The sequence below is a fragment of the Acinetobacter sp. Z1 genome, assembly GCF_024296945.1.
Classification (GTDB): domain Bacteria; phylum Pseudomonadota; class Gammaproteobacteria; order Pseudomonadales; family Moraxellaceae; genus Acinetobacter; species Acinetobacter beijerinckii.
In genome coordinates this window covers 922,740-980,410 of the sequence record NZ_CP101115.1, presented here as the reverse complement: position 1 = coordinate 980,410, position 57,671 = coordinate 922,740, and the positions used below count along the sequence as shown (strand labels likewise).

The window sequence follows — 57,671 nt, the reverse complement described above, 5'->3', positions numbered from 1 at the left end:
ATTGTACGAGAGAAAAGTAATGAGATTATTCAGACAGTCTGGCGTAATCGTAACGAAAATAGTATTTTAGGTATTCTCTCACGAGAAGAAATAGACATAGAACAAACCTACACAATCAGGCTCGTTTTCTTTGTTCGCAAAGAATATTCCGACCTTGTTCCATTTGTTGAAACTCCCCTTTACAAGGTACTTGCTCCTTTTTTAATTGATCACAATCTTGATCGTATTAATTTAGGAGCTGTTCCTACCATGAATTCTGGTATAGCTCCACATTTTCAACAGCAAGAACATAATTATTATGATCTTAATCAGATTCACGTAGGTAATCGCTTAAATGCCCTTAAAGCCCAACTCCTTGTTCCTGACTATTGGTTCAGAATTCAGGATAACTCATGTAGCTTGAGCATTGAACGAGGTCAATCTCAGTATAATCGTTAACTACGTGACTCTCTTATGGCATACAACAGCATGAGTCATCTCATGCTGTTTTTTTATGGATGATCAACCCGATCTACCCAATACTATGAACCCGCCAAGTTTAGAAAAGTCAGTTTATTTTCTTTGATAAATTTAAACTATCATCCAAAGACATACTAAAAAAGCCAATTAGATTCGATCACAACCAAAATTTTATGTGGGGTATATTGAGGGGGTAAGAGCATAGATAAAAAATAAGCCCCTGTAAAAACAAGGGCTTATTTAGATATTTGGCGGAAGCGGTGAGATTCGAACTCACGGAGGACTCACACCCTCGTCGGTTTTCAAGACCGGTGCATTAAACCGCTCTGCCACGCTTCCAATGGCGGCTATCATATAAATAAAAAAACAAATTGGCAATTCTTTTATTCAAAATAATGCACCGAATGCTCAAAATAAACTCAACAATCTGAATTTTTATGAATTTTCGTGCTTTTCATAGCGAATAGAGTTGATATACCAAACTTTTTTACCTAATGGTGTTTGAACTTCTACCTCATCATCTATTTGCTTGGTCAATAAAGCACGAGCCATCGGAGATTCAATCGAAATATGTTGCGGATGGTGATCATAAATTTCATCGACACCCACAATACGTAATGTTTTATGTTCACCAGCTTCATTTTCTATCTCTACCCAAGCACCAAAATATACTTTTCCCTCTTGCTCAGGGACATAATCAACAATTTTAAGTTCTTCTAAACGCTTTCCTAAATAGCGAACACGACGATCAATCTTTCTAAGTATTTGTTTATTTTGATATTATAACCCTACCTTGAAACATACTATTTCTAACATTTTATATTGACAATTGATCAAATAATGATAGTTTTTAATTATAAAAACCCCATACTTCATACTAAATAGTATATGGCTTACGTTAAGAAAATTTATGTAAATTACAAAGATTGTTCTACTCAAACCACCTTGGTCTTGCCTTGCCTCTTGACTGAGAAAGGAGTCATCATTTCTCATTTGCGCTATTTGGCTTGGTTTAATTCAAAAAGTGAATCATGGAAAGAAAGATCTTGTTATGCACTTAAACTTTTATTGAAGTATATAAATTCAGTTCCACAAATTGAGAATGCTACTAAATTACTCAAAGCTTTCACTGAGGCACTAATTACAGGCACAATTGATCCAACTACCCGTACCGATGCTCTTAATCTTTATTGGCGACCACGTACAGTTAGGGATACCAATAATCTACTATTTCATATTACGCATTACACTGACTTTCTGATGTTACAGGATGAACATTCAACCATTCGTGTGAATCCATTTCGCAAAGCCACAAGCTATGAAGAGCGTCTAAATTGGTGTGCTTACTACCACAAACAAGCACACGTCTTTCTGAATCATTTAACTAAAAAAGATTTATCACAACAGCAAGTTCGTTTGGTAGGTTCGTTCAATGAAGATCTAATTGATTTTGAATATGCAGTTCGTTTTCCTGAAGATCAAATTGAAAGGTTAATTTACTTAGGGTTTGAAAAAAATGGAAAATATGACTATAAATCGCAAGCGATTACGATGTTGATGAATTACGGTGGGCTTAGGAAAAGTGAAATTTTTCATATTTATACTTCAGATATCACATTAAATCCAAACCGCCCTCGAGAAGCCCTTGTTCGTGTTTATCATCCTGAATTAGGTGCAGCTCCAGATCCTCACTTCAAAAATAGACGTGAATTTCTTTTATCCAAAACATCCTTGAAGCCTAGAAATAACTATCTATTTACCGAACGTTTATATGCAGGATGGAAGTCCCCATTACTTACATCTAAACAAGGTTACTTTGAGGTTGTATTTAACCCACCTGAAAAAGCTAAAGATTTCTTATTAATTTGGGCAAACTATCTCAAATATCAGCGTGTAGAGCCGCTGAAAAGTAATCCACATCCTTTTGCATTTACAAATAATTTAGGTGAGCCTGAAACTATAAAAAACTTTCAACGCCTGCATAAACGTGCAGTAGAGCGCATCGGGCTAATTTGCAAAAAATCTCTTGGTACGACTGAGCATGGTCATCGTCATGCATATGGATTTCGTGCGCGTCAGGCTGGTTTAAATCAAGTCGAAATTCAAAAAGCTATGCATCATAAAAGTCCAACATCATGCATTGTTTATATCAAACCAACAATTGAAGAAGTCCAAGAAAAGTTGAGAGCGATTAAATGATTAAACCTCAAGCAATCAGACAAATTGAAAGTAAACGATTTAATAAAGAGTTTTCGACTTTTCCTGATTTAGATTCTTTAAAACAATTTTGTAAAAATGAAGGTATTACAAACTCAGTACTCTATAAACAGAAATATAGAGAATATGGGCTACCTGCTCATCCCGAAAGAATTTATGACGAATGGATTAGCTATAAAGATTTTTTTGAAATAGCTGATTTTATTTCATATGCCGAACTAAAAAATTTGATTGAAAACAAAAATCTTAAAAATGCTAAAGAATACAAAGCTTTTATTTTAAAATTAAATGATCTAAGTCTTCCACTTGATCCACAAACTGCATATCCAAATGAATGGGAAAACTGGTATAAATTTTTAGGTAAAACAGAACCATTTAAGCCAGATTTTATTTCTTCTGACTATGTCACTTGGGCAATTAAGATCAAAGAATTTATGACTAAAGCCCGTGGCGGAGGCACTAAAGAAACTCAGCTCTGTCGTTTCGTTCGACTTTATATTGAACAATTTGATAAAAGCAAAACACCACACGCTTTTCTTATACAGGAAAAATTCGATGTAAAACCCTTTCGAGATATTCTTGAAAATATAGAATCTGAACCGATGAGAAGGAAACTCGTTGTTTATGTCAATGAATTCTTAGATTATATAATTGCTAATGATTTAACGATTGAAGATGAAGAAACAGGTGAAATAGTACGAGTCGATAATGCTCGAAATCCGTTCTCCCTTTTACTCAATCAACAAAACATGTCATCTAGCTCAATCCGCTCTGAAACAACAAAGCCATGCTTACAATACCATTTTGTTAAAAAAGCCCAAGAATGGATTATTCCAACCAATGCAAAAAACTTTCATGATTTAGGGCACCTTCATAAATTCGATGCCGATTGGGTAAAAGTAAGCTTTGATCAATTAGATTTACATGACTTAGATTGTGTTTACCGTATAATTGATAATCAAGCATATTTATGGTGCCCAACAGATTGGATTCATACTTATGCACTCACCAAAGTCCCCTTAAGAGGACGACAAATCGCCTATAATGATTCTGGTGAAGCCGATGAGTATATTGCAGATTTAGATCAGCAAAACAAAGTAATTTGGAAAAAAATAATTCCCCACTTTCTGGATTGACTAAAGAACAATCATTCATAAAAAGAATGCCTGATGATCAAACAGGTATCTTTACGACTACAAATAAAACAAATAACAACGGGCAAGGTTACACAATTCCGTGGATACCCGAAGATTTAGCATATTGGTTAATTAAGCTCAGAAAATGGCAACAAAAATATAATCCTATCGCATATCCTAGTGCTTGGATTGATTGCCAAAGAACAAATTTAAATGAGGTACAAAGAAAAGCCAAAGGATTGAATTGTTTTCTTTTTAGACGCTTTAATGATTTTGAACCTGCTAATGTTGGAAATGCTTTAACCCCAAGATTAGCGGCTGCTCTTTATAATATACAGCCCTCAAATCTTTGCTTAGCTACACTTGAAGGAAATAGAGCAATTTTAGGAGCATATAAGTCTAAATATACCCCCCATAGCATGCGTGTAAGCCTCATTACTGCCTATGTGCTTGAAATGGGTATGCCTATTGAAATTGTGATGAAAATCGTTGGGCATAGTTCTGTGATCATGTCGATCTATTATTGCAAAGTTTCTAATCATGACATTAGAACTCGATTAGAAGAAGGTGAAAAAATTGCCTTAAAATCTGAAGTTGAATCTATTCAAAGAACAATTGAACAAAATAAAATTGAAAGTGTTAAAAACCAATTGGTTGGCAATAATTTAGAGCTACTACAAGCTTTATCCAATGAAGTTCCTGCGGGTAATTTTATTTTTCGAGATTATGGTATTTGCCCTTTTGCAGCTTCAAGATGTGAGGATGGCGGTGAGTTAATAAAAAGTAGTTCATTCTATACCCCTACACCTCAAGGTTATTTAGGAACTCAGAATTGTATCCGTTGTAGACATTTTATAACTGGACCTGCCTTTATTGGTGGTTTATTGGCAATTACAAATGAAATATTACTCCAATCCAATGATCAATCTGAAATATGTTCAAAGCTACAAACAAAAATCAATCAGATCAATCAAGATATTGATAATATTGAAAAAGAAGAATATATAGCCAACTTAAAGAAAGAAAAATTTGAAGGTACTGCAAAAAGATCAACTCTTGAGACTGAACTTCGAAATTTCGAATCAGAGTATGAAACTACTGCTAAGAAATTGGATATGCTTTTGTGTGATATTCAAGCAGCATATAGTCATATTACGAAATGCCACAAGCTCATCAACAACAATCCCCTTATAGAGAGCGATGAAAAACTTTCCTTAATTACAGCCCCTAATGCTGAATTGATATTAGAAATGGAAGAAGTGAGCCATTATCAACAATTACAAGAAGTCTGTGAAAATGCAGCTATTTATAAATCTTGTAATGCAGATCAAGCTATTTATCCAAGAACTCAGCTCATTGATAAAATGGCGATGTTTAATGAAATTATGCCTGCTTTATTCATGTTATCTAAAGAACAGCAACTGATCGCGGGCAATCAAATTTTCTAATTATTGATGAGCCGCCTTAAATCTTGGGATAAAGTACAAAGTGTTATGGATGGCAAGCTTAAATTGATAGAACTTTCTGAAACTGAAAAAATTTCAAAATCAGAAATTGAACTCATTCTACATAATTCACCAACTTTGATTGAGGCTAGTCATGAATCCTGAAGAGTTATTAAATAAATTAAAACATGGCTCATCTCTAAAAATTCAGCAATCACTTGATGCAATCTATGCTGTATGTATTGAGCAACTGGAACGTGGAATTCAGGATTTTTCTGTCAGTACGATTGCTAATTTAGGATTTAATCGAGGTGTTCCTAAAGCGCAAAGCATCAGAAATAAGACAGGTGAAAAATATAGAGCATTAATTCAATGCTTTGCAGATGCTTCATCACAGAAGTCGAACTTGGTTAAACCATCACAAACAGACGATCCATGGATTGAAGAGATTCAAAATCCAAAACATCAGTTGCTTGTACGCATTATGGCATCTGAACTTAAAGAAGCTCAGCAAATGATCCGTGAAATCATTCCACCCAAACAAAGGATTGATATTTATGATCATAAGAATATGATACCCGAAGAATCTTTTAAGCTTTCTGATCAAGAAGTACGAGCATTACAATATTTATTGTCTGCAGATTTCCAAAAAAAATGGAATTTAAAGCCTACCCATTTTGGTGAACTAGTAGATGAATCAAACAACCCTGTTTTTAAAATTTCAACATTAGATGCCTTACGCAAGGCTTTGGAGTATTTGTCTTGAATCGTAAATTATTAACGGCTGAAGGTTATCAACGCTTACAAGACGAGTTAAATGATTTAGTTCGCAAAGAACGCCCTGAAATTACCAAAATAGTGTCATGGGCAGCCAGTCTCGGCGATCGCTCTGAGAATGCTGATTACATCTATAATAAAAGAAAGTTACGTGAAATTGACCGTAGAATTAGATACTTAACTAAGCTTTTTGAAGTCGCCCATAAAGTTGAATACAGCTCAGAACAAGATGGGAAAGCTTATTTCGGTGCATGGGTTGAATTAGAAAATGATGACGGCGAAACTATTAAATTTCGAATTGTAGGTGATGAGGAAATATATGGTCGAAAAGATTACATTTCTCTCCAATCACCAATAGCAAAGGCTTGCTTAGGTAAGTCTGTAGATGATGAAATTCAGGTACATACACCAACTGGTAAGAAAAGTTGGTATATTCTGAGCATAGAATATTGCTCAAATAGTTAGTTTTATATCCCCTTTAGATTCGATCTAGAAAAAAAGCATCTTGATTAATCTAGAAACTGTTTTAATTCGAACATCAGTATTTTTTGAGATCACGATGAGCCCATTTTTAGATAATTCAATTGTATGAACAAATTCATCAAAGTATGAAAATTTTATTTTTGACAAATCATAATAAATATCACCAAAAATACTTTCAAAATCTAAAATTGCATTTTGAGTTGAAGAAACATCTAATGAACCTTTAGAACTTTTAGACAAAGGCAACTCATTAAATCTAGCCTTAAAAACCTTAAACTGATTTAAATCTCTTGCCTTAACCATAAAGTTTTTCAGATTTATTTTTTTGTTTTTAAATGATATCTTTGTTTTTAAACAAGAGGATATAAAATCAATAAAATATTTCGTATATTTATTTGGTTCATTTACAATAAGAAATAATCTATCATCCATCTTATGAAAATAAAAATCTTGATAGAGATAATAATCAAAAGAAATTAGTGTCTCTTTTCCATCTTTATCTATTGTTTTCTCAACACGTTTCATTTCTTTGTAAAAAGTAGCAGTCAGGGTAGTAGAATCAAACTTAATATTTATAAAATTATTAATATTTTCATTGACTAAATCAGAAATTAACTCATCAAAAGTTATTTTAAAACCACATTCTAAAATATGAAATTTCATTACCCATCACTCCCAGTGCTTTCGAAATTAGAATTATCATCATTTTTTAAAATTTTAACTTTTAAGGGCTTAGCAATTATTGAGTTTATTAAACTTATACCATTATTAAATATTATTTTATTAAGCTCCAAATCTAAACTTTTTGGCAGTGAATTAGGCGTTTTAGTAAACTTACCCTCTTTATTTTTATAAAAACCTTTTGTTATAAATGAAAAATTACTTTTTCCATCTTCATCATAAGTAACTTTAATAGATAATCTATATTTATCTGAATTACTTACCGATGAATCAATACAATCCCAATTAAATCTATATAAGCGATATCCATCATCCAACTTAGCCATAAAATCTTCAGATAAATGAAGCTGGTTTCCTCTATAAGATGCACTTATAAGCTTGTAGGTTCCATCATCTTCATCATCACCACTACGAGTGGGATCCTTAAAAAGAATTTCAACCACATTTGTACGATGAAATTTATCCAATTTTGCTGTTAATTCATCAAAAAATTGCCAGTAAAGATCTGGACTTGTTAAACCAATTAAGTCAATTTTATCAATATTCAAATCACTATCATGTTCTTTCAATGTATTAATTACTGATTCACTCCAATTTATCATTTCTGGAGTAGAAGGATGCTCTAGATAAAATTGTTCTGAGTTTTCAACTTTTTTAAATGTTAATACTGACTTTTTGGCTTCCTTTTGTGCAAATAATTGCTTTTCAGGATGAAATTTCTCATACTCAAATTCAAGAGACAGAGTATCTCCATTAATTGTTTGAGACACATTTTTTAATTGTATATTGGCTAAGTCCTTTTGTAAGGATGATTTTATAGATGAAAAAACTGGAGTTAAATCTTCAACATCTAATTTTGTATTCAAATTGGTAGAGCTGATATATTCAGACCTTTCAACCTTACTATGTTGGGAAGATATAACTTCAAAATCATCAAAACTATGCATAAATGAGGAAAAATAATTAGCCTTATTTTCCCTAGTAGTTTTCCCTCCTAAGATTATACCTCTTTTTAAAAAAAGAGCGTTAACAACAGACTCAGATACCTTACCAGTACTTAATGCACTATATATATTATAGTCATTAGGTATATTATAAGTTTTACTCATTTATTAATCCTTAATAGGTGATCTATCAATTTTCTTATTACAAAAGACTTTTTGTATTATGGTAACTTCATCGAATTCTATTTTATTAAATATTGACCTCATACTGTCGCTGTAATCCCACATAACACAATATTTTTCAATTGCTGAAATAAAGTTTTGCTTGGCTGTAGTAGCCTTATCCCTTGTACAATGTCGTATACGAGTTATACAGTTTTCAGCAATTAACTCATACATCATTAAGGTTTCAATCAAATATATAAACTCATCAACGGTACTGCCCATTTCTTTGTAATATATGATATTTCCTCTACTTCTCGGTATACGAGTAGAAGAACCAGGTTCTAACGGATTTGGTACAAAATCAGTATAATTATCATAGGTCATAATGAAAAAAGGACCACTTATCAACTCTATCGTAGCTGGGCATTCCTGTGGCGTAAACCTACTTTTAAATCTCTGCCTAGTTGGATAAAAGAATGAGATAGGAGCATATGCGTCTGAGAGCGGAACTTTCTGTTCAGACCTCAATATGTTCAAATCATGTCTAATTGACAAAATATTGTCTATCAGCAAGGGATCCATTACATGAAGCTTTAAGTTGGCAGGTACATTTAAATCTTTTAAATGAAATCTTTGTGGTGCTCTTTTGCCAGTGTGTGGTGGATTAGGGTAGTCATAAATGAATGAAAAAAAAGGTTTATCAAATTTACCATCATGATTGTATATAAAAAGCATTCCCCTTATTTCATAACTGCCCTCAATACCATAACGCTGTCTCCATTCATCACTAGCTAGACTACAAACAGTACCTTTAGTTATGCTAGTTAGCCAGTCTTTAACAGATGCAGGACCAATTGAATCTGACCCATAACTTTTTAAATCCGTATTTAAATAAACTCTCTTATTTTCATATGGGTCATCATAATAAATAACTAAATCTGTAGGATGCGTTTTATCATCAGTTTCTTTAGCACCATCAAAATGTTTAGTTTTCATCAAACACGGAAAATTTAGATCATTTTCCGGATGAATATTCCACTTAAGAAAATCTCCAATTTCTTTTGTAATTAAATTTGCTAATTCAGCTATTCTGATTGTTTCTGCCATAATACATTCTATCCTTAAATTAAATTTTCACTTATTATCTGATTAATCTGCTCTTCTAAACTACGCCCAACTTCATCTTGCTTTTTAGCCATCAAGAATATTCGTTTGCCATTACTATCTTTAGCCCATTGCTTACCAATAGCATTCTTGATTCGAGCATCATCAGCAGTATCTAAATGTCCGCCTTTATACTCCAAAACAAAAATAGAACCATCAACCAATTCCGCTACAAAGTCAGGGTAAAAATAGTCTTTTTCAGTTGGTAGCCAAAAAGAATATTGAGGTTGCTTAGGAATATTTCTCACCCAATATTTTACTTTAGGGTGTAAGTCTAGTAACTGAGCACATTGGAACTCTTCAGAAACATTACCACCGTCTGTTTTTTCTCTTAAATCATCAATTTGAGCATAAAAATGCTTCTTAAACTTAAAACTTCCACGATACGGTTTCTTAACAGGGTACATGCCACGTTTAAATTCAAAACTATTTTCAAGTTTAGGTTCATTCGCGACTTGTAACTGGCTAAATAAATCACTCTGAAAAGCCTTTTTTCGAGCTAATTCGAATAAACGGTCTAATTCATTTGATACAGCAAGAGACAATTGGAACTGAGCGCGATGCAATTGAGTTAGAGTGAAATTTCGTACATTCAACAAATAACTGATTAGCTTTGTTAAATAAGCTCGTAATTGGATTTGTGTCAAACCTTGACGTCTTACTTTGCGATCGAGCCAGTTTAATAGATCATTTTCAGTGATTGGTGTTGGCATATCATCAAATTGGATCTGTTGGCTATTGAGTAATTCATAACTCAATTGCTCTTTTTCAAGATTTAGATCAATCGCAAAGCTATTCACAGTTTCACGTATGTTAAAACCTTCCAATTGAACTGGATAATCTAATAGATTCCATTCAACCGAATCTTCTATTGTTTCTTTGTCTGCAACTTGCCATTCACCATCAACGAATAAACCTAGCTGCGGAATAAGCGCAAATGTTGCATTCCAATTTTCAGGTGCTTGATGTGCTTGTCGCTCAGCACGAGCTTCTTTGAATACTTCTTGTATTTGAGTCTTTTGTTTTGGTGTTGCTTTTTCAATTACAGCTTGTTCAATTTGATCAAACTCTTCATCGGTCGTCCCTTTATTAATAATTAAGGATGTACCTTGGCTATTTTCTCTGGTCTGAATCGCTGATTGCAAATCAGTTGGAATTAGCTCTGGTGTAACAACAAATGGAATAGAGACCATGACTTCAGGAGTCTTTGGTTGAGTATTCGCTTGTGCTGTAGTGCCTAGATCTAACTCAGGTTGTGGATTTACAACTATCGAGGCATCTGCCTCCCATTTATCAAAGCCCATATTCTGCACCATGCGGTCTTTAAGAAGCATGGTGGCTTGAGCGATTGAACTTGAGACAACGTGTGCATATGCTTTATTAAGCTCGTCATTCTGTCGTAGTTTTGCATACGGCATACGTAATACACGTCCTAACAACTGCTCTACATCAGTTGCAGAGTTAATATTTTGCAAACTCGCAAGTACATAGGCAAATGAGCAATCCCAACCTTCTTTTAGTGCTTCGACTGTAATCACGATTTTGACTTTACTTTGAGGACTAAAAAGATTTTCATCTTCAAGCTCTTTCGTTTGCCCTGTAGAGATCGCAATCCAATCCTCTGTAATGTTTTCATATTCATCTAGCAAATGTTGCTTTACAGCATCTACATTCGCTTCACCATTTTTATCTTGGGCTTGGATCAATAAAATAGGGCGAATATATTCTCTTTCACTTTGTGCAAGTACTTCTAATTTTTGTCGTTGAATCAGCGCATCACGAATACAATCTTGCCAACTATTTGGATGTTCAGTTAGTACGACTGGCAGCTTAATCATTTCTGCCACTTTCAATTGAGCAGCAGAAACTGAGTAAAGAACATTATTGTCTTTGGGTGTTGCTGTCAGCTCAACTAGGCAACTTGGGTTGAGACGCTTCAACGTAGGGAAGAATGTTTTTCCACCACGGTTTTTATGCGCTTCATCCACAACAATAATTGGTCTATGCAAGTTAAAGAAATTGACTAATGAATGCTTCACTCGACCAATATCTTTTTCAGTTAGGAATGGCTGGTATTGCAAAGTATCAGCCGTTACTTTATCCATACTTTCGGCTTGCTGTGGAGTCAATTGAGTAAAGTGTTCACTCAAGGATTCGTCAAAAGCATAGGCATTGCGCTGATAGGTCTTTTCTTTATCAATATTGAAGATCTGAATAGTGGTCACAATGACAATACATGACTGACCAACATCATGCTTATTCAACGATTGCAGCCCTTCGATATTGCATATTTTGATGCGATCGCCATAATAGCTTTGTAAAGCTTGTCTATAGGGGTGATTCACATTAGCAAGTGCAGCAAGTGTTTGCTGTCGAATCATATCTGTTGGTACAAGCCACAATACGATAGGACTCTCAGTATTCACATAACTCTGCGCCACTTTAGGAATACTATGCGCTGCAAGCAGTGTTTTACCGCCACCTGTAGGTACACGTAGGCATATACTTGGTATTCCCTCCAATCGGTCGTTATAAGCAATATTTTCGCCTACACAGCGTTTAAATGCTTTCTCCGCCCCTAATGATGCTGCCAATGTAAAGAACTGTTCCAATGCTTTTAAAGAATCTATTTGATACTGTTTTAATTTAAGTGACATATGCAATCCTTACTGAGCTTGGTTGCCATAAAGCGAATATGGAATTTGTTTAAACTCAATGTCTAGAGCTTCAAGTCGGGCATCTCCAAGTCGTGATGCTTCGCCTATAATCACTCGTTTACCTTCATGCATATGACATTCATTTAAATAATTTAAAACAGATAGAGTTAAAACATTACCGCTATTCGGTCGTCGATCACCTAAAATTCCGTTATAGAGCAAGTAGTAGGCTGTACCTTCATGAATACCTAAGAATGGATTATCAAAGTTTTCTGTTTGGTTTAATGCAGATTTAGTTTCTAACCACCATACATAACTGGCAAGATCTTTAAATTTCACATCGGTATTTAAGAACCCATTATCATCAAAAACAGAGCTACCTAAAGTATAGAAACTAAAACCGCCACCACCTTGCCAATTCACAGCAGATGAAATACCACCTTGTTCGCCTTCAATCACTTTTTCAAGCCGTGGAATCACATGGGTATTTGCATGTTCACCCATTTCAATACCGATATAACGTCTTCCCATTTTATGAGCAACAGCGGCAGTTGTTCCTGAGCCTAAAAAAGAATCTAAGATTATATCCTTTGAATTAGTAGCAATTTTTAAAATTTGTTTAATAAGCCTTTCAGGCTTAGGAGTACTAAAAGCTTCACTTCCAAAAAAGACTTTTTGTTCCTTACGTGATTCATCATTATGACCAACTTCGTCAAAAGTCCACCATGATGTTGGAAGAATTCCATCTTGGACTTCGGATAAATAACGCTTTAATTGAGGTGCACCATCACCTTTTTTCCCCCAGTAGATTCTATTATCATTAATTAACTTGATCATATTATCTGAGCTAGTTAACCAACACCTTCCCGCGCTAGGTAAATACTCTTTACCTGTATTAGGGTTAGTTATAGGATATAAATAAGCTTGGGAAAGAGTTTTCACAGTTAAATTATCTGTACGCCATCTCCCTCTACCATCATTATCGTCATATTTATAAAGTTGATTTTGCTTCTCAGTACGTGGGAGTAAATTTCTCAGAAACTTATCTGACTTTCTATAAACTAAAATATGGTCATGTGAATCAGGAATACCCTTTGAATCATTTGCAACAGTGTATTTTTTTTGCCAAACAATATTACGGACAAAGTTTTTACGACCAAACACCTCATCACATAGTACTTTCAAATAATGTGATTCGTTATCATCCAATGTAATCCAAATAGATCCATCTTCAGCAAGAAGATCTTTGAGCAGTTGCAAACGTGGATACATCATCGAAAGCTATTGAGCATGTTCCAACTTATCATCGTAATGCTCAAAAGCCGATTGTGTGTTGTATGGTGGATCAATGAATATACATTTCACTTGACCACCATAAAGTGGGAGCAATGCTTTCAATGCCTGTAAATTATCACCCTGAATAATCAGGTTTTCTTTTGCTAGTTGCTTATCACCATATGATTTTTCGAATTTTAATAAATGGTAAGGGACGTGGGCTGCTGTTTCTTCAGCTTGGTTTCGATTTACCCAATCAAGTAAAGGCATGACATCACAAAATATAAAATTAAAACTATTCCTATCTTAACAAAAACAACCAAGAATAAGATCAACATCTACATAAGTTTTACACCGTCAGCCCAATTAGGCTCACTTTTTACTCATACTATATTTCCCAAACCTTTCATTATTTATCATGTCTTACTGAATTTTAAAATTCTATTAACATTCAGTTTCTTACAATTTATTCTTAATACATACACTTATACCAGCCCTGCTTACCATCCCAGATAACTCGTCCCGACTCTAATGGTGTCTGTTTATATAGAACATTTGGTCCTGATGAGATTTGATTGAAATTATTCAACCAGCCTTTGATATTAATTTTCAGATTTGCATCATCATTTGAAAAACTTTCTAAACTAGCGATGACCAAACCATCAACTTGACGATAAGTTGGCTGCCCTAGAACAATGGTTCCTGTAAATTCAGACAATTCTGTATTTTTACAAATCGTTTGACCAATATCTTTCGGTTTAGGAGCATTGGTTATGAGATTTCTTTCATAGTTATTTTTCAATTGTTGTTGTTCAAGTTTGTATTGTTCAATAGCTTGCTTTTTCTTATTGTCTTCAATATTTTTCTTCGACTGATATGCAGTCACAACACGATAGACTTCATCATCCGAAATAACCATTGTTTTAAGGGTGACAAAGTTCAAAGGCTGCCCCATTCCTCCAATACGAGATAAAATAGGTTCAATCGAGATATTCCATGGTGTTTTTGCTGCGCATTTGAATGTACCTGTGGCTGAAACGAGCCGTTGATTATTCAAAGCAGAAATATGTGTACCGCTCAAATACTGGAACATGCTCTTAGACATTTGAAAGAAACGACCATCTTGGCTAGCACATAAATTACTCATATAGGTATAAGGAATTAAGGCATCGGCTACAGCATCTTCAAATAAATATTCCTTACCTTTTCCATCTTTACCGTTTAGGGACTTAGAAGCAATTAGATGATTTGGTGTGTTATAAGCTTTTACATCACTAGGCTTAATTGAGTTAACTGTTACACATCCTGCAAATGGTAAACATACGCTTAGAAAAGTAAATAAATTTATATTTTTCATTTAGATAATCCACAACAATATATAAAACCGAATATTTTTACTATTATTTAATAAAGTAAGATTACCACAAAAGAGGATTATAATCCTCCATAAGTGTTAATTGAAATTACGATGTCTTAAATTTGGAGTTGTGTTTTTATGTCTAAATTCCTAGATGACTACCGAATGACGCCTGAAGAAATTGAAGAATTACGTCAAGATACTAAGAATGCCCAGAAATCAGCTGCATATTTAGCATTGCTAAGCCAGATAAAACCATTCGACTTATCAAAAGTAAAACAGCTACAAGATGTTGAGCAGGAAAAATAGAAAAGATGAAATGAAAGTTTAAAAGACCTCATTTCACAATTCAAAAAAGACAAGAGTACAAAAACACGAAAGCTCGGACATATCTTGCCGAGCCTCGGAATTGGGGTTGCCTAATCTTATAGGTACTCCCTAGTGACAAAGGCTATACCACTTTTATTGCTCAGTCAAATGTACAGGTGATGTATGAATTTAATTGTTATTGAAAATAGAATGATCTCTTGCTCAAGCTTTAGGTAATAAAGTTTGAGGTTCAACTTCAAGCGTGTGTGCAATTTCATAAAGCTTAAGAACTGTGATATTGACTTCACCCCGTTCAATTCGACCAAGATAACTACGATCAATATTACAAAGTAATGCTAATTTCTCTTGGGTAATTTTTTGATCAACCCTACATGTGCGAATCGCATGCCCAATTTGTTGTGCTAAATCGTTCATAAGTTCTATTCCCATAAAGAATAGAACTATTCATTTTTGAGGACTAAGCATCTACGGCTTATAATCCTCATATTAAATAAAAAAGCTTATGACACTCCAATTTCTGGATTTTCATAAAACCTGAACCTACTTAATACAATAAGGAAAATATTACTCTTTAATGGAAACAGCATTGCTCCCTTTATATTTTATTCTTCAAAATCAAAAATCGTTTTATCCAACCACATATTCAAAATTTCTTTGGGCGTATATTTACTCCAGCTTTGATCACCCTCTATAATATAAGTATTTACAAATAATTCCTCTTCAGAAAAAACCCAATTATTAGGAAGATTTTTTGTATACAATACTGGATAATTATTTTTAAGTAACTTCTCAAGACTAAAAGATACGTATTTTCTATAAATATGTTTCTTTTCATTCAACGATTTATAATCTTTTAACTCATTAATCAGATATAACTTAGACGTTGTAGTTTTAGCACAATATGTTAAAAGATTAAAAATAACTTCCAAATTATAATTACGAGCCATCCTCAAAACATCAAAATCAAATGCATTATCTTTCAAAAAAGGTATTAAATTTTCCTCACAAACCAAACTGATTAACTTATAAACTTCATTAAATCTTTTATTTACAATAAAACTTTCAACTTCTCTTACATCATCAACAGTTAATTTAGTTTTAAAAATTTCTGAATAAACATTAGACATCCAACTTTCGATACTATCGAAACCATTAGGAACAATAATATGACAATGATAGTTGAAATTTAACTTCAAATAACTCTTTAATTCTTCTTTTAACTGTTCCTCTATCATATTTTTTTCTTGTGTAGATAAAGTATAAAGTTCTAATTTTCTTGTGTAACAAAAGTTGCAATGCTCTAATTCTTTTATATAGCCCTTTTCTATAATATTTTTTATTAGATATTTACCTTCTGCATCACTGGATATTGATAAAGGATTCCACTCTGAAGGGAAATTTTTTCTATAATTCTCAATTAGAATATACAAGTAAATTCTTTCTATATAACTTAGCTTAATTAATTCTTGGCTTCCTTCATCTACTCTACAATTATGATTTTTAATATCATAAATTAAAGAGTTAACTTTTTTATTATTTCTAACTTTCCTACAGTCATAACAAATAAAAATCTCATTTAATATTGTAATTTTCGAATTTTTAAAATGAGCTCTATCCTCAATACTAAATTCAATATAACACTTTTTACAATCTTTTAACCTTCTAACAAGTAGTCTCCCTGCATTCATAATTTTTTTTGTAAGATCTGTATAATCATCCAAATTATATTTATATATTAGTGACTTAGCCGTAAAAACAAAATCAAATTTTATAGTATCTTTAAAAAACCAGTAATCTTGTAGCAATTCTTTGTTTGCATCATTTTTCTCTACAACCTCTAAAATAATTCTTTCCATTTTTTATAACATCCTTTTAATTTTAGTACATACTAATAGTATATATACTTTTATAAAATTAAATAAAATCAAAAACATAATTTAAATAGTATAAATAATAGGGTTATATTAATTCATCAGCATTTTCCGACCTATCACCTAAGCTTGCTGCCCAATTTACTTTCTTTGTAATTTCAGGACGCTCTTCATGCCAAAGCTTTTTCAGTTCAGCAACTAACAAATCATGCCCATTTCGAGTAATTAAGTTCGATTTCATAAGAAAAATACGCTAACACAACATTTCGTTTACAAGTTTTTTCATTGTATTCCTTATTTCAACATCGCCAAAGTGTATAAATTTTATTCTTTTTCAAATCAGAAGGTTGTGATGTATTTCTCGCTTTTTTATTGATCAAAATTTGACAATCACTTTTTTGACGCTTAATATGCGCCCCTAAGTTAGTTTTTGTTTAATTTTTATACATTTTGTAAATGTTGTGAAACATTTATCAAATATCCGATCAACCCAATGTCATTTTGAATGGCGTCATGACTTGCCCACCCTTATTGAATTTATAAACTTTTAAAAGTTAAGGCAGTATCTAGCTTGCTGAACTTTTAGGGCATAAATTACCTGTAGCGGAGACAACATGCACAGTAATTCAAGTTCTGGGTCTAGGCCTAGCCTTAACTCTTTATCTTCCAAACTTTCATTTCAAGCTTTAGTTTTAGGTGTAGCAATATTTCCTATCAATAGTCTAAATGCTGAAAAATCACATCAATACAATACCGTAGTCAATTCAAATGTTTTAACTGTCGTCGCAGTTGAAAATCCAACTACAGTATTTAAAGACGGTCAATTTTTACATGGCTTTGGTTATGACTTAGCGCGTAACTATGCAAAAAGTTTAAATGTTAAACTTGATTTTAAAACAGTACCTGATAATACAACTGCCCTGAAATGGGTTGCTCAAGGTAAAGCAAATATTGCGATGACCACGGCAAATATTGCGACGATTGAAAGCAAACAACTGGTTTCTTTTTCTGCAAGCTGTGGTGATCAATCCACGCTCAGTAAGAATGGCTTAAATCCACAGTTGAATTGGGTTCTGAAACAAGCAGATGATCCATTAACACTTACAGCAAGTGGTTTTGTTTGCCAAAGTAAACAATTGGGCACGACTCAACAATTAGCTTCATTCTATAATCGTAATGTCGTTAAACCTGAATCATGGTCAACGATTCAAAAAGATTTGAATCAACGATTACCAATCTATAAAGCAAGCTTTAAACAAAGTGCTGCTAAATACAATTTAGATTGGCATTTATTGGCTGCAATTGGTTATCAAGAGTCTTATTTAAAGCCCTCTTCGGTGTCTCCCACGGGTGTACGTGGTCTCATGATGCTGACTAGTAGCACTGCTCAAGCAATGGGTGTGACAAATCGTGTCGATCCAATTCAAAGCATTCAAGGTGGTGCAAAGTATTATGATCTCATGTTAGATCAATATGCGAATGTGCCTTATCCAGATCGTAACTGGTACGCGCTGGTGGCATATAATATGGGACCAGGTGCGGTAAATCAGATTCAGAAACGAATCAAGGCACAGGGTAAAGATCCAAATCAGTGGGTCAATTTGTACGAATATTTACAGCGCAACCAAGTACGTAATGGTCGCTACAAACAAGCTGTTCAATATGTCACTCGTATCCGTAGTTATTTGGAACACCTAAAAACCAATGCTCGTATTGATGTTTAGCAACATTTAATAAAAAAGCTTACCTAAGGGTAAGCTTTTTTATGCGTTGAAACTAATTAAGCAGTTTGCTCAAGTACTTTCTTGAATAAATCTTTTTGTTCTTGGCTTGGCTTAGCAGTTTGTAAAGCCATCAACTGAGACATATCACCTTGAACTTTGATTTTACCTGTCATGAATGCTTGCATAGCAGCAGCCATATCAAACTCTAAGAATACTTTACGTAAAGTCTCAGCATCCATATTCAAAGTTGTTTTTGCATTTGGAGACAAACCTTTTTGGATTTTCCCTGCATCTAAAGCTAAATCAGTATTACCAGCTGCGTCTGTCACAACTAAGTTAATCGCTAAATTCGCAAGTGCTGGCGGCAAGTTGAGATCTCCTGCTTCAGCAGTAAGTTTTTCAACAGTTGCAAACCAATCATCAGTTAAAAATGCAGCCATGATTATTCCTCAAATATATTTGTTCAATTTCTTGTGCCATCTATCCGAATGGCATCTCATGAAGCAATTTGCTTGTGCCCTGTTATAGCACGTAATTTTTATTTTAGGCTATGACTTTTTGTACGCGTAATTCAATTTTTAAAAAAATTATAAAGAAAAGGCACTTAAAAAAGTGCCTTTAAAAAAGATTTACATTTTACTCTGCAGCAAAACTTAAATTGACCACGTCTAAACGGTTTTTCATCTCTTCTGGATCTTTCATATCAAATTCACGTTGACCATCAAGAGCCTCAAAATCAAATAGCTCTCGATCCGCTAATTGAGATGGAGAAACGTTTTGTAGAGCACCAAAAATGCTATGTAATCGTTTAGGATGCTGTTTATCCCATTCACGCAACATGTCATTAATGATGGCACGTTGTAAGTTTTCTTGAGAACCACACAAATTACACGGGATAATTGGAAATTGGCGTAATTCAGCATATTTAATGATGTCTTTTTCTTCGACATAAGCCAAAGGACGAATCAAAATATTCTTTTTATCAGAAGAAAGTAATTTAGGCGGCATAGCTTTTAAGCTACCACCATGGAATAGATTTAAGAAAAACGTTGCCATAATGTCATCACGATGATGACCTAATGCAACTTTGGTTGCACCTATTTCTTGAGCAAAGCCATATAGCGAACCACGGCGTAGACGTGAACAGACTGCGCAGTAAGTTTTTCCTTCAGGCGTCAAACGTTTTGTAATGGTATAGGTATCTTTTTCTAAAATGTAATATGGAATATTGTTTTCTTCCATATAACGAGGTAACACGTCTTCGGGGAAACCTGGTTGCTTTTGATCAAGATTGACTGCAACAATATCAAAATTAATTGGTGCAATGCGTTTGAACTGCAATAAGATATCTAGCAAAGTATAGCTATCCTTACCACCTGACACACAAACCATTAGTTTGTCGCCATCTTCGATCATGTTGTAGTCACGAATTGCATGCCCAACTTGACGACGCAGTTTTTTCAACAGGCGATAATACGCCGAACTTGTAGGAAGCTCTGGCTTGAAATTAAATCCTTGGTTGGACTCGACTGGCGCGTACATAGACGTGATTTACCCATAAACAAAAATACCGCAAGATTTTATCCGATTCAGCAAAAAACCGCACCTAAAGAATTTTTCAATTTCTTTCAACCGTCATATTTAAGTTTCATACTGGTAAAATTCTGATCAAAAAATATAAAAAAGCGCTAGATCGCTTATATTTCAAACTTTTCCACAGTTGTCCACAAAACCTGTGGATAAAATTGTGGATTTCTTCGCTATTGACAAACTCTTTTTACATAAGGATAAGGGTTCCAATCAAATTGATCATTTTTTAACCAGTTATTTTAGCTATTTAAAATCAATGGCTTATATATGTCAAGTCTTCTATTTTAAAAAAAATATTTTAATTTTTTTTGCTGAACATTCGCACAAAATGACTTGATTTTTGTTAGACAGTCAAGAATAAAAAAATTGTAGCCAAAGTACTTTTTATGCTTTTTTTTGTTACACTGCTGTGAAGAACTTATGCTCATCTTTTGCGAATATTATAATGATGGACAAAACAACATATATTTTTGCCCTTTGCTTGGGGACCGTCGGTTTTTTAAATTGCTCAGCATCAATTTATGCTGGGCAAACCATTTATCAATTTAAAGATAATAATGGTACAACGCTGCTCACCAATAAGAAGAAAGCCGAATACAGTCATCTTAAAGTTGTCAAAGCAACCTACTACCCAGACAGTAACATCCATAGCTACAGTAATTGGGGTACAAGTGAAGCCTCGGTACTGCCAAGCTATAGCCGCAATAAAAACGCGTTTGATCAACTCATCCGTCAAGCAGCTCAGCGACATGGCATATCTGAAGGTCTAATCAAAGCAGTGATGCACACTGAGTCAGGCTTTAATATCAATGCTCGCTCCCCTGTTGGCGCACAAGGTCTCATGCAATTGATGCCAGCTACTGCGCGTCGATTCAATGTGAGTAACGCATATGATCCTGAACAAAATATTTTTGCTGGCGCACGTTATTTAAGCTGGTTGATCAAACGCTTTAACGGCGACACTCGACTTGCAATTGCCGCTTACAACGCAGGTGAAGGTAATGTCGATAAATACGGCGGTATCCCTCCTTTCCGTGAAACCCAAGATTATGTACGTCGTGTCACCAGCCGTTATCAAAATTTATATGCATCGGGATTAAGTTCAATCTCTGATTCAAAGACTTCAAATACTCAAGTTATAGCCCAATCAGCGAATTATAATCCACCAAATAATAACCCTGTAGAAACAACATCTGCACCAAAGCAATATAATCGCCAGATCATTACCTTAGCTGATGGGACATTCACAGATGCGCCCTCAGGAACTTATACTACGGCAAATGCGACTGCTACGGCTCGGATTCGCCTCAGCGATTAAGATTCTATTACTCTATTCTCACCAGATGATTTTAGGGCTATTATTTTAAATAATTACTTTTAAGTAGTTGTTTCAATGATGGTTCATATTTTTATTAGCTAAATGTATCTGCGTCCAATTTTTGCTTGAATTTTTGAGGTTCGCCCTGCATATTATGATCATGATTTAAAATTTGTAAATCAGATCACTTTTTATTTATATGAGGGTTTTCTCAATGATGCGGATTGGTTTGTTCTTGCTAACCAACCTCGCGGTACTGGTTGTAGCTGGCATCATCTTGTCACTCTTCGGTGTCGGTAGTTACCATGGCGCGGGTGGCTTGAATCTAGGCAACCTATTAGTCGTCTGTTTTGTGTTTGGTATGGTAGGTTCTTTAATTTCCCTATTCATGTCTAAATGGATGGCTAAAAAAACCACTGGGACTGAATTAATTGACCCAAATGCACCTCGTAATCAAGCAGAAGCTTGGTTATTACAAGAAGTAGCGCAATTATCTCAACGCGCAGGTATTAAAATGCCTGAAGTTGGTATTTTTCCGTCTTACCAATCGAATGCATTTGCAACAGGTTGGAACAAAAATGACGCTTTAGTAGCAGTCTCTACTGGTCTACTAGAACGTATGAATAAAGATGAACTTCGTGCTGTACTTGCGCATGAAATTGGTCACGTTGCAAATGGCGACATGGTGACACTCGCACTTATTCAAGGTGTCGTGAACGCTTTCGTGATGTTCTTTGCGCGTATCGCAGGTGACTTTATTGACCGAAATGTCTTTGGCCGTGAAGATGGCGAAGCACCAGGTTTAGCATATTTCGCAATTACGATTGTACTTGATATCGTATTTGGTATTTTAGCTTCTACTATCGTTATGTGGTTCTCTCGTCAACGTGAATACCGCGCAGATGAAGCTGGTGCACGTTTAGCTGGTAAAGATGCGATGATTTCAGCATTACTTCGCTTACAAGCAGAATCAGAAATGCCTGATCAAATGCCAAAAGAAATGAAAGCATTTGCTATTACGGAAGGTAAGGAACAAGGCTTTAGCTTAGCTGCTTTATTCCAAACTCACCCTAGCATTGAGCAACGTGTTGCTGCGTTACAGCAATTAAATGTTCAATAATCAATACTAAATATATGATAAAGCCTCCAAACGGAGGCTTTATTTTTACTCAAGAATTCTAGTTGACTTGAAAGGACTGATAAAACTGCCATAAGTAAGTAGCCCCTACCCATACAGCCAAAATCAATAAGGCTAAAACTGCAATACCAAGCAAATCAGGAATTCTTAACCAAACCCAACTAACCACAGGATTACGCCAAAAAGCTGAGGTTTTTTGCTTTTGTTCAAGAGATTCATGCAAAAAGGGATGCACAACATGAATGTCGCTATGAACCTGATATTCTTCACGAATATGGGCATGCACAATTTCAAGGGTTTTACGACTTGGTCGAATAAATACATCAAACAAGGTACCAACAATTGGAACAAAACCAACCAACATATCCATAATAGCCAGTTTAAGCACGCCATTCAGTTTATGCTGCGGTACGCCTACTTCTCTAGCTTTTTTAAACGCATAAAGTGTGAGTACAAAACCAGCTAAATCACCTGCAAAAGGAATAGTACTGAGCGCGGCATCTGCACCAACCCCTTGTTTAGTAAATGGAATTCGTACTAGACTATCCATTGTATTCGCAAATTTAGCTAAATCTCTTTCTACCGCAATTGCCTGTTGCTGAGTTAATTTTTTTTGTTCTGTTTGACCTATCATGTACATGACCTAAAAGCACTTTATTTATTGAGAATAAAGTAGTTTTTAGGTTTTGTCGGTACAATAATTATTACAACTTAAAATAAAATGATTGAAGCAATAAATAAATATACAAGTACGCCAGTGGCATCACAAATAGAAGTGACTAAAGGCGCTGATGCACTTGCAGGATCGAGTCCAGCTTTATTTAAAATAAAGGGTAAACTCATTCCGATCAAACACCCCATCAAAACAATTCCCATCATACTCAGTGCAAGGACTAAAGCCACCATTTCATTGCCACGGAAATAACCTAATAATGAAACTGCAATCGCCATCGTTCCACCCAGACATAAAGCGACTAAACTTTCTCGCCCTAGTAGATGAAACCAGTCTTTAAATTGCACATCACCCGTTGCTAAGGCACGAACCATCAAAGTTGAGGACTGTGAACCAGCATTTCCCCCACTTCCAACTAAAAGTGGAAGAAAGAAAACCAATACTAAATTCTGAGAAATGACCTCTTCATAATGTGCGATTCCAATCCCTGAAAGTAAACTACCAAAAACTAAGAATACCAACCAAAATACACGTTTTTGATAGAGCTGAAGAATGGGCGCTGATTTAATACTCAGTTTTGATGACGCATTCACCGCACCGACTTTTAAGAAGTCTTCAGTTGCTTCTTCACTCACGACATCCATCGCATCATCATAAGTTACGATTCCTACCATCATATTATGATGATCAATAATTGGCAGTGCCAACAAGTCATAACGCGCAATGGTTTTAGCTACTTCATCCTGATCTGTATCAACATATGCTGTTAAAACATTTGTTTCCATAAATTCATTAATATTTTGTTCTTCAGGTGCAAGAATCAATTGTTTTAATGACAGCACACCTAATATTTTCCTTGCTTCATCTAGCACATAAGCAAAATATATCGTTTCGGTATCAGGCGCTTCAAAGCGCAACATTTTAATCGCATCTTTGACCATCATATTCGGCTTTAACGTCGCATATTCGGAGCTCATGATCGCCCCTGCGGTTCCTTCAAGATATGATGAAAGTTGTCGTATATCTTCTCGTTCAGCCTGCGCTAAAGCTGGAAGTAATGCATTCTGTTGATCTTGATCTAAACACTTAAATACATCTGCACGCTTGTCAGATGACATCTCGCCAATGATTTCTGCCAAAATATTTCTCGGCATTGCTTTAGCGAGTTTGACTTGTTCTACGGGAGGAAGATAAGAGAAAACGTAAGCACGCTCAGGTAAATGTGTTAACAGCAATTGACTTTGTTGCACCGATAACTGAGTTAAAACATCTGCAATATCAACTGCACGAAAAGTTTCAACTGATGAAAGTGCAAGTTCAATATGATTGTTTTTTAATGCATCATTTAATAAATATAAAAAGTTGTTGTAGCTCATGTCCGCCTCTTCACTACAAATAATCCATAATGAAGAGAGTCAAACGCAGTTTTTTATTTTACTGCCGAATAACGGTCTTCATTCAGATTTGGATGAATAAAAAAATGTGTAATTTTTAATAAACTACAACTCTGCGTGTCCATTTAGGGCGATTAACCTCGTTGAACCGTTTATACGGCACGGCAATACTACAAATTTTTTTTAATATTCTCAACTTACACAACAAAAATGAACAATTCGAGTCCAAGGCAGATGCCCAAAAACTCAAATTGTTCATGATGATTCAAACGTTATTGATTATTTAATTGTTTGAGTTGTTATTTTAGGTTTAAACATATTGGTGACCAATACATACATAAACGGAATAAAAATTAATACTAAAATCGTTCCGAATACAACGCCACCAAAAACACTATAACCAATAGCTTGGCGGCTTAATGCACCCGCACCACTCGAAAACATGAGTGGAATAACACCTGCTCCAAATGCGATTGAAGTCATTAGAATCGGGCGTAAACGTAAACCTGCAGCTTTTAGAGCAGCATCTAAAGCGGTAAGCCCCTGCTGTTGTAAACTAGCAGCAAATTCAACCATTAAAATTGCATTTTTACAGGACAAACCAATCGTAGTGAGCAATGCAATTTGGAAATAAATATCGTTGGCAAAACCAAACCAATAACTAAATAAAATCGTGCCACCTATACCTAAAGGAATCGCTGCCATAACGACTGACGGAATAGACCAACTTTCATAAAGTGCAGCCAAGCATAGAAAGATAAAAGCAATCGAAATGAGATATAGCCAAATGGCTTGATTACTTGATTGCTGCTCCTGATAAGACAACCCGCTCCAAGCTAATCCAACATCAGGCATCTGATCGACTAATCCTTGTATTGCTTGCATGCCTTGTCCACTGCTAAAACCGGTTGCAGCATCTGCATCTAAACTAATGGCAGGATAACCCATAAAACGCTCAAGGATTGGAGGTGCGCCTTGCCAATCAATTTGACTGAATTGTGTAAATGGCACCATTTGTCCATTTGCATTTTTCACATACCAATAATTTAGATCTTCTGGTTTAGAACGATAAGGTGCATCACCTTGTAAATAAACTCGTTTGATACGACCACGATCAATAAAGTCATTGATATAGCTGCCACTCCAAGCAGTAGACAACGTTTGATTGATTTGACTCACATTGAGACCATGAATCATTGCAGCTTTATGATCAATTTTGATATTCAAGACAGCCTGATCATCGTTGCCTTTTTTATCCAAATTTTCGACAGAATCTAATTTATTACTCTGTTGCTGTAAGTCTTTAAAACTATTAACCAGACTATCTCTTCCCAAACCTTTGGTATCTTGCAACCAAAAGTCAATTTTGTCGGAATTTCCTAAACCTCGAATTACAGAAGGCATCACCACCATAATCCGCGCTTGATTATTTTTTGAAAAATATTGCATTGCTCTAGCACGGATTTCTTGAGCGCTATTCTCTACGCCTTTACGATCATCCCAATGTTTAAATGAAATAAATGCCTGTCCAAGATTTTGTCCTGTACCTGAAAAGTTTCGTCCATGAATGACCATGACACCATTCAAATTGGCTTTCTCATGCTCTAGGAAATAATCAGAAATCGTTTTACCCACCTCTTCAGTCTTACTCATTGGCGTGCCTTGTGGCAGGCTAAATTGTACCCCTAATAGACCTTGATCCTCTTGCGGCAAGAAACTGGTTGGCAAATCTCGATAAATCCAAATAAAACTAAAGATCAACACGGATATAACAACCAGTGCTAAGACTTTCACACCGATGACTTTTTTTGAAAGACTGAGATAACGCGTTTTAATGTAATCTAAACTATGATTAAACCATACTGCCCATCGTGCCTGTTTTTGCTGCGGCTTTAATAAGATTGCACAAAGGGCTGGCGTCAAAATCAAAGCAACCAGTAAAGATAGCCCCATTGCGACCACCAAAGTAATCGAAAATTGTCGGTAAATAATCCCTGTCGCACCACTAAAAAATGACATTGGAATAAATACTGCGGTCAAAACCAATGTAATCCCGACCAAAGCACCACTGATTTCTTGCATGGATTGAATTGATGCTTCTTTAGCATTTAGATGCTGTTCATGCATCAAACGCTCAACGTTTTCAACCACAACAATCGCATCATCCACCAATAAACCAATCGCTAGAACCATAGCGAACAAAGTTAATGTATTAATGCTCATGCCAAAAATAGCTAAGACAGCAAATGTTCCCAAAATCACCACAGGCACAGTCACGGCAGGAATAAGAGTAGCTCGCCAATTTTGTAAGAAGATAAACATCACCAGTACAACAAGGATAATCGCCTCAACCAAGGTTGAAACAACCTGTGACATGGATTCTTTTACAAATGGCGTATCATCCCGAGGATAAACAACAAAATAACCTTCTGGTAAGGTTTTTTCTAATCGAGCCACCTCTTTATAAACTGCGTCGGCAACTTGCATTACATTTGCACCGACTGTCAATGAAAGTGAAAGCCCTGAAGCTGGATAACCATTTAAGCGGTTAAATACCTGATAATTTTCCGCTCCAACCTCAACTCGAGCCACATCTTTTAAATAAACAAAACTACCATCGTTGTTGGCTTTTACTAATATATTTTCAAACTGTTCTGGTGTCCGCAATAAAGAACCCGAAGTAACCTTTGCATTAAGATATTGATCTTTTACGGTAGGTAAATCACCGATTGCACCAGCAGCGACTTGAGTATTTTGATTTTCAATAGCAGAACGTACATCGCTGACCTGTAACTGATAGCTTTGCAATTTCTGTGGATCTAACCAAATACGCATGGCATATTGCGAACCGAATACGCTTACCTCTCCAATACCTTCAATACGGCTTAGATTTAGTTCGAAGTTATTGGTTAAATAATCTGAAATATCTAAATTTGTAGAACGTCCTGATTTATCTCCTAGACCGATCACCATAAATGAGTCACTGAGTGACTTACGCACATTTACCCCTTGGCGTTGTACGTCTTCTGGCAGACGATTAATCGCACCATTGACGGCATTCTGGACTTGGACTTGGGCTTGGTCTGGATCGGTTCCTTGCTCAAAGAAAAGACTGATTCGACTATTGCCACTCGCATCACTACTCGAATTAAAATAAAGTAAATTATCAATTCCTTTGATCTGTTGTTCGAGTACCTGAGTGACACTATCTTCCACAGCTTGGGCATCTGCACCACTATAAGTTGCTGCGACAGTAATACGAGGTGGTGCAATATCGGGATAACGCTCTACTGGCAAATTCAATACAGAAAAGACACCAAATGCCATAACCATAATTGCCAGTACAGTCGCAAAGATCGGACGCTCAATAAAAAACTTAGATAGCATGGCTGCTCATTCCATTAGCTGAAACAGTCAATTTTTCGAATGATGATAAATTTGGAACTTGTGCTCGTGATCATTGCTGAGCTCTTGAGTAAACGCTATCACTTTTAACATATCATTTCAAAAAGCGAGGAAATGAGGAGAAATCATGAATTTTAGTCACGGCTGAGCTAAATTCCAATAGCTTCAAACCTGTAAATTTAGTTTTTGGTAAAGAATTTAATTTACTGATTAATCAATCACTTTTCAATTTCGGATTGACACATCTTCAAGTTAAAACGATATTAGCACGTTTATTAAATGTGCCCACGATATTAGGTAGAGATGAAAGCTAGCTTAAAAAGTTTTAATGTATTGCTGCTTATTTTGCTACCTGCATGTATTACAGGCGGTTTATTAATTTTCGCTGGAAATTTAAGCGATGGTTTACGCCTCGGATTCTTATCTTTACCGGGTGTTTTGTTTACGTATTTAGCAATTATTCGTAATAAAAGATCTTGGCATATTATCGCAATCGTGTGGTGGTTTATTTTTTGGCTAGATGCTTTATTACGCTCTAGTACTTGGTACTTATTTAATAGTGATAACGAAGCCTATTTCATTATAGAAGCAATTGCCAATACCAATCATAATGAAATATGGGAATTCTTTCAGCTCCATCTTAAGACTGTTGCGAGTGTCGTTTTTAGTTTAATCCTCGCTATTTCGATTTATAGTTTCAGCGTCATGAAACTCATCAAACCTATTGATTTAAAGCAATTGTGGAATAGTAAAATCTATCGAAGCTGCATTGTTTTATTACTATTATTAACAACAACCAGCTATCTGATGAAACCCTCACGTAAGGTACATCCTGTTGTTTTCTGGTCTGAATATCAAACTAAAATTCAAGATTTCAAAGATAGAATTAAAAAACATAAAAATGTGCATGAACAATGGGATATCAGTGCTAAAGAAAATTTAGTTGTTGCCAAGCAAACGAAACATAAGCAAACCCATGTCTTAGTGCTGTCTGAAAGCTTAACCAGTTTAAATTTAGGCGTATGCGGATATGCACGCGAAACAACACCTGAGCTAAGTAAACGAATCCATGACATACAAGTATTTTGTAATGCATTTTCACCATCACCTTCAACAATTAATGCATTAAGAGTATTACTCACAGAAAGTCCAGCAGCTGAACACAATCAATATTCACCTGAAAGTATTTTGGCTTATGCTCGAGCTGCTGGATATAAAATCTATTGGCTTAGTAACCAAGATGATACTTATCTATCCTCATTATTTGGTTCTTATGCAGACCACGCTATTTATAAAAACAACCGCTCAGGTCGTAGCAGTACATCACTTGATGAAAGCTTAATTCCTGCTTACCAACAAGCTTTAGCAGACCCAGATCCAAAAAAATTAATTATCCTACACTTGATTGGGGTACATCCAAATTACCAAGAGCGTTACCCAACTGCTTTTAACAAATTTACCAGTAATAGTAATGATCAGGTTGAGTTGGAACTAAAAAGTCGAAACATTGATCCTTGGATTCGCTCTCTGCGAAATGATTACGATAATGCTGTGCTCTATGAAGACTCTTTACTGGCTCAGTTTTTAGATACGCTAAGATCAGATCAAGTCCCAGATTTCAGATCCTTTACGGTCGTTTCAGATCACGGTAATGAAGTAGGACACGAACTTGATTACGCAGGACACAGCCCAAATACCAAAGCAGGTTATCAAGTTCCTGTCATTATGTGGTCTGATAATTTAAAAATGACAGGGGCAAATAAAGATAAAACAATTAATACGGCAGAGTTAGACAATAATCTGATGCATATTATGGGGCTGAAAGAAAAAAATGCGCCTTCGCAAACCTTTTGGCAAGATGATAACTATCAATTCATTCCGGAAATAAATTGGCCTTATTGGAAAAATAAATTCTAAATCGAGTTTGGCTCTTCTTTAAAATGGGTTTGATTCATTCTATTTTTCATCAAAATATCATTTAATTGTCATACTGTGGATACCTTTAGCATACAAGCTCAATGTTTTATAAAAACACATGAGCTTATCTATGTTTAAAAAAGCATTTATTTGTATCAGCTTGATCAGCCTTGCTGGCTGTAACGATGACAATAATGACTCAAAAAATACGACACAACCCAATTATCAATTACCTAAAATTTTGGTCATAGGACATCGCGGCGCGAGTGCGCTTCGACCTGAACATACACTTGAGTCTTACCAAAAAGCAATTGATGATGGTGCCGATTTTATCGAACCAGACTTGGTTTCAACCAAAGATGGGATCTTGGTGGCACGCCATGAAAATGAAATCAGCGGAACAACAAATGTTGCCTCTCTTCCACAATTCGCTGATCGTAAAAAAACTAAAGTGATTGATGGCGTTTCATTAAATGGTTGGTTTACAGAAGATTTTACTTTAAATGAATTACAACAACTGAAAGCGCGTGAACGTATTCCTCAATATCGACCTGAAAATCAAAAATATAACGATTTATATGCCATTCCAACATTGGATCAAATTATTGAGTTAACCAATGCTCATTATAAAAAAACGGGCAAAATTATTGGTCTTTATATTGAAACCAAACATCCAACTTACTTCCAACAGCTTAATTTAGCAATGGAAGATAATTTATTGAAAACACTATCCAAATATCAATATAGCCGTGATATCGCGCCAATTTATTTACAATCATTTGAGGTTAGTAATTTAAAGTATTTGAAAAACCAATTGGATTTGCATAAGAGTGTGAAACATGCACAACTGATTCAGCTCTATGATGCACCTGATGTTAGACCTGCTGATTACATCGCACAAAATAATCCTAAAACCTATGCTGATCTGGCAACTGCACAAGGGTTAAAAGATGTCTCAGTCTATGCCAATGGTGTAGGTCCATGGAAAGTATATGTTTTTGAAGATGCTGCGATGACAAAAACAACATCGTTCATTGCAAATGCACACAAAGTTAATTTAAAAGTACATCCTTATACTTTCCGCCCTGAGAACAACTTCCTACCATCTACCTTAAAATGTAGCACGGATCCAGCTAAAGCAGCTGAACGTTGCCCTACAGGCTCGATCAAAGAAATGCAGCTTTATTTCAAAGCAGGAGTCGATGGTGTGTTTACTGATGATCCTGCGATTGGTCGTCAAGCCGTACAAACGTATCAAGCAACAACAAAGTAATATCCGAAAAAGAAAAAAGGCAGTTCGACTGCCTTTTTTATATCTGTAACTGTTGTTTTTGTTTAACCTGTTGCCATTGCCACCAACCATAAGTAGCTAATCCAACAAAAGCAGCATAAAGCCCCGCGGTGAGGAAAACTTCTTTATATATAAACATTCCCACATAGATGATGTTAACAAAAATCCAGAGAATCCACGTAGCGATATGCTTACGACTGGTCCAGTAAGTCGCCAGCAGACTAAAAGCGACTAGCTGAGAATCGAGCATTGGTACAGCAGCATCTGTGAAATGTTTGAGTATCAAACCAAATAATAGTCCAAAAACCATTGCAATAACCATTTGCGTCAATACAGTAGTCTTTGCTATCGATTCAATACGAATTACATGGTCTTGGCGCTTTCCTTTTAACCAGTAATAAAATCCATAAATATTCATCACAATAAAGAAAAATTGCAGAATCGTTTCTCCATACAACTTAATAGTGAAGAAAAAATAGGCATATAAAGCACAAGCCAAAAAGTTAAACCACCAGCACCACATATTACGCTGAATAGTTAAGGTCACACCAATCAGGCTAATAATCACCGCAATAATTTCTAACGCAGACAAGAGCAGACTTCTTTTTTAGCAGTTAATTGCTACATTATGGAAATTTTTTAAATTTAAGCAATGCTAAATCACTTATTCTCATTCTGATATTTTTATCTTTACATGAGCATAATGACTACTTTTCACTCAAGCCTTATGCTATAAAAAACTTAGCTTATTCAGAATATTTCAAATGCTCAATCCAATAGTTTCTTCAAAACACGTTATGCCCGCATCGCACTGTATTTCTGCCAGTGTGGCTTGGCGACGTGTCTGCATTTTTATGCGAGGAGACTTCATACACTTTTATTTGATGCCCATATAAATACATCATCATTTGAAATCAAAGGTCGCCTCAAGAGCGACCTTTTTTATTGCCTAAATTTATTGAACAAATCTACCGTTGTTATAACAGGAGCTTTAGCATGAATCAGTTACCCGAGAAAAACTTAATATCAAGCACACAGATACAACCGACTGTAGCCCTTATTTCCCCTCGTCTTGCTACAGTCGGTCAATTCATTGCAGTCGTATTAATCTGGTCATTCACGCCATTAGCCGCGGTCTGGACTGTGCATGAAATACATTGGGCGTGGGGATTATTCTTTCGATTCAGCATCGCCATTCCTTTTGCTTTTATATGCTTGTTTTATTTTCGGCTCAAACTGATTTTAAATTCTAAAGCATTGATGAGTTATGCCGCTGGTGCAGTTGGACTTTTTGGCTCAATGACATTTTGTTATATGGGCGCAACTAAAGTTTCATCAGGAATCATTTCGATTATCTATGGAACGGCTCCGTTATGGTCTGGCTTAATTGCCGTGTTTATTTTAAAACGAGAACATTTTTTAAAACGTCAATGGTATGGACTAAGCATTGCAATTTTTGGCTTATGTCTTACTCTGGGTATTGGTACAGATCATATTCAGTTGGACATGCTTGGGGTCACTTACGAAATCATTGCAGTATTACTTTATGTTATTTCAATGTTTAGCGTTGCAAAAATTGGTGCGGATATTCACCCCATCATTCAGACTACAGGTTCAACTTTAATTTCATGGTTCGGATATTTGTGTTTATTGCCATTTTTTTCTTCAGCTATACCAACTCATTTACCCGACATGCAAACAAGTCTAGCTTTACTGTATAGCGCTTTATTTTCATCAGTCTTGGCGATGATTTTTTACTTTAATTTAATTCAAAAACTTAATCCAACTACAGTGATGCTCATTACTATTTTAACGCCTGTACTTGCCACATTATGGGGATATTGGTTCAACCATGAAGCTTTAAGTTCACATTTGATTATTGGTTTGATTTTTCTTTGCTCTGGTTTATTTTTATATACTTATCGCAAAAAGACTCGCTACCAAAATCTTGAAAACTGATAGGTCAGTTAACTTGATCTATCAGTTGGTGGTATCTACTGATCAGTTAAAGTACACTCATTGCGTTCACATCGTGACTTCTCAAGATTTGCTCAAGGATGAAATAATCTATGCGTTCTTACGTTTTATGGCTGTGTTTCAGCCTATTGTTTGTTTTGCAAGGCTGCTCGCACGTCGCCCCTCAAACTAAGCCAATTATTCAAAAAACCGTTGAATTAAAACAGCGATATTATCAAGCAAAAACTACGGCTCCTGATGGGACTGTAATTGCTTTTACTGTATATCAACCACAATTAGCAGCAGGTCAAACGGCGCCATTAATTTTACATACACATGGCTTTGGTCTATCAAGAATGAAACGGCCTGAGTTGAGCCTATACGGGTTCCTATTACCAACAGGACAAGTGGCAAAACAAGCTTGGCAAAATGGTTATTGGGTGATTAGCTTTGACCAAAGAGGTCACGGTGATAGTCAAGGTAAAATCCGTTTAACTGATCCAAATAAAGAAGCTCAAGATGTCATCACGATCTTGAATTGGGCTGAAAAAAATCTGCCGCAATTATCCAAAAATCAAAATGGTGTTCGTGCAGGCATGATTGGTGAATCATATGCTGGTGGAGTGCAATATATTGCCTCTGCTCTAGATGTACGTTTACAAGCAATTGTTCCGATCACCACTTGGTATGATATTGCAAATAGTTTAGCACCTAATGGTGTACCTAAAAGTAACTGGATTAGTTTCTTAAATCTCATTGGTGATTGGTGGAATTGGAACAAATTTGATCCAGAGTTAAAGAAGGCTTATCTGGATACCCAGCATGGTCAATTAAATCATTCCACTTATGATTTTCTCAAAACTCATCAACTCAGTTGGTTCTGCGAACATAACCAAGCCCCTAAAGCAAATGCGTTCATTATCCAAGGGTTTCGAGATGTGCTTTTTCCTTTTAATGAAGGTGTCAAAGCAGCACAATGTATACAGCAAGCTCAACATGACGTACATTTGATCGGGGTGCAAGGCGGACATTTACAGCCTTTTGCTCAACATTCACCATTAGGCAATACACCATTTTGGTATATTGGTAAATCTGTTCGATGTGGTGATAAACAACAATATAATCTGCAAAGCATCATATTATCTTGGTTTAATCAGCAACTTAAAGATCAACAAGTAACTTCAAAACTTCCTGAACTATGTGTTGATCAAAGCCCTGTCAATTATTTGAGTGATCTTAATCCCGTAACACAATACAGATTAAATAAAACTTGGATTTCACCTACAACTTCACAAGCTGTTTTTGTCCCTATACATACAACATTACAAGATATGCATATTACAGGTGCACCTCGTCTTGCAATACAAATTGAGACAAAAACAAAAGACCTTGATCCAACCCTCTTTATTTCAGTCGCGGTGAAATCAAAAGTTAATAGCAAATATAAAGTTTTGAATGATCAAGACACACCAATTAATCTAAAACGAAAACAAATTTATGACCAGATTAAAGATCATACGACACAACCTAATGATTATTATCTAAACGTCGAATTACCAAGTATTAACGGAAAACTACAACAGGGCGATACCTTAGGTCTGCTCATTAATACACAGAGTATTTATTATCAACGTGTTAAACAGTCAAAAATCGAAGCATGGATTTCTGGAGAAATTGTCTTACCTAAACTCTGGGAAATAACAGCACAAAAGTAATTATTATATTTGCATTCTCGAATCGAGAGTGAAATTTACCACTCTCGATTCGCAATCAACTCTTCCATTTCAATATCTAAGTAACCGACATCTTGTACCACCATCATCATGGCTTCAGCAATATAATCAGCAGCAGTATCATCTAAACTTGAGTCTAAATCTTCAAACTGAGGTTTCATCTCATTAATTTCAATCATAGTCTGATGAGCAAAACGATAAATTTCTGTCTCAGATAAATCTTTCAGACTGACTTTTTTTGAAAACTTTTGGATGTGTTGCCTCACTTCAGCAACCAGAATATCGGGATAATATTCATCATCAAACATAGGGAGAAGTAAATTTTCAAACATAACAAAATTACATGTTAGTAAAACGCCATGCTTATAACACACTCTCATAGAAATCACGATATTAATGCATAAAAAAAGCGATCTTTCCGACCGCTTTTTCAAAAACAAAGTTTAATCTTTTTTAGCACTCAAGCTTTTGGCAATCTTGGTAAGTTCCACGAACTCCTCTCGCATTTGATAAGGATCAGGTTTTGCAGATTGTTGCGCTAACTTGATAATTTGATCCCATCCCATCGCACCATTATATTGTCCGCCTTTTAACTGCTGAGCATAAGATGCAACAGCAATCGCAAAACGAGTATCATTATTTGCTTGTGCAAGAGTTTTACTTTCAGCTTTTACCGCTTGATTAAGCAAAATACTCTTTTCTTGATTTGGCAATTTATAACGTAAGTTTACAAAGGCATATTCAGACTTTTTCGCAGCATCTATTTTTGCTGATGGTTGATAACGTGAATCATTGAGCCAACCTTGCTGACCTACAGGAATAATTTCATAGATTGCAGTGACGTTATGCCCTGCACCAATATCACCTGCATCAACTTTATCGTTATTAAAATCTTCTTGCTTTAACATACGATTTTCATAACCGACTAAACGATATTCTTTCACCATAGCAGGATTAAATTCGACCTGAATTTTGACATCTTGGGCAACGGTTGCAAGGGTTGATGAAAGCTGACGCTGCACCACTTTTTTCGCTTCATTTTTATTGTCTATATAGCTGTAATTGCCATCGCCTGCATCTGCCAGTTGCTCCATCAACTGCTCATTATAATTTCCTGTACCAAAACCTAATGTGGTTAATGAAATACCACTTTTTCTTTTTTCCGCTACCATCCCTTTCAAGGTACTGAAATCAGTTATACCAACATTAAAGTCACCATCCGTAGCCAATAAAATTCGGTTAATACCATTTTTGACAAAAACTTTCTCTGCTTGTTTATAAGCGAGTTGAATTGCTTGTTCACCCGCAGTTGCCCCGCTTGCTTGTAATCCATTAATCACTGCAAGAATTTTGTCTTTTTGATCACCACAAGTGGGTTCTAAAACTAATTTTTCACCACTCGCATAAGTAATAATCGTGACTTTATCCTGAGCGCGTAATTGTTCAGTCAATAAACGCAAGGTCTGTTTTACTAAAGGTAATTTATCTGTTGCATCCATACTACCTGAGACATCCACCAAAAATACTAAGTTCGCAGGTGGCAATTGTTTAGTACTAAGGTCTTTAGCTTGAATACCAATCTTAATCAACTTGGCATTTTCTTTCCACGGCGAATCTACTGTTTCAGTACTGACTGAGAATGGATGAATAGTATTTGGTTGTGGGTACTGATAATCAAAATAGTTAATCATCTCCTCGGCACGGACTGCATCTACAGGCGGTAAACGCCCATCATTCAGGAAACGACGTGTGTTGGTATAACTTCCTGTATCGACATCAATACTGAACGTTGAAACGGCTTGATCAGCTACACGATGAACAGGATTGATCTCATTCTTTTGATATTTTTCGGTGTTCTGTTCTAAGCGTGGTCTTTCTGGTGCAGGCATTGCAGCAATATAAGCTGCTGGTGCAATCATTTTACGAGCACTATCTACTGCCAAATTCGATTGTACTGCTGAAACTGGCTGTAACGGTTCCATCAACTCAAACTGCTGCTGTTTTACTGGATTACTACAGGCGATCATCATGCTACTTAATGCTGATAGTGTTAATATTTTTGTCAACTGGTGCATCTTAAAGTTCCTAAATTTATTCTGTTATTTCAATTAAATGGATATATCAATCTGATTGTATTCAAAAAAATAAAGACACATCGTATTCGAATGTATCTTTATCTTCATCATTCCTCTTAAATGTTTATAAATTTAGAAATATTTTTATTCAATTGCATAGTTAATGGTCACAACAACACGGGCAATTTTATTAATGGTTGCTTTATCATAAGCACCACCATAATCGCTGTCATCATCTGAACCACTTTCTGGCAAGATATAAAATGCACCTTGACTGGCGGAACGCATCATACCTACTTTCACCCCACCAACTTTTGCAAACTCATTTGCGCGACTGTGCGCATTTTTTGTTGCGTTGGCAATCAGTGACATTTTGATTTCTTCTAAATTCGAGACTAAATATTGAGGTTTCTGTTCAATGGAGATACCCTTTTCATCTAACAAATAAGCATCTTTAGCAGTCTGTTCAATTTTCTTAATATCACGACTATTTACAATAAATGATTGCATCGCAAGATAACCTTTAAATTCACGATTAATTCGCCCATCCCCCATATTCACTTCTTCATAATACGGCTGAGAGCTCTTATTACCAAGTTGTATATCGGCTGCTTTGAAACCGTGATCAATAAAAAAGTTTTGTAAGGTTTTCATTTGTTGGTCAAGCTGTTGATAGGCCTCAGGTATACTATTTGAAGTGTTGCTTGTTTGTAAGTTGATTTCCCAACGCGCCAAATCAGCCTGAATTGGCTTTTCAGCTAAACCTTTGACTGTAATTGAGTTTTTAGTGTTATTAGATTGCTTCAGCGCATAACCCATCACACCAGCAGAAATAATAAATCCAAGACTAAGAATGAGCGCAAAAACCCATAAGCTTTTATATGTAATTGTTTTATTTTCCATTTTTATATTAACCATTTTCATTTATATGGCTTTTATATTTAATCTGAATCAGTAAGTCAATAGAGCAGAACGATGCCCCACTGACTCGTTTAGTTTAATTCATTTGCATCATTTTCCAGATATTAATCGCATCATGAGTTGCTTTTACATCATGTGCCCGAACAATGCTTGCACCTTGTTGAATACTCAACAAATGCCCTGTCACACTGCCAACTGCGCGCTCTTGAGCAGGTACACCATTTAAGGCTTCACCAATAAAACGTTTACGCGATAAACCTGATAAAATTGGATAGCCCATCCGATTAAGCTTCCAAAACTCATTCAATAACTGGAAGTTCTGTTGCGAATTTTTAGCAAAGCCAAAACCAGGATCAATAATAATATTTTCTGCTTGAACACCGACAGCGATTGCTTGATCTAAACGTTGTTGCAATTCAGAAATTACGTCTTCAGTCACATCGTCATATTGATCCAACTGATTCATATTGGTCGGCTCACCGCGCATATGCATCAACACCACAGGAATATTCAACTCAGCAGCGGTTTCTAAGGCCATAGGACGAGTTAAAGCACGAACATCATTCCAGATATGTGCACCTGCTTTCACTGCCGCTCGAATCACTTTAGGCTGGCTGGTATCAATCGACATCACGACATCATATTGTGCTAGTGCTTCAACCACTGGAATGACCCGTTGAATTTCTTCTTGTAATGCAACGGGTGAAGCATTCGGGCGTGTAGACTCTCCGCCAATATCAATAATGCTTGCACCCTCTTCCATCATCTGTAAAGCTCGTTGAACTGCCTGTTCCTTATGGTGATGCTGCCCGCCATCACTAAATGAATCAGGTGTTACATTGAGAATGCCCATTACTTGAGGCTGAGACAGGTCTAATCTGAAACGACCACACTGTAACTCACATTGTGGTAAAGGCATCAACTGCATCAAGAGTCTCCATTTTTAATAAGGTATATTTTAACGATGATCAGTAGATTTAAGTGTTTCTTTATTTTCAATCTTTTCTCTTGTCTGCTCAATTTTCATTATAGATTTTCAACAATGACAAAAAAACTCATCCAAAAATTGATAATCCATATCAAGAATGAGTTTGTAATAACCTAGCTGCTTGGTTTCTTTCTGAAAAATATCAAGTTTACAAATAAATATTGTTTGAAAATAATACTTGTTTACTTCTTGTAAAATAGATTCTGTATGAAATTGAAGTGACTCAAAATCACATGGCATGTCTAGATCACTCAAAGTATTTTTTTGAAAAATTTTTTCTAAATATTTATAAGCCAAATTTTCAACTTTCAAAAATAATGCTGATGATCTTTCAACTCTGAACATTTTAATTCACTCTTTTTAGTCGATCATAAAAAAGAGCCGCTCTTTAGCGACTCTTTTTGGTTTCAATCGTTAACCCATTGCTGGTAATGGCGGTGGTGTAGATGGACCATCTTTCGGTGGTTCAAATGCAGCCACAGGATTTTCAGCAACATAAACTTTTGGTGGCTGAGGTTCACGACCTTCCATGATGTCACGGATTTGATCGCGATCAATCGTTTCCCATTCCATCAACGCTTTTACCATTGCATGTGCGATATCTTTGTTATTTTCCAAGATATCACGAGCAACTTTATATTGTTGATCAAGGATACGACGAACTTCTTCATCCACTTTTTGTTGAGTCGCTTCAGAAATCGTACGGTTACCTACATTACCGAAGAAACCATTTTGGTTTTCATCTTCATAAACCATTACGCCTAATGCATCAGACATACCATATTTCGTCACCATTGCACGCGCCATTTTCGTTGCACGTTCAAAGTCGTTTGATGCGCCAGTCGACATTTGGTTAATGAACACTTCTTCAGCAATACGACCACCAAACAAAATAGAAAGTTCATTCAACATTTTGTCTTTGTAATGGCTGGTTTGATCTTGCTCTGGAAGCTGCCAAGTTACGCCCAATGCCCAACCACGCGGCATGATTGTTACTTTATGAACTGGGTCAGTACCCGGTAGAATTTCAGCGACAATCGCGTGTCCAGCTTCATGGTATGCAGTAGCACGACGTTCTTCTTCACGAATCACCATCGATTTACGTTCAGGTCCCATGTAAAGCTTATCTTTTGCATCTTCAAAATCATGCATATCAACCGTATTTTTATTACGGCGTGCAGCAAATAGTGCAGCTTCATTCACAAGGTTAGCAAGTTGTGCACCAGAGAATCCAGGTGTACCACGTGCAAGCACTTTGACATCAACACCAGTGGTTGAAGGAAGCTTTTTCAAGTGAACATTCAAAATCTGCTCACGACCACGGATGTCTGGTAAACCAACCATCACTTGACGATCGAAACGACCAGGACGTAGTAAAGCTTTATCGAGTACGTCTACACGGTTGGTTGCAGCAATAACGATCACGCCTTCATTGCCTTCAAAACCATCCATCTCAACAAGCATTTGGTTTAAGGTTTGTTCACGCTCATCATGACCACCACCTGTACCCGAACCACGATGACGACCGACTGCATCAATTTCGTCAATAAAGATGATACATGGCGCATGACGTTTCGCTTGTTCAAACATGTCACGTACACGAGACGCACCCACACCAACAAACATTTCAACAAAGTCAGAACCTGAGATGCTAAAGAAAGGAACTTTAGCTTCACCAGCAATTGCTTTCGCCAATAATGTTTTACCCGTACCTGGTGGACCCACCATAAGTACACCACGTGGAATGGTTGCACCAAGACGTTTGAATTTAGAAGGATCTTTTAAGAAGTCAACGATTTCGACAACTTCTTGTTTCGCTTCGTCACAACCCGCAACATCGCCAAAATTTATCTTAATTTGATCTTCAGATAACATTTTAGCTTTTGACTTACCAAAACTCATAGGACCGTTTTTGCCACCAGCGCCACCGCCCATATTACGCATGAAGAACATGAATAAAAGGATGATGAGTAATACTGGAAAACTCGCGATGAGAAGTTGCATCAAAATGCCTTGGCGTTGTGGAGCTGTACCCTCAACTATTACATTTTGTTTATTCAAGCTTGGTAGCAACTCAGTGTCTTCTACTTGCGGACGAACCGTTTCAAAAGAAGAACCATTGGTTTTTTCACCATTAATATTTAAACCGTCAATTGTGACTTGTTTAATTTGCCCAGCATTCACCGCAGCAACGAAATCAGAATATTTCATCGCAGCAGGTTTATTGCGGTCACTGACGTTGCTAAAAATCAAAATCAGAACACCGAGTATGATGAGCCACAATACGGCATTCTTGAAGTAATCGCTCAAGGCTTTATTCCCATATCAATCTAATTTGATCATACCTAATCTTGGCTGACCTTCACAAAAACAGCAATGAATTTGCGTTGCAAAAAACTTAAAAGGTACAAAATGCACAATTTTTAACAACTTGGCAAGTACACTTTTTATCGCAATGCTTTTTTACGACCTTGACCAATCAAAAATACTTCCTTTGATCGGGCACGTGATGCCGCAGGTTTAGCTGTTTTTAATACATCAAAACTATCGACCACTTGTTTTCTAAACTCATCAAATCCAGTACCTTGGAACACTTTAACAATAAACTGTCCGTTTGGTCCGAGTACTTTCTGAGCAAAATCCAAAGCCAATTCACATAAGTAAATCTGACGCGGTTGATCAACAGCCCTATTACCTGATGTATTGGGGGCCATATCTGAAATTACAACGTCTACTTGACGTCCATTTAAAATATTTAACAATTTTTCGAAAACTTCTTCTTCACGGAAGTCGCCTTGCAAGAAAGTTACATCTGGAAGTGCATCCATCGGTAAAATATCTGAGGCAATCACTAATCCATTTGATCCAACCAGTTTACCTGCAATTTGCGACCAACTTCCGGGTGCTGCACCGAGGTCAACAATTGTCATGCCCGGTTTGATCATTTTATATTTTTCTTGGATTTCAAGTAACTTGTACGCTGCCCGTGCGCGATAACCCTCTTTTTGTGCTTTCTTTACAAAAGGATCATCCAAGTGCTCTCTCATCCACACACGGCTGCTTTTCGACAATTTTTGATTGGTAATGCGCGTCGCCATAACTCACTAAATTTCAAAAAACTTCTGATTGATCATTGTACGTGAAAATTATTCTTATTACAGTACGGATGTACTTCATTCACACGAAGTTTTACAGATTTTTTTCGATCAACTCAATTGTTTAATCCGACCATAATTTCACACAATTATTTGAACCACTTGCCTGCCTGAGCTATCTAAGATTTAGGATGCAAGTTATACTAAGTCGTTTTTCACATTAGGTACTTTTAATGCCGGCTTTATCTATCCATGAACGTAAGCGTTTACGTCAAATTGGTCATGCTCTTAATCCTGTTGTCATGATTGGCAGCCAAGGTCTTACAGAAAACGTCATTGAAGAAACAAATCGTGCGTTAAATGATCATGAATTGATTAAGGTAAAAATCGCTGGTGAAGATCGTGATGCACGCGCCGCTGTGATCGATTCAATTGTTGCAGCAACAGGCGCTGAGTCTGTACAAAAAATTGGTAAAATCGTTTTGCTTTATAAAAAGGCAGCAAAACAAAACCAAAATCTTTCTAACTTAGTCCGTTTTGCTCACTTAAGTAATAAGTAGTCAGAATGGCAAGTTATGAACTTTGCGCTTTTGATCGCTTTAATGCTATTACCGTTGTCGGAGCGATTGAGCAACAAACACCAGCCACATTAAATGTTGGTTTTTGGGTTCGTGATCCCAATCAATTTCTGATTTACCCAGATCAAGTTAAAGCACATCCTCGCCAAGACTTTTTATGGGAACACACTTGCTTTGAGATTTTTATAGGCGTGAAAGATGAAGATTTCTATCGTGAAATTAATCTCTCCCCATCTGAAGCGTGGCAAGTGTATCAATTTGAAGAATATCGCTTTCCAGAAAATATGCCACCCGTTGCCGCATATGACATTGAGTTGAACCGCTTACAACGTACGCATTATGGTTTGAATGTAAGTCTAGATTTATCTCAATTTATGCAACAAAATAAATTGAAGTGGTCTGATTTATACTTGGGTTTAACTGCAGTTTTTAATACCACTCAAGGTATGCATTATTTTGCAATGCAACATAGTAGCCCCCAAGCTGATTTTCACAATAAACGTGATTGGCTACACCATTTATAAACAAAAAAGCGAGAAATAAATTTCTCGCTTTTTTATGCCCGCTAAAAATTAGCTTGCACGTACTTTATTCCAAGCTTCGACCGCTTGTTCTTTAGTTCGCTTAAAGCTACCAACCAAAGTATCTTTATGCTTTACAGAAATTTGACTAATGTCATCTTTCAACTCTTTGCTCACTTTGGTTAAATCTTCAATCAAAGCATTTAATTCAGTTTTTAAAGCATTGGTTAATTCAACCAAGTTACCTTGAGATGAATTAAGTTGAGTTTTGATCACATCAATACGTTCTAAAAGGTCTTGCTTAATTTGCGCAAGCTGATTTTGGATGTTTTGATTCAGTTCTTTCGCTTCAGTCTCAATTTTCTCTTGAGTTTCAGCAATCACTTCTTTTGCTTGCTCTTGAGTTTCCGCAATCACTTCTTTTGCTTTTGCTGTTTTTTCTGCAACAACTTCTTTTGCTTTTGCAGTTTTTTCAGCGACTACTTCTTTGACTTCTGCTGTCTTTTCCGCAACAGCTTCTTTCGCTTTTGCAGTTTTTTCAACGACAACGTCTTTCACTTCTTCAGTAGTTGTTTGATTCTCAGCCATTTTGTATCCCCTCTATATTGATTGTTGCTTTTTTGGCTATCTATAAGATAAATCTCTTACGAAATTAATCGCTAAAAAATTGTCAGACAATTTGCATAATATCTCAAGATATAGATAGATGGATGATAGATTTAGCCATAGACCGTTTTGTATATAAATTCTGATCTTATCTTAAAATATTGCTGTTTTTATAATTGTTAAACCTTATAAAGCTACTGAATAAAGTTACTCTAGGGAAATATACCTTTAAAATTTAATTCATATAGAGATGCAAGACCCTTTAAATTTGATGCTTTGTTTTGAAATATTTGATGTTGAAATTGGAATCAATCAATTCATCAGTATTAATAAATAAAACACATAGACTTTTCACGCACTCATGCGTATAATGCGCTGTTAAGTTACAAGCGAGCAGACTGGAAGGAGGGGCGTGTTTTTTAAGGACAGCCTGCCTTTTTTATGTCTTCTCGCTTTTTTACAGCCCTATTTTTTGTGGTTTTAGTTCAGGAGCTTTGGTTTGAGCACCCCCGCCATTTTAGCCCTCGCAGATGGAACGATCTTTAAAGGAACGTCTATCGGTGCGCCAGGAAGTACGACTGGTGAAGTCGTTTTTAATACAGCCATGACAGGCTATCAAGAAATTTTGACTGACCCAAGTTACGCGCAACAAATTGTGACGCTGACTTATCCTCATATTGGAAATACAGGCTGTAATAGCGAAGACGTTGAATCTGGTCGCATCCATAAAGTATGGGCGAACGGTTTGATTATTCGTGATCTTCCTCTATTGCATAGCAATTTCCGCGCAGAACAATCTTTAAGTGAATATTTAATACAACATAATGTTGTTGCTATCGCTGACATTGATACACGTAAACTGACACGTATTTTACGTGATAAAGGCGCGCAAAATGGTTGCATTCTTGCTGGTGAAAATATCACTAAAGAAGAGGCAATTGCAAAAGCTCGAGCTTTCGGTGGTTTAAATGGTTTAGACCTTGCCAAAGAATGCTGTGATCCGGAAGGTTTTGAATGGACTGAAGGTTCTTGGGGTTTAGGTGAAGGGTTTTCACAACCAGAAACTAAATTTCATGTGGTTGCATACGATTATGGTGTCAAAACCAACATCTTACGTATGCTTGCAGACCGTGGTTGTAAATTGACTGTTGTGCCTGCACAAACCCCTGCTGAAAAAGTGCTCGCTTTGAATCCAGATGGTGTGTTCTTGTCAAATGGTCCGGGTGACCCAGCGGCATGTGATTACGCAATTGCAGCAGTAAAAACCATTGTTGAGACCACAACTTTACCAGTCTTTGGTATTTGTTTAGGTCACCAGATCTTAGCGCTTGCTTCTGGTGCGAAGACCATGAAAATGAATCATGGTCATCACGGCGCTAACCATCCTGTACAAAACCTTGAGAATGGTACTGTAATGATCACTTCTCAAAACCACGGCTTTGCTGTTGATGAAAGCACCTTACCTTCAAACTTAAAAGTAACGCATCGTTCGTTGTTTGATGGTACAAACCAAGGTATTCATCGCACTGATAAACCAGCATTCAGCTTCCAAGGTCACCCTGAAGCGAGTCCTGGTCCACACGACTGTGCCCCATTGTTCGATCATTTCATCGAATTAATCGAAGCAGCTAAGAAATAATTAAGGAGCGAATAATGCCTAAACGTACGGATATTAAAAGCATCTTAATTATTGGTGCAGGTCCAATTGTGATCGGTCAAGCATGTGAGTTTGATTACTCAGGTGCACAAGCATGTAAAGCACTTCGTGAAGAAGGTTACCGTGTAATTTTGGTGAACTCTAACCCAGCGACCATTATGACTGACCCTTCAATGGCGGATGCAACCTATATCGAGCCAATCACTTGGCAGACTGTTGCACAAATCATTGAAAAAGAGCGTCCAGATGCAGTCCTCCCAACGATGGGCGGTCAAACGGCATTAAACTGTGCGCTTGCATTAGATGCCAACGGTATTTTAGAAAAATACAACGTTGAATTAATTGGTGCATCAAAAGAAGCGATTGAAAAAGCAGAAGATCGTAAACTTTTTGACATCGCAATGCGTAAAATTGGCTTAGAGTGCCCTCGTGCCGATGTTGCAGAAAGTATGGAACATGCACTGGAAATTCAGTCGCGTTTCGGCTTCCCAGTGATCATTCGCCCATCATTCACGATGGGTGGTTCTGGTGGCGGTATTGCATACAATAAAGAAGAATTCATTGAAATCTGTGAACGTGGTTTTGATCTTTCTCCAACTAAACAATTATTGATCGATGAATCACTGATTGGTTGGAAAGAATACGAAATGGAAGTTGTTCGTGATAAAAACGACAACTGTATTATCGTATGTGCGATCGAAAACTTTGACCCAATGGGCGTTCATACAGGTGACTCAATCACTGTTGCTCCTGCTCAAACATTGACAGATAAAGAATATCAAATCATGCGTAATGCATCGGTTGCTGTTCTACGTGAAATCGGTGTTGAAACAGGTGGTTCGAACGTTCAATTCGGTATTAACCCGAAAGACGGTCGTATGGTTGTGATAGAGATGAACCCACGTGTTTCTCGTTCATCTGCACTTGCATCTAAAGCAACTGGTTTCCCGATTGCAAAAATTGCGGCTAAACTTGCGGTTGGCTATACCCTTGATGAATTGAAAAATGACATCACAGGTGGTATTACCCCTGCAAGCTTTGAACCAGCAATTGATTATGTTGTTACAAAAATTCCTCGCTTTAACTTCGAAAAATTCCCACAAGCTGAGCCTGTGTTAACCACTCAGATGAAATCTGTGGGCGAAGTCATGGCAATTGGTCGTAACTTCCAAGAGTCTGTACAAAAAGCGCTTCGTGGTCTTGAAGTCGGCGTAAGCGGCTTTGATGAAAAAATCGAAGTAGGTACAGCTAATGCTAAAGACATCATCTTAAAAGAACTTAAAGTTCCAGGTCCTGATCGTATTTGGTATGTTGCTGATGCATTCCGTCATGGTTTTTCATTAGATGACGTATTTGAAGCAACCAAGATTGATCGTTGGTTCTTGATCCAAATCGAAGACATTGTTAAAGCTGAAGCTCAAGTAAAAACTTTAGGTTTTGGCGACTTAAATGCTGATAATATCCGTTCATTCAAACGCAAAGGTTTATCTGACCTTCGTATTGCTGATTTGATGGGTATTTCACAAAAGCAATTCCGTAAACAACGTTGGAATTTGGGTGTATATCCAGTTTACAAACGTGTTGATACTTGTGCTGCTGAGTTCGAATCTGACACAGCTTACATGTACTCAACTTACGATGAAGAATGTGAAGCGAATCCATCGAGCCGTGACAAAATCATGGTCATTGGCGGTGGTCCGAACCGTATTGGTCAAGGGATCGAGTTTGACTATTGCTGTGTACATGCTGCCCTTGCAATGCGTGAAGACGGTTATGAAACAATTATGGTCAACTGTAACCCTGAAACGGTTTCAACTGACTATGACACATCCGACCGCTTATACTTCGAGCCAGTAACACTTGAAGATGTACTTGAAATCGTACGTATCGAAAAGCCTAAAGGAGTGATCGTACAGTACGGTGGTCAAACACCTTTGAAATTGGCACGTGCTTTAGAAGAAGCAGGTACACCAATTATCGGTACATCTCCTGATGCAATTGACCGAGCAGAAGACCGTGAACGTTTCCAACAAATGATTCAACGTCTACAGCTTCGTCAACCAAACAACAGCATCGTGAAATCTGCTGAAGAAGGTATTTCAGAAGCAGCAAAAGTGGGTTATCCACTGGTTGTTCGCCCATCTTATGTATTGGGTGGTCGTGCAATGGAAATCGTTTATAACGAAGATGAACTTAAACGTTATCTTCGTGAAGCAGTACAAGCGTCTAATGAAGCGCCTGTCCTACTTGACCGTTTCCTTGATGATGCAACTGAAGTTGACGTGGACTGCGTATCTGACGGTAAAGATGTTGTGATTGGCGGTATTATGCAGCACATTGAACAAGCAGGGATTCACTCTGGTGACTCAGCATGTTCAATTCCGCCTTACTCACTTTCACAAGAAGTTCAAGATGAAATGCGCCGTCAAACTGTTGCCATGGCAAAAGAGCTTGGCGTAATTGGTTTGATGAACGTTCAGTTTGCAGTAAAAGGCAACGACATTTATATCCTTGAAGTGAACCCACGTGCATCACGTACCGTTCCTTTCGTTTCTAAATGTATTGGTGACTCTTTAGCAAAAGTTGCAGCTCGTTGTATGGCGGGTCAATCTTTGGAATCTCAAGGTTTCACCAAAGAGATTATTCCGAAGCACTTTGCAGTGAAAGAAGCTGTATTCCCATTTGCTAAATTCCAAGGCGTTGATCCAATGCTTGGACCTGAGATGAAATCTACAGGTGAAGTAATGGGTGTAGGTGAAACTTTCGGTGAGGCATTCTATAAAGCCGTACTTGGCTCAAATGAACGTTTACCGGGTTTACCGACTGAAGGCGAAGTGAAATATGCATTCTTATCAGTTCGTGAATCAGACAAGAAATATATTGCTAACATCGCAAAACAGTTAATCGCTTATGGTTTCAAACTTGTTGCAACTAATGGTACTTACCAAGTATTGCAAGAAGCTGGACTAGCGTGTGAAGCAGTGAATAAAGTAACCGAAGGTCGTCCACATATTGTAGACCGCTTGAAAAATGGTGAAATTCATCTTATTGTCAACACAACTGAAGGTAAACAGGCTCAATATGACTCTGCGATGATCCGTCGTGCTGCCCTTCAAGGCAAAGTGTATTACACTACGACGATTAATGGCGCAGAAGCTGTTTGCCAAGCATTTGCTGTGAAATTGCCAATGGATGTATACCGCTTGCAAGATTTACAAACTGTAGGTTAATTCTTTACCGATAAGTCCCGCCACCTTATCGGTGGCGGGCTTTTTCTTTTTTAAATCCTGTATTTTCCCAACCAATTTAGAGGGACTGAAATGCAACGTTATCCTATGACTCCTGAAGGCAAGGTTGCCTTAGAGAAAGAATTACAACAGTTAAAAACAGTTGATCGTCCACGTATCATTCAAGCGATCGCGGAAGCTCGTGAGCACGGTGACTTAAAAGAAAATGCGGAATATCATGCTGCTCGTGAACAGCAAGGTTTCTGCGAAGGTCGTATTCAGGATATCGAAGGTAAATTGGGTGCTGCTCAAGAAATTGATGTCAGAACACTTGAGCAAAATGGTCGCGTCGTTTTTGGTGTAACGGTGACGATTGAAAATCTAGATACAGAAGAACGTAAGACCTATAAAATTGTTGGCGATGATGAGGCAGATTTTAAAATTAATAAAATCTCAGTAAACTCTCCAATCGCTCGCGGTTTATTGGGTAAAAGCGAAGGCGACGAAGCTAAAATTCAAACACCGCAAGGTGAAGTTGAATACGAAATTGTGAGTGTGGAATATATCTAATTCCAATTCATTAGCCCCTCTATTTGAGGGGTTTTTCTTCTCAAAGCATTCTATGGAAAAGCAATGGATACACCACTGATCAACTCTCCTGTTAAACATTGGTGTGAGTTCGAATTTATTTCAAAAACAGTGAAAAATCCGAATATCCATATTAAAGGTAATTACTCTTATTATTCTGCTTATTGGGATCAAGGATTTGAACGTTGTGTAGTACGTTATTTACATGACAAACCCTCTACAACAGAGAAGCCAATAGACCAACTTCATATTGGTAATTTTGTCTGCTTTGGTGCTGAATGCGTGATTATTATGGGTGGCAACCAATTGCACCGCCCTGACTGGATTTCAACCTTCCCTTTTGATACACGTAGCTTTCAACCTGCGGGTGATACAGTCATTGCTGATGGTTGCTGGATTGGCAGCCGCGCCATGATCATGCAAGGCGTTAAACTGGGGGAAGGTGCTGTGGTGGCAACAGGCGCAGTGGTCACCCAAGATATACCACCTTATGCTGTTGTTGGCGGGGTTCCTGCTAAAATTATCAAATACCGTTTCTCTGAATCTGATATTGAAAAGTTGCTCTCGCTCAAACTCTATGACTTAGATGAAAAGCAGATTTTAAAAATGCGTGAAGAATTGCAGACGGATAATATTGAAAGGTTAATACAATATCTCAAAGAGAATTAATATAGCTTTTATATAGAAATCATAGCTATATCTCGCATCTAGTTTTATATAGATTTCATCTATTTTTATTTTGATCATATCCTTTAAATAATAATATTTACGATCATTATCCCTATAAAAATACTAGGTTTTATTTCATGAAGAATAAGTTTACTATGAGTAAAGAAGCACATTTAATCTAATTTTTATAAGTGAAATTGATCTGTAATTTTAATAATAAGGAGTAATAACCATGGCTTATCAAAAAATCTTAGTTGCAATTGATGATTCAGAAATTTCAGTGAACGTCATTCAACAAGCAGCTCAATTAGCTAAAGCCCTCAATAGTGAAATTACTGTCGTTGAAGTCATGACTTTAGACCCTTATTTATCTGAAGCCTACCTTCGCATGGGACAAAGTAATGAATTAATAGAGCGAGTTCGCTCATATGTTCAAGAAAATCTCACTAAAGTAGAAAAAAAGTTCGAAGAATTAGGGTTAACAGTTGCAACCCAAGTCTTAGAAGGTTTTTCAATCCACGATGAAATCATTGGTGCAGCTCAAAATCTAGGTGCAGATTTGATTATTATGGGTTCGCATGGTCGAACTGGTATTAAGAAATTTATATTAGGTAGTGTGGCTCAAAAAGTACTGGGTGAAAGTCATATTCCCGTTTTGGTTATACGATAATAATATTGTTATTAAATCAATGAAAAAAGCATGGTTATTCACCATGCTTTTTTAAACTATTGCGATTGTAGCTTAATCGGCTTTGCCTTATCCAATATATCTTTAGGTAGTTCTTCTGTCGAAACGATCGTTAATGATTGTGTATTCGCTTGAAGATTTTCTTTATTTAACTCTTTAAGAGCAACATTGGTTTCTTTCGTGCTTAAGCTATACATTGCACCAGTAGCAGGATCGATAATTAATAATCCTAAAACCCCGCCAAAGAGAATATTTCCAACATACCAACCATTCACATGAGCTGAAACATTAACAGTTTTAGTTTCAAAACCTTCTTTTTCAAAGATAACAGTATATTTTTCAGGTGAGAAAAATCCTGAGCTTCTTTTTAAACTTACTGTAACAGGTGCTTTACCCACATGAACTTTTTTACCTGCTTTATTTAATATTGTAATATCACTTAATTCAGGTGTACTTTCAAAAGTCATTGTCTGTGAACTTCCAGACATAATACTTGCACAACCAGATAAACTAAGAACTGCAACCCCGAAAACTGCTGATAATTTTTTCATTTAAATACCAAGGACACTTAATGTACATTTTATGTATTCAAATTGTATTTAAAAAGTAATAAACTTTCAATACTCTAACTTATTGTTTTTTATTTTAATTAAATTATTAAGTATTCCAACCAAATGTTTTTAAATTGACTTTATTATTTAATAAATAAATCCCCTCTTCATTTAATAAAATTTTTTGAACATTCTCTCCTTGTTCATTTAAACGATGAACACTAATTTTTCCTTGAGAATTAATCACACGATGCCAAGGAATTTTACTTTGGCTGTCTAAATGTTTTAAAACATATCCGACTAAACGTGCATGTTTTGGTAGTCCTGCTAACTTTGCGACCTGTCCATAACTTGCAACTTTACCATAAGGAATTAGTGCAACAACTTCCAGTATTTGTCGTTGTAGTTCATTCGTATCTTGCATAAAAGAAACCATCAAAATCTGATAACATCATATCGATCACAGTAAAAATTATGAACAATAACTAAATCTTTTTGTGAGTTTAGAGTATAAAAAATGCGATTAAAAATTACATTGCTAACATTATCGAGTCTTTTTTTTCTCAATTCATGTACGACTCAAAATAAACCGACAGTGAAGATAAGTCCTTATAAATATCAAGCGGATTCTGAAGGTCGCCTACCCGTCGTTTATGTGAGCTTTATTTTCACTATAAATAGACCTCAAGCCAAAATACTTGATACTAGGCTGCAAATGTATAAAGAACTTGAAATTCTAAATCGATATTTTCTCGATGAAAATAATCAGAAAATCTTTAAATTCAAAATCAATCACTATTATTCTTACCATGACTTTACCAAGCGAAAATGTGACTTAGCCAATCAAATCAACCAACCTACGTCGATAGTGACGGATCATATTCCAAATGCAGTACGTACTTGTTTTCCACGACGCAAAAGTAAAGAGGTTCTTTTTATTATTTATGATGCTTATAACGAGAAGTTAAAATATAGCGATGTCACCAGTTGGGGCTTTCGAAATCAGGGTCAGCCTTTTATTTTAATTGATTGGCAACGTCTAAACTATCAAACACAAGCCGCAACAGTACATGAAATGGGACATGCTTTTGGATTAGGTCATGTATGTACACCCAAAGCAACCAAGACCACGCCCACAAATATTATGAGTAGTTATGATTGCAAATTAGGCAGCGGTGGCTTACGCAATTTAGGTTTCAATGATGAACAACTAAAAATTATATTAGACAATTATAAAAAATATCCCTAAAAATCAATTTGGATATAAAAACCAAGTTGATCTTGATCTAATAGATATTGCTTATGATCCAAATGATTGGTCAGATAACTTTTCACTTGATCAAATTGCATAGCATCTACAGGATAAGGTTGCCAAAATGTTTTGAGATTATCGGTAAATATTGGATATAGTTTCACAATCCCCTCTTCTAAATTTAATCGTACGATGATCCCGTAAGGCAAAGCATGATATTTATCAAATTCACCATTACTATTAAACACAGCATTACCAATTCCAAAAATGACAGGCTTATGATTTAAAAATTTAATGGGTTGAATGGTGTGCGCACCATGCCCAATCACTAAATCAACGCCCATTTGCGTAAATACATGTGCTAACTTTTCTTGTTCAATATGTACCGGTTGGAAGTCAGTCCCCCAATGGCAAATCACAATGATTTTTCGATCAGGAAACTTCATTTTGTATTGCATAATTTGTTCAAACATCACAGCATTTAAACACGCAACTCCACTGGATTTCCCTAACGCATAAAACTGATAATCACGATATGCACTTTCTCTATGCCAATAACCATTAAAAATCGCGCAAACTTTCCCGCCTTGATGTATTTCTAAGTATTGATGAGCGTGTTGTTGATCTTCACCTACACCTACAAAATCAATCTTCTTTTGTTTTAATTGATCTAAGGTATATTTTAAACTGACTTCACCATAATCTTTTGAATGATTATTCGCGAGACATAAGGTGTTGATATGAATGCGCTTAAATTCGGCTAAAGTTTCATCTGCATCAGCACCTAAAATAAATGCTTTTATATGTTCTAAATCAGACTTTTGCTCTACATTGAAGACGGCTTCAAAGTTAGCAATATTCACGTCTTTTTCATTGAAAAATTGTTTTATCTTTTCAAAAGAATATTGATAACCATATGTTTGTAGTGCATCCGTCACTCCCTTATTTTTTCTTAATTTTGTATAGTATTCCCCAAAGTAGGTATCACCAATAATATTGATCCAATCGCTTTTCGCTTGGATTTTTTTAGTAGGTGCTAATAGTCCTGCATGAAAATAATGATAATAAGGCGCAAGATGATCAATTCGATGTAAATGATCGAGAAGTGAGAAAAAACCAATACTCTGGTTTTCGTGCCGATATGAAAAATAATAGTGATGTTGTTGAGCAGACATATAAACAATCGCATCTAATTGTTCACAGCTGAGTAAGCTGCTTATTGGTGAAATCCGCTGATCCGCAATGGTAAGTTGCTTAATAAAAACTTTATCCAATAGCACTTTAGATAAAGCGAAAATAGCTTTGGCGAGATGATATAAATTTTTAATACTGTTTAAAATATTCTTGTGTTCAAAATCAATATTTAGATCATATCGTTTGGCTTTATCAAATATTACCAATTGTGCTTGTGCAGAATTTCCAAATAGAGAGCTCACAAGTATATGCTTTGTCTCAATATTCCGATTGAAAATAAAATATTGTAATAACTTAATCAGCGAACAGTCTTGTAATGTCTTTTGAACTGAAATATTGATTGCTATGCAAACCTGAGCATCACAGATGATATCGTCTAATCCTATTTTGCCTTGCTCAATCTGTTCTAAAATTAAAAGGATTAAAATCCAGTCTGAACAATCAACTAAAATTTTAGTTTGCCAAATAGGATGCTGAAAATCCTCAGCACCGAGGAAATTCATCATTTTAATTTCTTGAGGAATACTCATTTAAATTTCCCTCAATCATTTAGTTTTGAAAATGCTGAACATAGGCGATGTAGCCTGAAAGATTATGTTCTTGATCGTCAATACGTACTCGAAAACGATCATGACGGACATAAAATGCATTCAAAATTTTAGCCGGCTGTGCCATGTACATTGCAACTTCAGGATAAAAGAATCCTGTACGTTGAAACTCTGTGCGAAACTCAATGAGTTTTTTTAAATCTTCAAACTGTGATTTTTCAAATAAAGAACTCAGTCCTAAATCTTGTATACGAATAACCATTTGATAGGCAGCCATCATCATTTCTAATAATGTGGCATAAGTAGTTTTTCGATTACGAATGAAAATTAAATGTCTTAAATAATTATTCAGACCAAATTGGAAATATTTTTCATCGGGACAAATTTTTGTGAGTTCATTGGTACAGTAACTTAGCCAATGATCATGGTAACGATCATATTTTTCGGAAATAAAGCGCTCAAACATTCGTTTAACCACATCGAGTAATTGCTGATCTGAATCTAGCTGGTACAAGCGTAACAATGCTAAGGCTGCTTCACCATCATAGTAAATAATTCGGAATTTTTCTTTCACCTCATAACTTGGATAATGCAAAACATGCGTTGTTTCTCCAGTGTTATTAACTAAAGTTAAAATCCCCTTTGCCAAAGCTTTGGCATAATTAAGATAAGTACCGTCACCAGTCACTTCTTGATATTTTGTCAGCATTAAAATTGCCGCCGCGTTAGCGCCTAATTTAATTTCATCTAATTGATCTAGAGCTACGCCATCAAGTATGTAAGCAAGCTGAGGTTCTTTTTCGATATAAAAGTGCTTTAAAGCATATTCAATTGATAGCCGTATTTTAGCCAAATAAGCTTGATCAAAATGGATTGCTAATGTCTCTATCAATGCATAAGTAGAAGTACAATGTCGAACCGTATTGTAACTGCGGATCTCACGGTCATAGGCTGGAAAATATCCATACACAAAACGACCATCATCTTGAATTTGTTCAATGAGAAACTCAGCATTGCCCTGAATGAGACTCTTCAAATGCTGTTTTTTATCTCCCTGTAAATAACGAACACCATTTTCCGTAAATTGACTCTGTAATTGAATAAGCTGCTGATTTTCATATAGCACAGCATAGGTATCAAATGTCCAAACTTGCTCTATGTCTTCTAAGTTTATTTGTTCATATTTATTTTGATATTTTTTTGCGATCGCAGTATTTAAATTATCTTCATCAATAAAATTAGGCGTATCAAAACTTTTTGCGCGAATGATGGTTTTGCCATATAACTCTTGCTCTAAAAAGCACAGATGAAAGTGCTCATCAAAGCTAATGCCTTTTCTAAAATGATTATTATGAAATTGGTTTTTTAATATCGAATCAATATTTTGCCAAGTATCTTTTTTAATATTAAAAACTAAATCAAATTTTAAATATTCTAACCGTTCTTGGTCTTGATCGAATTGCTGGTCAAAGAACTTAAAAAGTTGTTGTTGTACAACGTCGATCTCATCATAACTAGAATTCCAAACGCTACAACGTTGCGTTTTATCTCCATAAGAATAAAACAGCACTGTCTTATTTAATTCTGTGTATTGCATTAACTGTTTGAAATAGTGATTTAATTGGCTTTTAAGTTGTTCAATTTCTGAAATCATGATGATCTGCATTTTTTTCAATTGTTAGAATTTTTCAATGTTTTAATCAAGATAGCATATATTTTTGACTCATTCCTAAAATGAAAAAGAGAACCCGAAGGTTCTCTTTTTTGCATTATGACTTAGATAACGAAGAGTTGATTATTTGCAATCAATTCATTCAATGTGGTATCTACATCAATTGTGAGTAAATCAACACTATTGTATATTCCACCAGCACCATCTCGATCAATCGAGATGGTTGTAGTAGTACCATCAGAGCTTACACTTACAAATCCAGCTAAAGAAGCTGCACTTCCATCACCTGCATATCCAACCAAAAGATCAAATATATCGATAACATCAGCATTTGGATCTGTTGATGCGTCTCCTAGATCGAAACCATTCCAAGTGTCTTGACCATTACCACCTGCATCATCTGCATTGTCCAAGACAGTGAAGATCAAGGTATCTGCACCACCAGCACTACCATTAATCACATCATTTCCTGCTGTACTTGTAACGATATCGTCAGAAGCACTGAGATTGAAGTTTTGTCCTAGTGAGATACTAAGTGTTGAATTCACCTCTGTTCCATCAAATGAAATCAGTTTGTAGTCAACTACGTCTGTAGCAGATGAAACAACCATGTCACGTTGATAGTAGTATGAACCATCGCTGTATAAGAACAATGTACCTTGGGCTGTATCAATACCTTGACCAGCTGCAAGCTCATATAATCCAGAGACAGGATTTAATACATACAGTTGAGTACCGACTGTTACATCAGCAACACCACCTAGTAAATCACCTTCGAGAATATTGCCATTGATCCAATCAACTGTAGGACTTGAGGTCGTAAATTGATCGACATAAGTGATGTTCACATCAGCATTTGTACCAATCAACATTACTGCTCCACCAATAAGTGGGGTTTGTACTGTTGTTTGTACACGGTAATTACCAGGAATCAGCGACAGAGTTGATAAATCAATTGATGCGATCTCACCTATGGCAAGTACGATACCATTGTGGACATCTGTTGTGACATTCACCCAAGTTGCTGGTCCAGTTTGTCTTTGCAACGCTAGTGTTACATTGGCATTACCAAGACCTAATGCATTTGCTGTGAGGGTACCTGATTGATCCATACTATTTGTGATACTGAATGCAGTACTGGTAAAGGTTTGTGTTAAACCTAGAATACCCAGTGTGGTTCCACTTGCATTAAAGTAGTTGTTATCAACCACATTTTCCATATCAACTAAAGCAGCGGCAGTATCTGCATTTGCTTGTGGAGCAGGAATAACTGCATCAAGTGATGGATCGACTGGATCCCAAGTGAAGCTGACATCATTTGAACCAATTTGGATATGTAATGACGCTGTGCTATCCGCTAGACCATTTGTTGGATCCGACAAGGTATAAGTGAAGCTATCAACTTTACCAATATTTGCAGGATTAACATCTGGTTGATAACTGTAACTACCGTCAGAATTAATCGTTAAGGTACCATAATCACCAACTATCACTGTTGGTACACCGACTACGATCACTTCTGAGTTTGTATTACCCGGCTCAGCAGAGGCCACATTAGTCACTGTCGTTGTTGAGGTAATGAAATCATGATCATATGTTGCACCGTAAAGTGCAGAGTTATCATCTGAAATCACATTACCCGTAATTGCAGCACCTGTAATGATTGGCGCTTGAGTAATATCACCATGATTCAAGGTAATATCAGCAGTTACACTGCCTAATGCGGTCAGTAATGTATTAC

Annotated in this window: 46 protein-coding genes, 1 tRNA gene and 4 pseudogenes (2 of these 51 cut by a window edge); 21 read left to right on the top strand and 30 right to left on the bottom strand. The window is 36.2% G+C overall.

The window, feature by feature from the left end; translation table 11 throughout:
* Positions 1 to 438 carry the 3' end of a hypothetical protein gene (locus tag NGC85_RS04550; protein WP_254804985.1) on the top strand. It extends 636 nt beyond the left edge of the window, so the window shows 438 of its 1,074 coding nt (coding positions 637–1,074); the start codon falls outside the window, past its left edge; the stop codon is at positions 436 to 438.
* A 270-nt stretch (positions 439 to 708) separates the two neighbouring features.
* On the opposite strand, the gene NGC85_RS04545 is transcribed toward NGC85_RS04550, so the two are convergent.
* Positions 709 to 798 (bottom strand) — tRNA-Ser (locus NGC85_RS04545).
* 96 nt (positions 799 to 894) lie between these two features.
* Positions 895 to 1,275, bottom strand: a pseudogene (locus NGC85_RS04540) (GreA/GreB family elongation factor).
* A 72-nt stretch (positions 1,276 to 1,347) separates the two neighbouring features.
* Here NGC85_RS04540 and gmtY point away from each other — a divergent pair.
* The 4 genes and pseudogenes from gmtY (at position 1,348) to greB (ending at position 6,499) form a co-directional block, all read left to right on the top strand.
* Complete coding sequence (gmtY, locus tag NGC85_RS04535; protein WP_254804984.1) at positions 1,348 to 2,658, top strand: gamma-mobile-trio recombinase GmtY; 1,311 nt, start codon at positions 1,348 to 1,350, stop codon at positions 2,656 to 2,658.
* Positions 2,655 to 5,422, top strand: a pseudogene (locus NGC85_RS17460) (VPA1269 family protein). The gene gmtY and the pseudogene NGC85_RS17460 overlap by 4 nt, the downstream one beginning before the upstream one ends.
* The gene (gene gmtX, locus NGC85_RS04520) at positions 5,412 to 6,023 is read left to right on the top strand and encodes a gamma-mobile-trio protein GmtX (RefSeq protein ID WP_254804981.1); all 612 of its coding nucleotides are present in this window, start codon (positions 5,412 to 5,414) and stop codon (positions 6,021 to 6,023) included. The pseudogene NGC85_RS17460 and the gene gmtX overlap by 11 nt, the downstream one beginning before the upstream one ends.
* Positions 6,020 to 6,499 carry a transcription elongation factor GreB gene (gene greB / locus NGC85_RS04515; RefSeq protein WP_254804980.1) on the top strand — a complete coding sequence of 160 codons (480 nt, stop codon included), beginning with the start codon at positions 6,020 to 6,022 and terminating at the stop codon, positions 6,497 to 6,499. The genes gmtX and greB overlap by 4 nt, the downstream gene beginning before the upstream one ends.
* A gap of 24 nt (positions 6,500 to 6,523) precedes the next feature.
* Here the strand turns inward: greB and NGC85_RS04510 are convergent, their stop codons facing one another.
* The 6 genes and pseudogenes from NGC85_RS04510 to NGC85_RS04485 all read right to left on the bottom strand — a co-directional run bounded on the left by NGC85_RS04510 (position 6,524) and on the right by NGC85_RS04485 (position 14,760).
* Complete coding sequence (locus NGC85_RS04510; protein WP_254804979.1) at positions 6,524 to 7,180, bottom strand: hypothetical protein; 657 nt, start codon at positions 7,178 to 7,180, stop codon at positions 6,524 to 6,526.
* Positions 7,180 to 8,307 carry a hypothetical protein gene (locus tag NGC85_RS04505; RefSeq protein WP_254804978.1) on the bottom strand — a complete coding sequence of 376 codons (1,128 nt, stop codon included), beginning with the start codon at positions 8,305 to 8,307 and terminating at the stop codon, positions 7,180 to 7,182. The genes NGC85_RS04510 and NGC85_RS04505 overlap by 1 nt, the downstream gene beginning before the upstream one ends.
* Before the next feature lie 3 nt (positions 8,308 to 8,310).
* A complete protein-coding gene (locus NGC85_RS04500; protein ID WP_254804977.1) occupies positions 8,311 to 9,414 on the bottom strand; it encodes a hypothetical protein in 1,104 nt (367 codons plus the stop codon).
* A 14-nt stretch (positions 9,415 to 9,428) separates the two neighbouring features.
* Entirely contained in the window at positions 9,429 to 12,128 is a 2,700-nt protein-coding gene (locus tag NGC85_RS04495) for a DEAD/DEAH box helicase (protein ID WP_254804976.1), read from the bottom strand.
* 9 nt (positions 12,129 to 12,137) lie between these two features.
* Positions 12,138 to 13,673: pseudogene (locus NGC85_RS04490) on the bottom strand (site-specific DNA-methyltransferase).
* A 202-nt stretch (positions 13,674 to 13,875) separates the two neighbouring features.
* Entirely contained in the window at positions 13,876 to 14,760 is an 885-nt protein-coding gene (locus NGC85_RS04485; RefSeq protein WP_254804975.1) for a hypothetical protein, read from the bottom strand.
* Between the two features lie 138 nt (positions 14,761 to 14,898).
* Here NGC85_RS04485 and NGC85_RS04480 point away from each other — a divergent pair, with 138 nt between their 5' ends.
* Positions 14,899 to 15,069, top strand: a complete 171-nt coding sequence (locus tag NGC85_RS04480) for a hypothetical protein (protein ID WP_254804974.1) — start codon at positions 14,899 to 14,901, stop codon at positions 15,067 to 15,069.
* Positions 15,070 to 15,291: 222 nt separating this feature from the next.
* Here the strand turns inward: NGC85_RS04480 and NGC85_RS04475 are convergent, their stop codons facing one another.
* The 3 genes and pseudogenes from NGC85_RS04475 to NGC85_RS04465 form a co-directional block, all read right to left on the bottom strand.
* Positions 15,292 to 15,504, bottom strand: a complete 213-nt coding sequence (locus NGC85_RS04475; RefSeq protein ID WP_254804973.1) for a helix-turn-helix domain-containing protein — start codon at positions 15,502 to 15,504, stop codon at positions 15,292 to 15,294.
* A gap of 188 nt (positions 15,505 to 15,692) precedes the next feature.
* Positions 15,693 to 16,946: a hypothetical protein gene (locus NGC85_RS04470; protein WP_254804972.1), complete on the bottom strand. Its 1,254-nt coding sequence runs from the start codon at positions 16,944 to 16,946 to the stop codon at positions 15,693 to 15,695.
* Positions 16,947 to 17,061: 115 nt separating this feature from the next.
* A pseudogene (locus NGC85_RS04465) lies at positions 17,062 to 17,202 on the bottom strand (transcription elongation factor GreB); the annotation flags it as partial.
* 373 nt (positions 17,203 to 17,575) lie between these two features.
* On the opposite strand from NGC85_RS04465, the gene NGC85_RS04460 reads away from it, so the two are divergent.
* Positions 17,576 to 18,685 carry a transglycosylase SLT domain-containing protein gene (locus NGC85_RS04460; protein WP_254804971.1) on the top strand — a complete coding sequence of 370 codons (1,110 nt, stop codon included), beginning with the start codon at positions 17,576 to 17,578 and terminating at the stop codon, positions 18,683 to 18,685.
* A gap of 56 nt (positions 18,686 to 18,741) precedes the next feature.
* Here NGC85_RS04460 and NGC85_RS04455 read toward each other — a convergent pair whose 3' ends face one another.
* Both NGC85_RS04455 and ttcA read right to left on the bottom strand, forming a co-directional pair.
* Positions 18,742 to 19,125, bottom strand: coding sequence for an SCP2 sterol-binding domain-containing protein (locus tag NGC85_RS04455; protein ID WP_005055252.1), 384 nt, complete (start codon positions 19,123 to 19,125; stop codon positions 18,742 to 18,744).
* A 196-nt stretch (positions 19,126 to 19,321) separates the two neighbouring features.
* On the bottom strand, positions 19,322 to 20,227 hold the full coding sequence (ttcA, locus tag NGC85_RS04450) for a tRNA 2-thiocytidine(32) synthetase TtcA (protein ID WP_254804970.1): 906 nt from the start codon (positions 20,225 to 20,227) through the stop codon (positions 19,322 to 19,324).
* Between the two features lie 493 nt (positions 20,228 to 20,720).
* Between ttcA and NGC85_RS04445 the strand changes: the two genes are divergently transcribed.
* Positions 20,721 to 21,593 carry a lytic transglycosylase domain-containing protein gene (locus NGC85_RS04445; protein WP_254804969.1) on the top strand — a complete coding sequence of 291 codons (873 nt, stop codon included), beginning with the start codon at positions 20,721 to 20,723 and terminating at the stop codon, positions 21,591 to 21,593.
* 214 nt (positions 21,594 to 21,807) lie between these two features.
* On the top strand, positions 21,808 to 22,713 hold the full coding sequence (gene htpX / locus NGC85_RS04440) for a protease HtpX (protein WP_005055258.1): 906 nt from the start codon (positions 21,808 to 21,810) through the stop codon (positions 22,711 to 22,713).
* A gap of 58 nt (positions 22,714 to 22,771) precedes the next feature.
* Here the strand turns inward: htpX and NGC85_RS04435 are convergent, their stop codons facing one another.
* The 3 genes from NGC85_RS04435 to NGC85_RS04425 all read right to left on the bottom strand — a co-directional run bounded on the left by NGC85_RS04435 (position 22,772) and on the right by NGC85_RS04425 (position 28,185).
* On the bottom strand, positions 22,772 to 23,365 hold the full coding sequence (locus NGC85_RS04435; RefSeq protein WP_254804968.1) for a DUF4112 domain-containing protein: 594 nt from the start codon (positions 23,363 to 23,365) through the stop codon (positions 22,772 to 22,774).
* Between the two features lie 77 nt (positions 23,366 to 23,442).
* On the bottom strand, positions 23,443 to 24,780 hold the full coding sequence (gene mgtE / locus NGC85_RS04430; RefSeq protein ID WP_254804967.1) for a magnesium transporter: 1,338 nt from the start codon (positions 24,778 to 24,780) through the stop codon (positions 23,443 to 23,445).
* Between the two features lie 297 nt (positions 24,781 to 25,077).
* Positions 25,078 to 28,185, bottom strand: a complete 3,108-nt coding sequence (locus NGC85_RS04425) for an efflux RND transporter permease subunit (protein WP_254804966.1) — start codon at positions 28,183 to 28,185, stop codon at positions 25,078 to 25,080.
* Between the two features lie 321 nt (positions 28,186 to 28,506).
* On the opposite strand from NGC85_RS04425, the gene NGC85_RS04420 reads away from it, so the two are divergent.
* Both NGC85_RS04420 and NGC85_RS04415 read left to right on the top strand, forming a co-directional pair.
* On the top strand, positions 28,507 to 30,120 hold the full coding sequence (locus NGC85_RS04420; protein WP_254804965.1) for a phosphoethanolamine transferase: 1,614 nt from the start codon (positions 28,507 to 28,509) through the stop codon (positions 30,118 to 30,120).
* A 130-nt stretch (positions 30,121 to 30,250) separates the two neighbouring features.
* Positions 30,251 to 31,393, top strand: coding sequence for a glycerophosphodiester phosphodiesterase (locus NGC85_RS04415; RefSeq protein ID WP_254804964.1), 1,143 nt, complete (start codon positions 30,251 to 30,253; stop codon positions 31,391 to 31,393).
* A gap of 37 nt (positions 31,394 to 31,430) precedes the next feature.
* Here the strand turns inward: NGC85_RS04415 and pnuC are convergent, their stop codons facing one another.
* Entirely contained in the window at positions 31,431 to 32,003 is a 573-nt protein-coding gene (pnuC, locus tag NGC85_RS04410; protein WP_005062999.1) for a nicotinamide riboside transporter PnuC, read from the bottom strand.
* Positions 32,004 to 32,407: 404 nt separating this feature from the next.
* On the opposite strand from pnuC, the gene NGC85_RS04405 reads away from it, so the two are divergent.
* Positions 32,408 to 33,370 carry a DMT family transporter gene (locus NGC85_RS04405; RefSeq protein WP_254804963.1) on the top strand — a complete coding sequence of 321 codons (963 nt, stop codon included), beginning with the start codon at positions 32,408 to 32,410 and terminating at the stop codon, positions 33,368 to 33,370.
* A 110-nt stretch (positions 33,371 to 33,480) separates the two neighbouring features.
* On the top strand, positions 33,481 to 35,082 hold the full coding sequence (locus tag NGC85_RS04400) for a CocE/NonD family hydrolase (protein ID WP_254804962.1): 1,602 nt from the start codon (positions 33,481 to 33,483) through the stop codon (positions 35,080 to 35,082).
* 35 nt (positions 35,083 to 35,117) lie between these two features.
* Here the strand turns inward: NGC85_RS04400 and NGC85_RS04395 are convergent, their stop codons facing one another.
* The 7 genes from NGC85_RS04395 to rlmE form a co-directional block, all read right to left on the bottom strand.
* The gene (locus NGC85_RS04395) at positions 35,118 to 35,432 is read right to left on the bottom strand and encodes a DUF5713 family protein (protein WP_005055274.1); all 315 of its coding nucleotides are present in this window, start codon (positions 35,430 to 35,432) and stop codon (positions 35,118 to 35,120) included.
* 111 nt (positions 35,433 to 35,543) lie between these two features.
* Positions 35,544 to 37,175 carry a VWA domain-containing protein gene (locus NGC85_RS04390; protein ID WP_254804961.1) on the bottom strand — a complete coding sequence of 544 codons (1,632 nt, stop codon included), beginning with the start codon at positions 37,173 to 37,175 and terminating at the stop codon, positions 35,544 to 35,546.
* A gap of 144 nt (positions 37,176 to 37,319) precedes the next feature.
* Entirely contained in the window at positions 37,320 to 38,078 is a 759-nt protein-coding gene (locus NGC85_RS04385; RefSeq protein ID WP_254804960.1) for an SIMPL domain-containing protein, read from the bottom strand.
* 94 nt (positions 38,079 to 38,172) lie between these two features.
* Positions 38,173 to 39,024 (bottom strand): dihydropteroate synthase, encoded by an 852-nt coding sequence (gene folP, locus NGC85_RS04380; protein ID WP_254804959.1) that lies wholly within the window; start codon positions 39,022 to 39,024, stop codon positions 38,173 to 38,175.
* A gap of 108 nt (positions 39,025 to 39,132) precedes the next feature.
* Positions 39,133 to 39,429 carry a hypothetical protein gene (locus NGC85_RS04375; RefSeq protein ID WP_254804958.1) on the bottom strand — a complete coding sequence of 99 codons (297 nt, stop codon included), beginning with the start codon at positions 39,427 to 39,429 and terminating at the stop codon, positions 39,133 to 39,135.
* Between the two features lie 69 nt (positions 39,430 to 39,498).
* Positions 39,499 to 41,394 carry an ATP-dependent zinc metalloprotease FtsH gene (gene ftsH / locus NGC85_RS04370; protein WP_005063009.1) on the bottom strand — a complete coding sequence of 632 codons (1,896 nt, stop codon included), beginning with the start codon at positions 41,392 to 41,394 and terminating at the stop codon, positions 39,499 to 39,501.
* Positions 41,395 to 41,531: 137 nt separating this feature from the next.
* Positions 41,532 to 42,182 (bottom strand): 23S rRNA (uridine(2552)-2'-O)-methyltransferase RlmE, encoded by a 651-nt coding sequence (gene rlmE / locus NGC85_RS04365; protein WP_034711187.1) that lies wholly within the window; start codon positions 42,180 to 42,182, stop codon positions 41,532 to 41,534.
* Positions 42,183 to 42,412: 230 nt separating this feature from the next.
* On the opposite strand from rlmE, the gene yhbY reads away from it, so the two are divergent.
* Together yhbY and NGC85_RS04355 are read left to right on the top strand one after the other, a co-directional pair.
* A complete protein-coding gene (yhbY, locus tag NGC85_RS04360; RefSeq protein WP_254804957.1) occupies positions 42,413 to 42,739 on the top strand; it encodes a ribosome assembly RNA-binding protein YhbY in 327 nt (108 codons plus the stop codon).
* A 5-nt stretch (positions 42,740 to 42,744) separates the two neighbouring features.
* Positions 42,745 to 43,281 carry a DOMON-like domain-containing protein gene (locus NGC85_RS04355; RefSeq protein WP_254804956.1) on the top strand — a complete coding sequence of 179 codons (537 nt, stop codon included), beginning with the start codon at positions 42,745 to 42,747 and terminating at the stop codon, positions 43,279 to 43,281.
* A gap of 48 nt (positions 43,282 to 43,329) precedes the next feature.
* On the opposite strand, the gene NGC85_RS04350 is transcribed toward NGC85_RS04355, so the two are convergent.
* The gene (locus NGC85_RS04350) at positions 43,330 to 43,866 is read right to left on the bottom strand and encodes a hypothetical protein (RefSeq protein WP_254804955.1); all 537 of its coding nucleotides are present in this window, start codon (positions 43,864 to 43,866) and stop codon (positions 43,330 to 43,332) included.
* 517 nt (positions 43,867 to 44,383) lie between these two features.
* Between NGC85_RS04350 and carA the strand changes: the two genes are divergently transcribed.
* The 5 genes from carA (at position 44,384) to NGC85_RS04325 (ending at position 50,695) form a co-directional block, all read left to right on the top strand.
* On the top strand, positions 44,384 to 45,523 hold the full coding sequence (gene carA / locus NGC85_RS04345; protein WP_254804954.1) for a glutamine-hydrolyzing carbamoyl-phosphate synthase small subunit: 1,140 nt from the start codon (positions 44,384 to 44,386) through the stop codon (positions 45,521 to 45,523).
* Between the two features lie 14 nt (positions 45,524 to 45,537).
* Complete coding sequence (gene carB / locus NGC85_RS04340) at positions 45,538 to 48,771, top strand: carbamoyl-phosphate synthase large subunit (protein ID WP_005063016.1); 3,234 nt, start codon at positions 45,538 to 45,540, stop codon at positions 48,769 to 48,771.
* Positions 48,772 to 48,861: 90 nt separating this feature from the next.
* Complete coding sequence (gene greA, locus NGC85_RS04335; RefSeq protein WP_005055289.1) at positions 48,862 to 49,338, top strand: transcription elongation factor GreA; 477 nt, start codon at positions 48,862 to 48,864, stop codon at positions 49,336 to 49,338.
* Positions 49,339 to 49,401: 63 nt separating this feature from the next.
* Positions 49,402 to 50,025: a CatB-related O-acetyltransferase gene (locus NGC85_RS04330; protein ID WP_254804953.1), complete on the top strand. Its 624-nt coding sequence runs from the start codon at positions 49,402 to 49,404 to the stop codon at positions 50,023 to 50,025.
* A gap of 232 nt (positions 50,026 to 50,257) precedes the next feature.
* Complete coding sequence (locus tag NGC85_RS04325; RefSeq protein ID WP_254804952.1) at positions 50,258 to 50,695, top strand: universal stress protein; 438 nt, start codon at positions 50,258 to 50,260, stop codon at positions 50,693 to 50,695.
* A gap of 56 nt (positions 50,696 to 50,751) precedes the next feature.
* On the opposite strand, the gene NGC85_RS04320 is transcribed toward NGC85_RS04325, so the two are convergent.
* Positions 50,752 to 51,264: a hypothetical protein gene (locus tag NGC85_RS04320; RefSeq protein ID WP_005055299.1), complete on the bottom strand. Its 513-nt coding sequence runs from the start codon at positions 51,262 to 51,264 to the stop codon at positions 50,752 to 50,754.
* Positions 51,265 to 51,370: 106 nt separating this feature from the next.
* Entirely contained in the window at positions 51,371 to 51,688 is a 318-nt protein-coding gene (locus NGC85_RS04315; protein ID WP_005063024.1) for an MGMT family protein, read from the bottom strand.
* A gap of 93 nt (positions 51,689 to 51,781) precedes the next feature.
* Here NGC85_RS04315 and NGC85_RS04310 point away from each other — a divergent pair, with 93 nt between their 5' ends.
* A complete protein-coding gene (locus tag NGC85_RS04310; RefSeq protein ID WP_254804951.1) occupies positions 51,782 to 52,513 on the top strand; it encodes a metalloprotease in 732 nt (243 codons plus the stop codon).
* Here the strand turns inward: NGC85_RS04310 and NGC85_RS04305 are convergent.
* The 3 genes from NGC85_RS04305 to NGC85_RS04295 all read right to left on the bottom strand — a co-directional run.
* On the bottom strand, positions 52,510 to 54,240 hold the full coding sequence (locus tag NGC85_RS04305; RefSeq protein ID WP_254804950.1) for a CapA family protein: 1,731 nt from the start codon (positions 54,238 to 54,240) through the stop codon (positions 52,510 to 52,512). The genes NGC85_RS04310 and NGC85_RS04305 overlap by 4 nt on opposite strands.
* Positions 54,241 to 54,259: 19 nt before the next feature.
* Positions 54,260 to 55,924, bottom strand: coding sequence for a poly alpha-glucosyltransferase (locus NGC85_RS04300; protein ID WP_254804949.1), 1,665 nt, complete (start codon positions 55,922 to 55,924; stop codon positions 54,260 to 54,262).
* Between the two features lie 110 nt (positions 55,925 to 56,034).
* Positions 56,035 to 57,671, bottom strand: the final stretch of a protein-coding gene (locus NGC85_RS04295; protein WP_254804948.1) for a BapA/Bap/LapF family large adhesin. 18,115 nt of this gene lie beyond the right edge of the window; the window shows 1,637 of its 19,752 coding nt (coding positions 18,116–19,752); its start codon lies beyond the right edge, outside the window; the stop codon is at positions 56,035 to 56,037.

Excerpts from the sequence above, each read along its gene's own strand:
- NGC85_RS04470 (WP_254804972.1), bottom strand. The coding sequence starts at position 16,946 with ATGGAAAGAATTATTTTAGAGGTTGTAGAGAAAAATGATGCAAACAAA.
- NGC85_RS04355 (WP_254804956.1), top strand. The coding sequence starts at position 42,745 with ATGGCAAGTTATGAACTTTGCGCTTTTGATCGCTTTAATGCTATTACC.
- NGC85_RS04305 (WP_254804950.1), bottom strand. The coding sequence starts at position 54,240 with ATGAGTATTCCTCAAGAAATTAAAATGATGAATTTCCTCGGTGCTGAG.
- yhbY (WP_254804957.1), top strand. The coding sequence starts at position 42,413 with ATGCCGGCTTTATCTATCCATGAACGTAAGCGTTTACGTCAAATTGGT.
- NGC85_RS04485 (WP_254804975.1), bottom strand. The coding sequence starts at position 14,760 with ATGAAAAATATAAATTTATTTACTTTTCTAAGCGTATGTTTACCATTT.
- NGC85_RS04420 (WP_254804965.1), top strand. The coding sequence starts at position 28,507 with ATGAAAGCTAGCTTAAAAAGTTTTAATGTATTGCTGCTTATTTTGCTA.
- NGC85_RS04405 (WP_254804963.1), top strand. The coding sequence starts at position 32,408 with ATGAATCAGTTACCCGAGAAAAACTTAATATCAAGCACACAGATACAA.
- greA (WP_005055289.1), top strand. The coding sequence starts at position 48,862 with ATGCAACGTTATCCTATGACTCCTGAAGGCAAGGTTGCCTTAGAGAAA.
- NGC85_RS04495 (WP_254804976.1), bottom strand. The coding sequence starts at position 12,128 with ATGTCACTTAAATTAAAACAGTATCAAATAGATTCTTTAAAAGCATTG.
- NGC85_RS04400 (WP_254804962.1), top strand. The coding sequence starts at position 33,481 with ATGCGTTCTTACGTTTTATGGCTGTGTTTCAGCCTATTGTTTGTTTTG.
- NGC85_RS04385 (WP_254804960.1), bottom strand. The coding sequence starts at position 38,078 with ATGGAAAATAAAACAATTACATATAAAAGCTTATGGGTTTTTGCGCTC.
- NGC85_RS04425 (WP_254804966.1), bottom strand. The coding sequence starts at position 28,185 with ATGCTATCTAAGTTTTTTATTGAGCGTCCGATCTTTGCGACTGTACTG.
- NGC85_RS04415 (WP_254804964.1), top strand. The coding sequence starts at position 30,251 with ATGTTTAAAAAAGCATTTATTTGTATCAGCTTGATCAGCCTTGCTGGC.
- NGC85_RS04395 (WP_005055274.1), bottom strand. The coding sequence starts at position 35,432 with ATGTTTGAAAATTTACTTCTCCCTATGTTTGATGATGAATATTATCCC.
- carB (WP_005063016.1), top strand. The coding sequence starts at position 45,538 with ATGCCTAAACGTACGGATATTAAAAGCATCTTAATTATTGGTGCAGGT.
- NGC85_RS04390 (WP_254804961.1), bottom strand. The coding sequence starts at position 37,175 with ATGCACCAGTTGACAAAAATATTAACACTATCAGCATTAAGTAGCATG.
- rlmE (WP_034711187.1), bottom strand. The coding sequence starts at position 42,182 with ATGGCGACGCGCATTACCAATCAAAAATTGTCGAAAAGCAGCCGTGTG.
- htpX (WP_005055258.1), top strand. The coding sequence starts at position 21,808 with ATGATGCGGATTGGTTTGTTCTTGCTAACCAACCTCGCGGTACTGGTT.
- NGC85_RS04445 (WP_254804969.1), top strand. The coding sequence starts at position 20,721 with ATGATGGACAAAACAACATATATTTTTGCCCTTTGCTTGGGGACCGTC.
- NGC85_RS04435 (WP_254804968.1), bottom strand. The coding sequence starts at position 23,365 with ATGATAGGTCAAACAGAACAAAAAAAATTAACTCAGCAACAGGCAATT.
- NGC85_RS04460 (WP_254804971.1), top strand. The coding sequence starts at position 17,576 with ATGCACAGTAATTCAAGTTCTGGGTCTAGGCCTAGCCTTAACTCTTTA.
- NGC85_RS04500 (WP_254804977.1), bottom strand. The coding sequence starts at position 9,414 with ATGGCAGAAACAATCAGAATAGCTGAATTAGCAAATTTAATTACAAAA.
- NGC85_RS04325 (WP_254804952.1), top strand. The coding sequence starts at position 50,258 with ATGGCTTATCAAAAAATCTTAGTTGCAATTGATGATTCAGAAATTTCA.
- NGC85_RS04510 (WP_254804979.1), bottom strand. The coding sequence starts at position 7,180 with ATGAAATTTCATATTTTAGAATGTGGTTTTAAAATAACTTTTGATGAG.
- gmtX (WP_254804981.1), top strand. The coding sequence starts at position 5,412 with ATGAATCCTGAAGAGTTATTAAATAAATTAAAACATGGCTCATCTCTA.
- NGC85_RS04455 (WP_005055252.1), bottom strand. The coding sequence starts at position 19,125 with ATGGCTGCATTTTTAACTGATGATTGGTTTGCAACTGTTGAAAAACTT.
- NGC85_RS04320 (WP_005055299.1), bottom strand. The coding sequence starts at position 51,264 with ATGAAAAAATTATCAGCAGTTTTCGGGGTTGCAGTTCTTAGTTTATCT.
- NGC85_RS04310 (WP_254804951.1), top strand. The coding sequence starts at position 51,782 with ATGCGATTAAAAATTACATTGCTAACATTATCGAGTCTTTTTTTTCTC.
- NGC85_RS04315 (WP_005063024.1), bottom strand. The coding sequence starts at position 51,688 with ATGCAAGATACGAATGAACTACAACGACAAATACTGGAAGTTGTTGCA.
- NGC85_RS04505 (WP_254804978.1), bottom strand. The coding sequence starts at position 8,307 with ATGAGTAAAACTTATAATATACCTAATGACTATAATATATATAGTGCA.
- folP (WP_254804959.1), bottom strand. The coding sequence starts at position 39,024 with ATGCAGTTGATGCCTTTACCACAATGTGAGTTACAGTGTGGTCGTTTC.
- mgtE (WP_254804967.1), bottom strand. The coding sequence starts at position 24,780 with ATGAGCTACAACAACTTTTTATATTTATTAAATGATGCATTAAAAAAC.
- NGC85_RS04350 (WP_254804955.1), bottom strand. The coding sequence starts at position 43,866 with ATGGCTGAGAATCAAACAACTACTGAAGAAGTGAAAGACGTTGTCGTT.
- NGC85_RS04375 (WP_254804958.1), bottom strand. The coding sequence starts at position 39,429 with ATGTTCAGAGTTGAAAGATCATCAGCATTATTTTTGAAAGTTGAAAAT.
- ttcA (WP_254804970.1), bottom strand. The coding sequence starts at position 20,227 with ATGTACGCGCCAGTCGAGTCCAACCAAGGATTTAATTTCAAGCCAGAG.
- gmtY (WP_254804984.1), top strand. The coding sequence starts at position 1,348 with ATGGCTTACGTTAAGAAAATTTATGTAAATTACAAAGATTGTTCTACT.
- NGC85_RS04475 (WP_254804973.1), bottom strand. The coding sequence starts at position 15,504 with ATGAACGATTTAGCACAACAAATTGGGCATGCGATTCGCACATGTAGG.
- NGC85_RS04300 (WP_254804949.1), bottom strand. The coding sequence starts at position 55,924 with ATGCAGATCATCATGATTTCAGAAATTGAACAACTTAAAAGCCAATTA.
- NGC85_RS04330 (WP_254804953.1), top strand. The coding sequence starts at position 49,402 with ATGGATACACCACTGATCAACTCTCCTGTTAAACATTGGTGTGAGTTC.
- NGC85_RS04480 (WP_254804974.1), top strand. The coding sequence starts at position 14,899 with ATGTCTAAATTCCTAGATGACTACCGAATGACGCCTGAAGAAATTGAA.